General features: G+C 43.4%; 36 protein-coding genes and 1 pseudogene (1 of these 37 cut by a window edge). 21 read left to right on the top strand and 16 right to left on the bottom strand.

Annotated features, from left to right (window positions below):
• Positions 1-282 (top strand): integrase core domain-containing protein (locus A9260_RS08645; RefSeq protein ID WP_156684024.1); only part of this gene is annotated, 282 nt, incomplete at its 5' end.
• Here the strand turns inward: A9260_RS08645 and A9260_RS17185 are convergent.
• Together A9260_RS17185 and A9260_RS08640 are read right to left on the bottom strand one after the other, a co-directional pair.
• Positions 263-385: a hypothetical protein gene (locus A9260_RS17185; protein WP_269451478.1), complete on the bottom strand. Its 123-nt coding sequence runs from the start codon at positions 383-385 to the stop codon at positions 263-265. The two genes, A9260_RS08645 and A9260_RS17185, sit on opposite strands and share 20 nt — an antisense overlap.
• 13 nt (positions 386-398) lie before the next feature.
• Entirely contained in the window at positions 399-1,103 is a 705-nt protein-coding gene (locus A9260_RS08640) for a sulfite exporter TauE/SafE family protein (protein ID WP_068698092.1), read from the bottom strand.
• 211 nt (positions 1,104-1,314) lie between these two features.
• Between A9260_RS08640 and A9260_RS08635 the strand changes: the two genes are divergently transcribed.
• Positions 1,315-2,628: an aspartate aminotransferase family protein gene (locus tag A9260_RS08635; RefSeq protein WP_068698090.1), complete on the top strand. Its 1,314-nt coding sequence runs from the start codon at positions 1,315-1,317 to the stop codon at positions 2,626-2,628.
• Between the two features lie 99 nt (positions 2,629-2,727).
• Here A9260_RS08635 and pdxR read toward each other — a convergent pair whose 3' ends face one another.
• Positions 2,728-4,218: a MocR-like pyridoxine biosynthesis transcription factor PdxR gene (gene pdxR, locus A9260_RS08630; RefSeq protein ID WP_068698088.1), complete on the bottom strand. Its 1,491-nt coding sequence runs from the start codon at positions 4,216-4,218 to the stop codon at positions 2,728-2,730.
• Between the two features lie 193 nt (positions 4,219-4,411).
• Between pdxR and A9260_RS08625 the strand changes: the two genes are divergently transcribed.
• From A9260_RS08625 to A9260_RS08580, 10 genes are all read left to right on the top strand, one after another.
• Positions 4,412-5,275 carry a transporter substrate-binding domain-containing protein gene (locus tag A9260_RS08625; RefSeq protein ID WP_068698086.1) on the top strand — a complete coding sequence of 288 codons (864 nt, stop codon included), beginning with the start codon at positions 4,412-4,414 and terminating at the stop codon, positions 5,273-5,275.
• Between the two features lie 125 nt (positions 5,276-5,400).
• Entirely contained in the window at positions 5,401-6,042 is a 642-nt protein-coding gene (locus tag A9260_RS08620) for an amino acid ABC transporter permease (RefSeq protein ID WP_068698084.1), read from the top strand.
• Between the two features lie 23 nt (positions 6,043-6,065).
• Positions 6,066-6,731, top strand: a complete 666-nt coding sequence (locus A9260_RS08615; protein WP_068698082.1) for an amino acid ABC transporter permease — start codon at positions 6,066-6,068, stop codon at positions 6,729-6,731.
• Positions 6,724-7,581: an amino acid ABC transporter ATP-binding protein gene (locus A9260_RS08610; RefSeq protein ID WP_068698080.1), complete on the top strand. Its 858-nt coding sequence runs from the start codon at positions 6,724-6,726 to the stop codon at positions 7,579-7,581. The genes A9260_RS08615 and A9260_RS08610 overlap by 8 nt, the downstream gene beginning before the upstream one ends.
• 535 nt (positions 7,582-8,116) lie before the next feature.
• The gene (locus tag A9260_RS08605) at positions 8,117-8,629 is read left to right on the top strand and encodes a mobile mystery protein A (protein ID WP_068698100.1); all 513 of its coding nucleotides are present in this window, start codon (positions 8,117-8,119) and stop codon (positions 8,627-8,629) included.
• Entirely contained in the window at positions 8,626-9,228 is a 603-nt protein-coding gene (locus A9260_RS08600; protein WP_068698078.1) for a mobile mystery protein B, read from the top strand. The genes A9260_RS08605 and A9260_RS08600 overlap by 4 nt, the downstream gene beginning before the upstream one ends.
• Positions 9,229-9,419: 191 nt before the next feature.
• Positions 9,420-10,328 (top strand): aldo/keto reductase, encoded by a 909-nt coding sequence (locus A9260_RS08595; protein ID WP_068698076.1) that lies wholly within the window; start codon positions 9,420-9,422, stop codon positions 10,326-10,328.
• A 59-nt stretch (positions 10,329-10,387) separates the two neighbouring features.
• Positions 10,388-11,293, top strand: coding sequence for a DUF6279 family lipoprotein (locus A9260_RS08590; protein WP_068698074.1), 906 nt, complete (start codon positions 10,388-10,390; stop codon positions 11,291-11,293).
• Between the two features lie 250 nt (positions 11,294-11,543).
• Positions 11,544-12,689, top strand: coding sequence for an efflux RND transporter periplasmic adaptor subunit (locus A9260_RS08585; RefSeq protein ID WP_068698072.1), 1,146 nt, complete (start codon positions 11,544-11,546; stop codon positions 12,687-12,689).
• Position 12,690: 1 nt separating this feature from the next.
• A complete protein-coding gene (locus A9260_RS08580; protein WP_068698070.1) occupies positions 12,691-15,843 on the top strand; it encodes an efflux RND transporter permease subunit in 3,153 nt (1,050 codons plus the stop codon).
• A 93-nt stretch (positions 15,844-15,936) separates the two neighbouring features.
• On the opposite strand, the gene A9260_RS08575 is transcribed toward A9260_RS08580, so the two are convergent.
• From A9260_RS08575 to A9260_RS08565, 3 genes are all read right to left on the bottom strand, one after another.
• Positions 15,937-18,777 carry an FAD-binding and (Fe-S)-binding domain-containing protein gene (locus tag A9260_RS08575; protein WP_068698068.1) on the bottom strand — a complete coding sequence of 947 codons (2,841 nt, stop codon included), beginning with the start codon at positions 18,775-18,777 and terminating at the stop codon, positions 15,937-15,939.
• Between the two features lie 104 nt (positions 18,778-18,881).
• Positions 18,882-20,021: an FMN-dependent L-lactate dehydrogenase LldD gene (gene lldD / locus A9260_RS08570; RefSeq protein WP_068698066.1), complete on the bottom strand. Its 1,140-nt coding sequence runs from the start codon at positions 20,019-20,021 to the stop codon at positions 18,882-18,884.
• 181 nt (positions 20,022-20,202) lie between these two features.
• Positions 20,203-21,897: an L-lactate permease gene (locus tag A9260_RS08565; protein ID WP_068698064.1), complete on the bottom strand. Its 1,695-nt coding sequence runs from the start codon at positions 21,895-21,897 to the stop codon at positions 20,203-20,205.
• A 162-nt stretch (positions 21,898-22,059) separates the two neighbouring features.
• Between A9260_RS08565 and A9260_RS08560 the strand changes: the two are divergent.
• A pseudogene (locus A9260_RS08560) lies at positions 22,060-22,959 on the top strand (LysR family transcriptional regulator).
• Positions 22,960-23,014: 55 nt separating this feature from the next.
• Here A9260_RS08560 and A9260_RS08555 read toward each other — a convergent pair.
• Entirely contained in the window at positions 23,015-23,617 is a 603-nt protein-coding gene (locus A9260_RS08555; protein ID WP_441351165.1) for a pentapeptide repeat-containing protein, read from the bottom strand.
• A gap of 288 nt (positions 23,618-23,905) precedes the next feature.
• Here A9260_RS08555 and A9260_RS08550 point away from each other — a divergent pair, with 288 nt between their 5' ends.
• The 3 genes from A9260_RS08550 (at position 23,906) to A9260_RS08540 (ending at position 27,060) form a co-directional block, all read left to right on the top strand.
• Positions 23,906-24,901, top strand: a complete 996-nt coding sequence (locus tag A9260_RS08550; RefSeq protein WP_068698060.1) for a TRAP transporter substrate-binding protein — start codon at positions 23,906-23,908, stop codon at positions 24,899-24,901.
• Positions 24,902-25,041: 140 nt separating this feature from the next.
• Positions 25,042-25,695, top strand: coding sequence for a TRAP transporter small permease (locus tag A9260_RS08545; protein ID WP_068698098.1), 654 nt, complete (start codon positions 25,042-25,044; stop codon positions 25,693-25,695).
• Between the two features lie 3 nt (positions 25,696-25,698).
• The gene (locus tag A9260_RS08540; RefSeq protein WP_068698058.1) at positions 25,699-27,060 is read left to right on the top strand and encodes a TRAP transporter large permease; all 1,362 of its coding nucleotides are present in this window, start codon (positions 25,699-25,701) and stop codon (positions 27,058-27,060) included.
• A 46-nt stretch (positions 27,061-27,106) separates the two neighbouring features.
• Here the strand turns inward: A9260_RS08540 and A9260_RS08535 are convergent, their stop codons facing one another.
• The 3 genes from A9260_RS08535 to A9260_RS08525 form a co-directional block, all read right to left on the bottom strand.
• Complete coding sequence (locus tag A9260_RS08535; RefSeq protein WP_068698056.1) at positions 27,107-28,465, bottom strand: sigma-54-dependent transcriptional regulator; 1,359 nt, start codon at positions 28,463-28,465, stop codon at positions 27,107-27,109.
• Position 28,466: 1 nt separating this feature from the next.
• On the bottom strand, positions 28,467-30,290 hold the full coding sequence (locus tag A9260_RS08530) for a sensor histidine kinase (protein ID WP_068698054.1): 1,824 nt from the start codon (positions 30,288-30,290) through the stop codon (positions 28,467-28,469).
• A gap of 172 nt (positions 30,291-30,462) precedes the next feature.
• Positions 30,463-30,777, bottom strand: a complete 315-nt coding sequence (locus A9260_RS08525) for a DUF496 family protein (protein ID WP_068698052.1) — start codon at positions 30,775-30,777, stop codon at positions 30,463-30,465.
• 206 nt (positions 30,778-30,983) lie between these two features.
• Between A9260_RS08525 and A9260_RS08520 the strand changes: the two genes are divergently transcribed.
• The 5 genes from A9260_RS08520 to A9260_RS08500 are packed head-to-tail and all read left to right on the top strand — an operon-like array spanning position 30,984 to position 36,541.
• Positions 30,984-31,634 carry a YceH family protein gene (locus A9260_RS08520; RefSeq protein WP_068698050.1) on the top strand — a complete coding sequence of 217 codons (651 nt, stop codon included), beginning with the start codon at positions 30,984-30,986 and terminating at the stop codon, positions 31,632-31,634.
• A gap of 22 nt (positions 31,635-31,656) precedes the next feature.
• On the top strand, positions 31,657-31,959 hold the full coding sequence (locus tag A9260_RS08515) for a GIY-YIG nuclease family protein (RefSeq protein WP_068698048.1): 303 nt from the start codon (positions 31,657-31,659) through the stop codon (positions 31,957-31,959).
• Positions 31,941-33,032: a substrate-binding domain-containing protein gene (locus tag A9260_RS08510; protein WP_068698046.1), complete on the top strand. Its 1,092-nt coding sequence runs from the start codon at positions 31,941-31,943 to the stop codon at positions 33,030-33,032. Before A9260_RS08515 ends, A9260_RS08510 begins: the two co-directional genes overlap by 19 nt.
• A 33-nt stretch (positions 33,033-33,065) precedes the next feature.
• Positions 33,066-35,594: a LuxQ periplasmic sensor domain-containing protein gene (locus A9260_RS08505; RefSeq protein ID WP_068698044.1), complete on the top strand. Its 2,529-nt coding sequence runs from the start codon at positions 33,066-33,068 to the stop codon at positions 35,592-35,594.
• Positions 35,588-36,541, top strand: a complete 954-nt coding sequence (locus A9260_RS08500) for a hypothetical protein (RefSeq protein WP_068698041.1) — start codon at positions 35,588-35,590, stop codon at positions 36,539-36,541. Before A9260_RS08505 ends, A9260_RS08500 begins: the two co-directional genes overlap by 7 nt.
• Before the next feature lie 7 nt (positions 36,542-36,548).
• On the opposite strand, the gene A9260_RS08495 is transcribed toward A9260_RS08500, so the two are convergent.
• From A9260_RS08495 to yccS, 6 genes are all read right to left on the bottom strand, one after another.
• Positions 36,549-37,376, bottom strand: coding sequence for an SDR family oxidoreductase (locus A9260_RS08495; RefSeq protein WP_068698039.1), 828 nt, complete (start codon positions 37,374-37,376; stop codon positions 36,549-36,551).
• Positions 37,377-37,666: 290 nt separating this feature from the next.
• Entirely contained in the window at positions 37,667-39,160 is a 1,494-nt protein-coding gene (locus tag A9260_RS08490) for a DHA2 family efflux MFS transporter permease subunit (RefSeq protein WP_068698096.1), read from the bottom strand.
• Between the two features lie 32 nt (positions 39,161-39,192).
• On the bottom strand, positions 39,193-40,188 hold the full coding sequence (locus tag A9260_RS08485; RefSeq protein ID WP_068698037.1) for an HlyD family secretion protein: 996 nt from the start codon (positions 40,186-40,188) through the stop codon (positions 39,193-39,195).
• Positions 40,189-40,699: 511 nt separating this feature from the next.
• Positions 40,700-41,677: a transposase gene (locus tag A9260_RS08480; protein WP_068698035.1), complete on the bottom strand. Its 978-nt coding sequence runs from the start codon at positions 41,675-41,677 to the stop codon at positions 40,700-40,702.
• A 236-nt stretch (positions 41,678-41,913) separates the two neighbouring features.
• Entirely contained in the window at positions 41,914-42,618 is a 705-nt protein-coding gene (locus A9260_RS08475) for a DUF2057 family protein (RefSeq protein ID WP_068698033.1), read from the bottom strand.
• A 66-nt stretch (positions 42,619-42,684) separates the two neighbouring features.
• Positions 42,685-43,416: the 3' end of a YccS family putative transporter gene (gene yccS / locus A9260_RS08470; RefSeq protein ID WP_068698031.1), read on the bottom strand. Its footprint extends 1,422 nt past the window's final position; 732 of the gene's 2,154 nt are visible here — the last part of the coding sequence; the start codon falls outside the window, past its right edge — the gene reads right to left on this strand; it ends in the stop codon at positions 42,685-42,687.

The following is a 43,416-nucleotide window of genomic DNA, read 5'->3' as shown; positions in this document are numbered from 1 at the left end:
AAACTGGCTGAATGGGCGGAAGAAAATCAGGTTGAGCTGGAATTTATTAAACCAGGAAAGCCTACACAGAACTCATATATTGAACGTTTTAACAGAACCTATCGCGATGCCATTTTGAATATGTACATGTTTAAAACACTGCGTGAGGTTCGTGAACTCACAAAAAGTTGGATAAATGAATACAACAGTGAGCGGCCACATGACTCGCTTGGAGATCTTACTCCATGGGAATATTTGGCTAAATCACAGCAGGGAGAAGACTCTAATTTCGAGTGCCACTAAAAAAGGGATGTTTACACAATGACCATCCTTCTTGTGCAAATCTGTGTGCGGCGGCCTTGCCAAAACCTGAGGTTGCGCCAGTGATAAATGCGATTTTTTTCATTCTGAGTTCCTTCTTAAAATACGATGATGAGTAGTGCCAACATTACGAGAATGGGCGCTATTGTTTTTCTTGGTGATGGGTCTGGATATTTGCTAAATAGCTTTTTGCCGACCATGTTGCCAATGACCGCAGCGGGAAAAAGCAATAAGCTAAATTGGATAGACTCTGCTGAAATGGCATCCACATACAGTAGTCCAGTTAGCGATGCCAATGAACTGAAGATAAAAAATACAATGGCAGTCGCCCTTAATTCGCGAGCATTTAGGGATAGATTTAAAAGGTATAACACCAGTGGTGGCCCTCCCGCTGAGGCTGTCGTCATACTAAACCCTGATACAGCGCCGGCGAGCAATGCATAGCGCTGATTCAGCCAAGACACCTTTAGGTTCAGCATAATCAAAGTGCCCGCAATAAAAGAGAAGCCCGCAATCATCATCTTTAGTTGATGGGCAGAAATCTGAGAGATAAACAACAGAGAAATAGGGATTGCCCCTAACATACCTACGGTGAGTAGAGCCAACAGTCGTTTATTGATTTGTCGTTTGATCCCTGAAAGTAAGCAAAGGCTACTCAGGAGATCTAGGGTAAGGGCAATAGCAATAGACTGAAAAGGAGAATAAATAAAGCTGAGACACAAAGCTGCGATAATGGCAAAGCCAAAGCCACTGTAGCCTCTTATCATTCCGGCAAAGAATACAAATACTGCCGCTAATCCCATTTTAAATTCCATTCTCAATCGTTGATGACATCAATGTAATCAGGCATTCGATTTCGCCATAGAGCCAGTTTTTAAGATTGCTTGAGGCAGAGGAAATGACATTGTCTGGCCCAAGGTTTTTTTTAAACTGACCCTACGCCTATCCCTACGTTTATCGACAAGATATCTCTACATCAACAGTACAACTTAGAGTTCGCATAGGAGAAATTAAATGAATGGATTTGCACCCGAGATATCAAATCAATACGTCGTGGATCTCGACAAACATGTATTTCACTCTTGGTCTGTACAAGAGTCAGCGCCACCTATCGCGATAGCGAGCGCGCAAGGGTGCAGTTTGTGGGATTTTGAAGGAAAGCAGTACCTTGATTTTAGTAGCCAGCTAGTTAATACCAATATTGGTCATCAACATCCTAAGGTGATTGATGCTATCAAGGCTCAAGCAGAAACCTTAGTTACCATCGCTCCTGCTACCGCAAACGTGACTCGTGGCGAAGCGGCGAAGCGTATTCTAGATAGAGCACCGAATAATTTTAAAAAGGTGTTTTTTACCAATGCGGGTGCGGATGCCAATGAGAACGCTATTCGTATGGCGAGACAGTTTACCGGGCGAGATAAGGTTCTCTCTGCTTACCGTTCTTATCATGGTAATACGGGATCAGCGATTGCGGCTACTGGCGATTTTCGCCGTATCCCCAATGAATACAGCCGCGGGCATGTGCACTTTTTTAACCCCTATCTGTATCGCACCGAGTTTAATGCGCAAACAGAGCAGCAGGAGTGCGAGCGAGCATTGCAGCACCTAAAACGCGTCATTGAGTGTGAAGGACCCAATGCAATAGCCGCGATTATTCTAGAAACCATTCCGGGAACAGCAGGCTTTTTATTGCCACCTGAGGGTTACCTGCAAGGCGTACGAGAACTAGCCACAGAGCATGGCATACAACTTATTTTTGATGAGGTTATGGTGGGATTTGGTCGTACTGGCCGTTGGTTCGCGTTTGAGCACTTCAATGTTGTGCCCGATCTTATTACCTTTGCTAAAGGGGTTAATTCGGGTTATGTACCTGCTGGTGGCGTTGTAGTCAGCGAGCCAATTTCAGAATACTTCAAGAGTAATTTCTTTATGGGAGGTTTAACCTATTCTGGTCATCCGCTGGCGATGTCTGCCATTGTAGCCACTCTAGATGCAATGGAAGAAGAAGGTATTGTTCGCTATGCCGATGAGGTCGGAAATAATGTTCTGGGGCCTGCATTGATTGAATTAATGGAGAAGCATGAAACCATAGGAGATATTCGCGGTAAAGGGATGTTTTGGGCGCTAGAGCTAGTTGAAAGCAGAGCAACCCGTGAGCCATTGAGCAACAGCAAAATTGCATCAATGAAGTCTAAATTTACAGAGAAAGGTCTACTGACCTTTATCGTGAACAATCGAATTCATGTCGCGCCACCATTGATCATTAAACCAAATGAGATTGCTCAAGGTGTGGCAATTATCAGTCAAGTACTGGCTGAGTTTGATTAATCTTTTTTGAAACCCTTAGCCCAGAAAAAGCAGTCAAAAAAAAGCCAAGACAATTGTCTTGGCGTTGGCGCATCCAATCAAACTTAATACGGTGTGAGGTTAACCCTGTATCACTCTTGCAAGTTGCTCAATTCCTGGGGTGATTAGCGCCTTATCTATGGCATGAAACCCAAGCCTAAAGTAGGTATTGGTTTCTGGATGAGATTGCTGGTTGTCCATAAAGTGAGAGTAGCCAGTCTCTATTAGCACACCTTGTGATGAGGCTCTAGAGGCAAGTCGTTGACTGCTGATTTTATCTGGGGTTTCAAGCCATAAAGCGTTGCTGTAGTTGCCCTTTGCCAGTCGTGCGCAGTCAGGAAGATAGTGCTCAACGGCATCATTAATGGTTTGCCATCGCTGGCGAGTATTATTTTTAAAGCGACGAAGAAAGCTGTCGTAGTAACCTTGTGAGATAAAGTGTGCCATTTCCATCTGTACCCGGCTTGGTGGGTGACGATACATTAGACGGCGTAATGTACGAAGCTCGTAGATTAGCTCTTCAGGTGCCACTATGTAGCCTAGGCGTAATCCGGGAGCAAGTATTTTAGAGAAGCTACTAACATAGATAACACGATTGTCTTTATCTAACGCTTTGAGTGCAGGTAGAGGAGCCCACTCAGAGTTACTATCCGAGTCATAATCATCTTCAATGATGATGGCATCGTTGGCTCTCGCCTGTTGCAGTAGTTCATCACGCCGTGCCTTACTCATGGTTACCCCTGTTGGCGCCTGATGGCTAGGGGTGACATAGAAGTAATCACACATGGAAGAGAGCTCATTCAACTTCAAGCCATCTTCATCGACAGCATGCGGGTGTAGCTGCGCACCAGCTAAACCAAAGATATTGTTCGCTTCTTTATAGCCCGGATTTTCAACACCGACACGAGTTTTCTTATCCATTAAAAGTTGTGATACGAGGTACAAGGCATTTTGAGAACCAATAGTGATCAGTATTTCATCACTCTTGGCGTGGATGCCTCGTTGCGGTAGTACTCGTGTGCGTATCTGCTCTACAAGCAATTCAACGTCTTTATCTACCTTGTCACAAAGCCAACTATGGTCGTGCGGGTCGGCAATGACCTTGCGTGCCGATTCACGCCATTGAGATAATGGGAAGTCGTTAATACTAGGCTGCCCATAAATGAAGGGATATTGATAGCAACTCCAATGTGATGGCTTAACGATACGAGGAAAGCGTTCGGTAGATACCTTTAATCGGTTAGCCCAGTTTGGTGCGTTGGCTGGGTTATCTGCCTCAAAATGATCCAACTCATCTTCGACCTCTTGCATTCTTAATCGATATTTTTCAGATAGATAGTAGCCACTTCTAGGCTTGCTGATTAGGTATCCATCATCAGATAAGCCTTCGTAGACTAGAGATACCGTATTACGTGACACCTTTAGCTGGCTAGAGAGCTTACGGCAAGAGGGCAAAGCCTCATCAGCAGAGAACACCCCTTCAAGTATCGCCTTCACTAAGTATTCCCGTACCTGTTCTTGTAGGCTTCTCTTCGAATCGAATTCAATGAAACAGCTGTAATTGATTGCCATAGAGCCAACCTCTTTGTAGTTATTATTCACGGTATTTCATTAACTTGTGCAAGAAGTAAGCCAGACTACCTCTTTAGTATTATCTTGTTGTTTTACAAGGCTGTCCCAATCGGCCTACAAAATTGGCTCTAACTCACCTCCTTGTCCTGTCTCTAAAGTGAAGGTGTCCACAAATTACAGCAAGGAATGAATTATGAGACAGGGAATGAAACTGAAAAAATGGGTAGCAGTCGCAGCAGCAACGATGACTCTAGGTATGTCGAGTTTGGCACTCGCAGATGGGATTCCATCGTTTGCTAGTAATGGCTTGAAGGTGGCTACAGAAGATAACTACTCTCCATTTAACTTCATTGCTCAAGGCAAGGCGAGTGGCATTAATAAGGATCTTTTAGATGAGCTTCGCGCTTATTCTGAGTTTGAGGTTAAGCAAGACATCCTACCTTGGACTGGTTTATTAGCTTCTGTTTCTGCAGGACAGTATGACTTGGCGTTAACAGGGGCAATTGTTACCGATGCCCGACTCAAAGCCTTTGATTTCACGCCACCTATCGCTTCGGCACAACACTATTTCGTCGCAAGAGCAAAGGATGACAGCACCAATACGATTGGCGATCTTGACGGTAAAACAGTGGGTTTACAGGCAGGGAGTGCACTTTTAGAAAGACTTCCTGAGCTTAAAGAAATGCTTGAGTCGCAGGGTAAAGATCTAGGTAAGGTCGTTGAGTATCAATCTTATCCAGAGGCTTACGCAGATCTTGCTAATGGCCGAGTGGATTATGTCATCAATAGTGTTGTATCGGTTAATGAAGTCGTGAAAGCAAAATCTAAGATGTTTAAGAAAGGCGAAGCCGTGTCAGGCCCTGGCTTTGTCAGTTGGCCTGTTCCAAAAGATAACCCTGAGCTGCTTGCGTACCTAACCGAGTTCTTTGCTCACCTTAAAGAGACTGGCCGTTTAGCGCAGCTGCAAGAGAAATGGTTTGGGGAGTCATTTGAAGGCTTACCTACGGAAGCGATTGTCTCTGTTGAGCAATACCACAAATTGACAGCCGTGCAGTAAAAAATAAAGCAGTAAAACGTCAGTAGATCAGTAGCGACCAAGGCCCAAATAGAGCACACACTGCCTTAGCCTTGGTACTACTTTCAAAAATCGTTTCAATTATTCAAGCAGACAAGTAGGTGTATATGGATTACTACGCGTGGATGCAATTGCTTCAAGGGGCGTGGACAACCGCATGGATATCGATGGTGTCGATTGCCTTAGGAGTTGTCATTGGGCTTGTGATTGCCCTTGTTAGAATGGCTAAGTTACCCATCATTGACCAGGTGTTAGGGATATATGTGAGTTGGGCGCGAGCCACTCCGTTAGTGACGTTAGCATTATTTATCTTTCTCTCTTTTCCCTCTTTCGGTATCAATCTCGACAAACACTTTTCTGCCATCTTGTGCTTAACCCTCAATACTTCCGCGTTTAACGCCGAGATATGGAGAAACGCCTTTATTAACTTCTCTAATGGGCAAAAAGAGGCAGCCGAAGCACTTGGCATGCAGAGACTGACTTACTTTAGGCGAATCATGTTCCCGCAGATGGTGATCATGAGTCTTCCTGCGCTAGTGAATGAGATGTCATTTTTGATTAAGGGGAGCCCTGCTATTGCGGTCATTGGAGTTGTTGATTTAACCCGCGTAACCAATCGTATCTCTGCCGTGACTTACGAGCCTTTAGTTCCAATCTTATGTGCAGGTGTCTTGTACATGTTCATCATCGGAGTGCTGATTAAGTTGCAAGAAATAGCCGAACGTAAAGCCGACTATCTAGCGAGCTAATACCATCACATTAAGGAGTAATTATGGCTGAATGGGAAATCATCTGGCAGCAAAAAGACGTGTTTGTCTCGGGATTTGGCAATACCTTTCTATTATTTATTATTGCCTCTGTAGTGAGTTTTCTACTCGGTATTGCGCTGTTGTATGTTTTGGAAAATGGCACTAAGTGGCTAAAAGGCGGTGTGGTACTCAGCATTAATATTATGCGAACTTTACCATTTTTGATCTTGGCTTATTTGTTGTACTACGGGCTGCCAGAAGTGGGCGTTCGCATGGATGCCTTTACAGCAGGACTGGTTTCATTAAGCCTTTATCACGGCACTTATTTTTGTGAAATCTTTCGAGGTATTAGAAAGGGACTAGATTCAGGGTATATAGAGGCCGCCGAAGCTTGTGGCTTTTCTAAGTTTAAGATATTCACTCGCGTAGTCGTGCCCAATGTGCTGTTTAAATCGGTGCCTTTAATTGCCAACCAACTGATTATCTGTCTAAAGGACACTGCATTCTTGTGCATCATCACGGTAGGAGAAATCACCGCGGCTGCCAATAGCATCCAATCGACTTATTTCATTCCGCTGAATGCGTTTATTGTCGCTATCGCACTGTACTGGCTGATCAGTATTGTCGTTGAACAGATCACTAAAATTACGCTCAACAAAGTTCAGGAAAGAGGGCTAAGCCATGCTTAATCAAACGTTAGAAAACAAAACTGTTGAATCCTATCAAGAGGTTGCGGCCGTTGTTGAACTGCCCATCAAGCACTCTGAGCCAGTAGTTGTTAGTGATGCAGAAGATATCGTGAAGGTTGTGAACCTATCCAAGCAATTTGATGGTATTGAGGTATTGAGAGATATTAATCTGACCATTAAGAAAGGGGAGGTGGTGAGTATTCTTGGTTCTTCAGGCTCGGGGAAATCAACACTTCTGCGCTGCATGAACTGGCTTGAGCAACCTGAACGCGGCACGATTCACCTTGGCGATGAACGTATAGGCATTAATCCACACACCGATAAGCCTCTTAAGTATCGTGATTTGGCAAAGATGCGTGAGCGAATCGGCATGGTCTTTCAAGGGTTTAACCTATGGCCACACCTCACTGTGCTTAAGAACGTGATGGAAGCCTTATTGCATGTGAAGAAAATGCCGAAGGCTGAGGCTGAAGCCATTGCTAAAGTGCAGCTAGAGAAAGTAGGCATGTCACACAAGCTCGATAGCTACCCAAGCATGCTCTCTGGTGGCCAGAAACAGCGCGTTGCTATTGCTCGTGCTCTTGCGATGGAGCCAGAGGTTTTATTGTTCGATGAACCTACGTCAGCACTTGATCCTGAGTTGGTGGATGAGGTTCTGTTAGTGATGCAAAAACTGTCAAAAGAGGGCTATACCATGGTGGTGGTCACGCACGAAATGGAGTTTGCTCGAAATGTATCAAGCCAGGTAGTGTTTCTTGAAAAGGGCATCTTGATAGAAAAGAATTCACCGCAGAAATTCTTTACCAACCCTGATTCACCAAGGGTTAGGCAGTTCTTGAAGTTGGATTAGTTTAAAGAGGCTAGTAGATCAATCTGCTAGCCTTTTGGCTTTTTGCTGGTGCGGGTCACCCTGACCAAAGCGATCATTCTAAACTAATTTTATCCAGATTCTCCTTATGATGGAGCAATCAGCTAAAACGGAATGTCCCTAAAACAAGCTACGGATAGAATTGTTATTTCGGGTGATGTACTGGTTTTGATATACAAAATAATGAATGGTAAGAGGCCCATAGTCTACGCTAGCTAATCATCTCAACTAGCTTACAAACGTAAATGGTCGCTACTAAATGATGTTTTGTATCTTAAATTGATTACACTATATAAAGGTTTACATCTATTTTCTAGTCGAGTTAGTCGTTATTTGTACCTATAATCAAATACGTTAAATATTTTTCGTATATTAACTTTAATACAATATAGATGGTTGTGTATTTGTAATTATATACAGATAGCGCCTTGTGTCATCGAATCGAAATACAATAAGATGGAAGTTGTATATTATTTTGATTACACTTATGGTGTATTCAATAGAAAGCGAGATTACTATGTACTCTTTTCAAAGCAACTCTTACAAGCAACAATCTGTTAAGAAAATGGTTTTAAGACAGTACAGAGAACTGGTTGATGCAGTTAAGGGAACACGACTCCCCTCAATACCTAAAGAGGGTTGGATTAGAACGATAAGAAAGGCTCTTGATATGTCAGGCGCCCAGTTAGCAGATAGAGTCGGCATGACAAGAAATAGAATTTCAGTTCTTGAAAGGCGCGAGGCTGATGGTGATATCACTCTAAATCAGTTAAAGCAACTAGCAGAAGCTTTAGACTGTGACTTCTCATATACTCTAAAACCTAAAAAGTCGGTCTCTGACACAATACAAGATCGTGCGCTTGAGATTGCGAAAATAGAAGTAAAGAAAGCATCTAAAAATATGTTTCTAGAGGCTCAATCAATTAACAAAGAGAAAGAAAATATTTTAATAAGTGAACTAGCCGAAGAAATTAAGCGTGCTGGTGGACGTAAGCTATGGGGTAAAAATAAGGAAGAAAAAGTATTTTGATCATTGATGATCCAGAAGGTGCAACACCTCTTGACCCTGATGATATGGAAGGGTTGAAACACCCACACGTAACAACAAGAGAGCAACTTAACGAACTTGAACAATCCAATATACTAGCAGGTCAACAATGGGTTACTGGTATCTCTGATCTAACGCTGGATTCTATTTTCTCAGCTGAATTTGTTCTTGCCCTCCATAAAAACCTATTTGGTGATGTCTGGACCTGGGCTGGGACTATTAGAAACAAAGAGTTAAGCATTGGCTGCGATCCCTTCCAAATAAGGCCCAAGCTCCACAACTTTCTAGAAGATGCCAAGTGCTGGGTGGAGTTCAATCATTTCTCAAGTTTAGAGCTCAGTGCTCGTATACAGCACAAGCTTGTTGAGATTCATCCTTTCCCAAATGGGAACGGTAGGCACTCGCGTATGTTTACCGACGTTGTCCGTATAGTTCTACTAAATGAGCCACCGCTTAACTGGGCTGAGGGCAATTTAGAGAAAGTGAGTGAAGAGCGTAAAGCTTATGTCTCTTGTCTTAAGGAAGCTGACAAAGGTGATTTTTCCTCGTTCGTTAAGTATCTAGAGAAACTTGGCAACTAACTTATGTCCAAGTTACCAAGTGATCCCCATGCGTGTTACCACCAACAGATTCTGTTATTAATCGAGTGATACTAATTGCCGTACACATTGTGATGGATCTCTGATTTACGGCGCTGTGTATGTTGAGGCGGCTTTAAAGTGGCTTAGGGTGAGAAGTAGACATATAAATTGAACGACGCTTGGAGCACAAAATGGTGAACAAAGTATCCTTGGTAAAAAATGGCCCTGATTTATCTGAATTGATTCAGGGGTATTGGCGCGTAGCAGAGTGGGGCATGACGGCCAGTCAGCGCCTTTCATTTATGCAAAAGCACATTGAATTAGGTGTCACGACGGTCGACCATGCGGACATTTATGGCGGTTATGAGTGCGAACGTTTATTTGGTGAAGCGCTGGCATTGGATAAAAGTCTTCGCCATCAAATTGAGATAGTGACTAAGTGCAACATTATGCTGTGTGGGGATAAAAACCCTCAGCGTAAAGTGAATCATTATGACTCGTCGAAACAGCATATTATTGCCTCGGTGGAAAATTCACTGCGTAACTTACAAGTTGATAATATTGATGTGTTATTACTGCATCGCGCCGATGCTTTAATGAATGCTGATGAAGTGTCCGATGCATTTGCAAGCTTAAAAGCATCTGGCAAAGTGTCACATTTTGGCGTATCTAACTTTACCCCTCGTGGCTTTGAACTGCTTCAATCACGCTTAGATTCACCTCTTGTGACCAATCAGGTTGAGATTAATCCGCTTAACTTTGCGGCTGTTGATGATGGTACGTTAGATCTCATGCAAACTCTGCGCACTCGGCCTATGGCATGGTCTTGCCTTGCGGGTGGCGCTATTTTTCATGGTGATAATGAACAAGTGTCTCGAGTGAGAGAAGAACTAGAGGCGATTAAACAAGAAATTGGCGCAACCAGCATTGATCAAGTGATCTATGCATGGGTACGCAAGTTACCTTGTCTGCCTTTGCCAATTATTGGTTCTGGTAATATTGAGCGCGTACAGTCGGCTGTGCAGGCGCTTGAGCTATCATTAACTAACGAGCAATGGTATCGAGTGTGGGTTGCCTCTAAAGGTCATGGCGTGCCATAAAATGAGCTGATAAAAATAGGCCCTGGATTTCTGGGGCCTTGTCCCTAGGATTCTCAACTATGTTGGAAAGTAAGATAGGTTTAATCAGGCGAGCTAACCTTTTTAAAGGAGTGTTAGTTAAAGGGATATTAGTTAAAGGAGTATTAGTTGGTGGATTATTGTTGGCATTAACGGCGTGCACTGCCAAGTTAATGTACAAGAATATCGATTGGGTCATCCTTGAGTACGTTGATGATTATGTTACGTTAAACTCTGAGCAAGAAGAAATCCTCGAATTCCAACTGCAACAGTTGGCAACATGGCACCGCTCGCAAGAGCTTCCTCATTATCAAGCGCAGCTGCAAAGTTTGTATGATACGGACTTATCAACAGTCGATATGGCTTTTCTAGATGCACAGCAACTGACCTTCCGCGGGCATATTTCTCGCTTTACCCAAAAGGCCACTTCGGACGTATATTTAGTTTCTCGATCTATGAATCAAGCCCAAATTGATGAGTTTGTTGGAAATTTGACGCGGCAACATGAAGAGCTCACTAAAAAATATTCTCAAAGGACAGAGGCACAGGTTCGAGCCCAATATGTCGAGCGAATTGAGAAAATTTTGCGTCGCTGGCTGGGAACTATTTCCATAGAACAAAAAAGCATCGTCGAGCAATGGGTCAATAATATACAAAGAAACGATCAGCTGTGGGCACTGTATCGAATCACTACTCGCGATCGAATTAAGACCTTATTTGTGCGCCGAGATAATCCCTTCTTTTATCAACAAGAGTTAACCGCCCTTGTTAACCATCCAGAAAATGGCTACCCAACCGAGCTGACTAATAGATTGAAAATCAACCGAGAATTAGCCAATCAAAGCATTGTAAAGCTACTTGCCACTATTTCTGATGAGCAAAAGCAGCATTTCAGAGAGGAGGTGAAAGAGTGGCTAGATCTGGTTAAAGAGCTACAAATCGACTGATTTAAAACGACTGGAGCGTAATTTTTATAGTTTTTTAGCTTTTATTTTTCTAAAAAGATCTGACGATTTTCACATGCAACTACACGCTTAATGATTGCTTACATTTGTGTGGTTAATCTCTGCGTTTTTCAAGAATACACTGCCTGACTATTCATCATCTTGATATGTACGAACGCTGTTCGATATTGAGTGGTTATACCAATCGTAGTAAGCAAATGATTGGTATCATTGGTTTAACAAAGGTTGTTCAATGAAAAAATCTTTACTGGCAGTGAGCTTAATGAGTGCCTTCTTTTTAGTAGGTTGTGGCGAAGCAAAAAAAACACAGCGTGGTGGCGAGGCTCCAACGGTGGTGGTTGAGCCTGCTACCGTTATTTCTCATCAACCCAGCAAATCTTATGTAGGTCGCATAGAAGCGATTGAAGATGTTGATATTACCGCTCAAGTCACAGGCTACTTAAAGCAACGCCATTTTAAAGAAGGGCAAATAGTCGAAAAAGGACAGTTGCTCTACACCATTGAACCGTCTTCATTTAAAGCGCAAGTAGCCAGTGCCAAAGCATCGGTTGCTCAAGCATCTGCGCTATTAAAACGCGCCGAAAATGATTATAAACGTGCGAAAAACCTGTTGCCAAAGGGCAGTATTTCTCAGTCGGAATACGACAGTAAGCAAGCGGAAAAATTGGCTGCCTCAGCGCAACTTGAAGCGGCAAATGCCGAACTGTTATTAGCGCAAGTTAACCTGTCATACACCAAAATCACCGCCCCTTTTAGTGGCCGAATTTCCGATACTAAAGTCAGTACTGGTGATTTGCTTTCTCCTTCATCGGGCACTTTAACCACCTTGGTCAGTTTAGACCCAGTACATGCTTCGTTTCAGCTCAGTGAACGAGAGCGTTTACAATTTGGTTTTGATCAATACGAAGGCGATGGTGAATCCAATAACGGTGAAGTCGAAGTATCGGTGATGCTAGAGAACGGTCAGCAGCATCCCTATAAAGGTCGCTTAGATTTTGTCGGCAATCGCATCGACTTAACCACTGGCACATTAGCGGTGCGCAGTTTAGTGCCCAACACCGAGCATACGCTTTTACCGGGGCAGCACATTAACTTGGTGATTGCTTCCGCGCAAACTCAGCCTGCGGTAGTCATTCCGCGACGTGCGGTGCAAACCGATATTGCTGGGGACTTTGTGATGCTAAAAACCGATGGCAATATTGCCGAGCGACGTAATGTGGAGTTGGGCGTTCAAACCGCCTCTGGCGTTATCGTGAAAACAGGTCTGTCTAAGGACGACCAGATCATTGTTGGCGGTTTGCAACGCGTTCGTAATGGTATCGCGGTGCAAGTTGCATCAGCTAAAGTTGATAGCAAAATAAAAGAGTCGGAGCAATAATATGTTGAGTCGATTTTTTATCCAGCGCCCTAAATTTGCGCTGGTTATCTCTATTATTCTAACCCTTGCGGGCGCCATTTCATTGGCGGTTTTGCCTGTCTCAGAATACCCAAGAATTAGCCCACCTTCGGTGAGTGTGACCGCTTACTACACGGGCGCAAGTGCGGAAACCGTTGAACAAGCAATCGCAGACCCAATAGAAACCTCGGTTAATGGCGTAGAAGGCATGATTTACATGTCCTCTAAAAGTGCGAATGACGGTTCTTATAACTTGAATGTGACCTTTGATGTTGGCACTGATCCTGACATGGCGCAGGTGAACGTACAAAACCGAGTCACGCAAATAGAATCTAAGCTTCCTCCAGAAGTGCGCACAGTGGGAGTCACGGTAAAAAAACGCTCTCCAGATATGCTCATGGTGCTGAACTTTTATGCGCCTGATGGTCGATATGATGATCAGTTCTTAGTTAACTACGTCAACTTAAATATCAAAGACCAATTGACCCGAGTGAAGGGCATCAGTGAAGTCAACGTCATCGGCGGCGGCGAGTTTGCCATGCGTGTTTGGCTCGATCCTGAAAAGCTAGCAAGCCTTGGTCTGACGACCTCGGATGTATATGGCGCATTGTCTGAACAAAACATTCAAGTGGCGGCAGGTAAAGTGGGCGCTCCCCCTTATGACGAAGCCACAGATGTTACCTTTAATCTTGTGACTAAAGGGCGCTTAGCAAGCGTTGAAGAGTTTGAAAACGTCATGCTGCGCGCGAATCATAATGGTTCAGCGGTGTATCTAAAGGATGTGGCTCGTGTTGAGTTAGGCAAAAAGTTTTACGATGGAACAGGGCAGTTTCGCGGTGAAGATGCCTCAATTGTGATTCTTAGCTTGCAGTCGGATGCTAACGCCTTAGAAAGCGGCGAATTAGTGATGCAAACGCTGGATAACATGAGTGTTAACTTCCCAGATGGCATGGCCTATGAGAGCAGTTATGACACCACCTTATTTGTGGAAGAGTCGATAAAAGGGGTAATCAAAACTCTAATTGAAGCCATTTTATTGGTTATCGCCGTCACCTATTTATTCCTTGGCAGTGCGCGCGCGACTTTGATTCCTGTGGTGGCGATTCCGGTGTCATTGATTGGTACGTTTGCGGTGATGCAAATGACCGGATTTACCATCAATACAGTGACTTTGTTTGGTCTGATTCTAGCCATCGGTATTGTGGTGGATGATGCCATTTTGGTGATTGAAAATGTCGATACCACCATGGCAAAAGATCCCTCTTTATCACCGCGCAAAGCGACCTTAAAGGCGATGAAAGAGGTGACTGGCCCCATTGTGACTTCCACTTTGGTTTTACTAGCGGTATTTCTGCCTGTTTCTATGCTCCCCGGCATTACCGGCATCATGTATCGCCAGTTTGCCTTGACCATTTGTATTTCGGTGGTGATTTCATCAATTAACGCGTTAACGCTATCGCCTGCGCTGTGTTCGTTGGTGCTAAAGAAAGGTGGTGGCAATACCGCAAGTTGGTTTAAAGCCTTTAATAAAGGTTTGGATAAAGTGACCGCGGGTTATGGGCGATTGGCGGGGTTTTTAGTAAGAAAAGGCATTTTGCTGGTCATCTTCTTTATGGTGGCGGTTGCCGCAGTCACTTATCTTGGCAAAACCACCTCAACAGCGTTTGTGCCTCAAGAAGATAAAGGTATTTTGTTGGTTAACGTTCAGCTACCCGATTCTGCATCATTATCACGTACCGAAGTAGTGGTTGAGGATCTGGTTGAGCTGTTTGAGCAAGAGCCGGGCGTGGAAGGGATAACGGTTGCGACAGGTTATGCCTTTATGACTGGAGCGGCTGCATCTAACGGTGCATCACTGTTTATTAAGCTAAAACCGTGGGATGAACGTACTGCTTTAGAAGGTGATCATTCATCATTTGCAATCTCTGGGCGGATTAATGCCAAATCTAGAGCGCAGATCCCTGATGCGGTAGTGTTTGCATTGGGGCCTCCGGCAGTGCCGGGTATGGGCTCTGCATCAGGCTTTGAATTTGTTCTAGAAGATACGCTAGGGCGCAGTCGCAGTGATTTAGCTCAGCTTATGAATGATGTGATCACTGAGGCCAATAAGCAGCCAGAAATTGCTCACACGTTTAGTACATTTCGCGCCAATGTCCCTCATTATTACGTGGATATTGACCGCAATAAAGCTAAGCAATTAGGGATCTCTCTAACGGATATTTTCCAAACGTTGCAGGGCAATTTAGGCTCAATGTACGTCAATGATTTCACCATGTTGGGTAAGAACTTTCGCGTTACTATGCAAGCGGATGGCAAGTATCGTTCATCTATGGATGATTTAGGGCGATTCTTTGTTCGCAGTCAGGACGGGGTGATGGTGCCATTGAGCACTTTGATTACCTACGAGCAAGTATTTGAGCCTGATGTGGCGTGGCGTTATAACATGTATCGCTCGGCGGTGATCCAAGGACAACCTGCTCCGGGTTTCTCCAGTGGTGACGCCATTGAAGCAATGGAGCGCGTGGCAGGTGAAATGCTGCCTCAAGGCTATCAATACGAATGGACAGGTATGGCTTACCAAGAAAAGCTGGCAGGTAATCAGGCTATCTACGCATTTGCCTTGGCTCTGATCTTTATCTACCTGTTTATGGTGGCGCAGTATGAGAGTTGGACCATTCCGATTGCGATTATTTTAGTGGTGCCAGTGGCCACATTAGGCTCATTTATTGCGCTGAATTTGGCAGGGATCCCCCTTAACTTATATGCGCAGATAGGATTAGTTCTGCTCATAGCGTTGGCGGCAAAGAATGCAATCTTGATTGTTGAATTTGCCAAGAATGAGCGCGAACAAAATAACCTAGAAATCGACAAAGCGGCAGTAATGGGCGGAATACTACGATTTAGAGCGGTGAACATGACCTCATGGTCCTTTATCTTAGGTATTTTCCCGTTGGTATTTGCCAGTGGCGCGGGCAATATTAGTCAAAACTCACTGGGTATTTCTCTGATTGGTGGCCTGTTATGTGTGCTACTTGCTGGTACGTTATTGATTCCGGGCTTCTACGCCATGATTCAAAAGCTGCGAGAAAAAGCCCACGGCGGTAGCACTAAGCTGGTGGATCTTGATGACGAATAATACTGCTGTGTAATTATTGTCTAAAGTAAAAAAAGGGTCATACGTTACGGTATGACCCTTTTTTATTAGGGTTTCTTCTCTATGAAGAGAAAGCTATTTTGCCTGTGACACTTCATCAAGCAAATACAAAATCGATTGATACGGTATTCCGCTGTGATGAGACAGACCAATTTCACAGGTTTTACTGTTACTAAAGCCGCGACTGCAATCACTTGGTACTTGCTCTTTTAAAGGGTGTACCGCTGCTTCATTAAGCTCTGGTGTGGTAAAGCCTTTATCACCCGCCCAGCCACAACATTGAATATGCTCAGGTATAATCACCTTTGATGTACAGGCATTGGCAAGGGTTAACATGGTTTGTTCTAGCCCCATGCGTCTGGAGCTGCAAGTCACGTGCAGCATCACAGGCTCATCGAGTGGCGTGACGGCCAAATGCTCTAGCAAGTACTGCTGGGCAAATCCCGCCGGCTCCAGTATTTCAAGAGGCTGAGTAAATTGCTCAATGCTGCGTTTAGCACAAGGGCTGGTATCCATCAGTACGGGATATTTGCCTTGTTCAGTGGCTTGCCATAACACGGCCTCTAACTGGTTGGCCTTTGATGAGGCAATATCGTTCATCCCTTTGCTGTCATAAGGCATACCGCAGCACTGCTCGTTTAACTGTTTAGGAATAATTACTTCAAAGCCTGCTTTATCTAGCAGTGAAAGAGTGACTTCGGTAAGCGGTCTTTGGTCTTGGGCGTCGTTTTGCTGTCCCATATTACGACTGGCGCACGAAGGCATATACACCACTTTTTTATCTGCGGTAAAAGCGCGCTTTTGTGTCTCTTTCTCTACATCAAAGTTATTGGCTTGCGGGTATTCTTTTAGCCAAATTGGCGTTGCCTGTTTGGTGATAGAACGCACGCCATTAACCAGTTTGCCAACGGTTTTTTCACTGGTGATTTTTATGGCCGATTGATTGATTTTAAGTCCGGTTTTGGCAAGCTTTGCTGTGCTTGCAAAATGATCGGCGGTCCATTTGGCAATCGGAGTGAATTTTTGATACTTGGCGGTGCGCAGCTGCTTAACCAAATCGCCAGTGTTAATGCCGACAGGGCATCGCTCAGCACATAAGCCTGTAGCGGCGCAGGTGTCAATACCTTGATAGTTAAAGGTTTTCTCAAGCTCCGAGGCTTCGATGGTTTCGCCTGCATTTTTTCTGCGTTGCAACTCTCGGTACAATACAATTCTTTGTCTAGGGGATAAGGTTAAGGTTCTTGATGGGCAGACTGGCTCACAAAAGCCACACTCAATACAGCGATCGACAATAGGATCTGCCGCAGGCATCGGCTTTAAGTTTTCAATGTGCGAATGCGGGTTATCATTAATGATAACGCCGGGGTTAAACAGACCTTGCGGATCAAACAAGGCTTTGATTTGTTGCATTAAGGCGTAGCCTTCTTGCCCCCATTCAAGCTCCACATACGGCGCCATATTACGCCCTGTGCCGTGTTCCGCTTTTAATGAGCCTTGGTATTTAACCGCGACCAATTCGGCCACGTCATCCATGAAGTTGCCGTATCGCTCAACTTCGGATGGTTTATCAAAGCCTTGAGTAAACACAAAGTGCAGGTTGCCTTCCAGTGCGTGCCCAAAAATAATCGCTTCACTGTACTGATATTTATCAAACAACCCTTGCAGATCGCGAATGCCATTGGCGAGATTTTCGACAGGGAACGCCACATCTTCAATGATGACGGTTGTGCCCACTTCACGCACCGCGCCAACCGCAGGAAACATCCCTTTGCGAATGCCCCACAGCGTTGCCACCATTTTGGCTTCACTGGTGAATGCAATGGATTGAGTAATGGTGTAATCAGCCAGCGTTTGCATGACCGTGGCACATTGAGCATCAAGCTGAGCTTGGCTACTGGCGTGTGATTCAATCAAGATAGCCGTTGCATCAAGGTCGAGATCTTTGATGAACGCTGGCATGCCATCTTTATCGGCAACCGATCGTAGCGCGCGTCCATCCATTAACTCCACAGCTGCAACCGGCAGTTTTGAGAGGGTGGTAACTGCAAGGCTTGCTTCTTCAATGGTTGAAAAGACCAACAACGCGGAGGCTTTATTGGCGTGTTCAATCACGGTGTTATAAGTGATCTCAGCAATAAAGCCGAGTGTGCCTTCAGAACCCACCATCAAATGTTGAATTACATCGATAGGGTCGTGATAATCCACCAAGGCATTTAACGCATAGCCAGTGGTGTTTTTTAAACGATATTTGTGTCTGATTTTCTCAGCAAGGGCTGGGTTATCTCGCACGCTTTCACACAAGGCTTGGATGCCTTCAATCAGCTCTGGTTTAGTAGCAATAAACTCAGCAATACTCTCTTTTGAACTGGTATCAAGGTGCGTGCCATCGCTAAACACAAGCTTCATGCTATCCACGGTTTTATAGGAGTTGTGCGCGGTACCACAACACATACCACTGGCATTGTTGGCGGCAATCCCTCCGATTTTACAAGTATTGATGGACGCAGGATCAGGGCCGATTTTACGCTGATAAGGGGCGAGGTATTTATTGGCATCAGCGCCGATAACGCCCGGTTGCAACACGATTTTATTGCCTCCATCGATAATTTCATGCTGTCGCCAGTCATCGGTTAAGGTGATTAATACCGAGTCTGACAGAGCTTGTCCTGAGAGACTGGTGCCTGCGGCGCGAAAGGTGCAGTGAATGCCGAACTCTCGACAGCTATTGATCGCAAAAGTCACTTCATCTAGGTTTTTAAGTCGTAACACGATTTTGGGAACCAATCGATAAAAACTGGCATCGGTACCGTAAGCCAGTCGTTTTGCTTGTTGAGTGATAATGCGTTTAGCATCAATTTTTTCTGCCAATCGCGTTTCAAGGTGTTGATAAGTCGCTGTTGAGAGTGCCTTGGTCATTGAATACTTCCTAGTGAATGACGGTTACGGTTTGATGATGTTGTATTGCTTTGTTATGAATTGCTTTTTTATGTATTACTTTTTATGTACTGCTTTTTCGCAATTTATAAGCGGTTAATCAGCGAATCCGCGGATAGATCTTGGATGGATTTTGCTCCAGTTAAGGTCATGGCAACGCGCATTTCTTTGTCGTACAGATCAAGCAAGTTCTCCACCCCTTTGCCACCTTGCGCGGCAAGTGCGTAAACAAAAGAGCGCCCCAGTAACGTACAGTCAGCGCCTAATGCCAGCATGCGTACCACATCAAGTCCGGTGCGAATCCCAGAATCGGCAAGAATTTTAATGTCACCTTTCACCGCATCGGCAATGCTAGGTAATGCTTTGGCGGTAGATAACACGCCATCTAATTGCCTGCCGCCGTGGTTAGAGACCACGATGCCATCTGCGCCAAATCGAACCGCATCCTTGGCATCGTTTTCATCAAGAATGCCTTTGATGACCATAGAACCGTCCCAACTATCGCGGATCCACTCGAGATCCTTCCATGAAATCGAAGGGTCAAAATTCGCGCCTAACCAGCCGATATAATCTTCAAGTTTAGTGGGTTCACCGCGATAGGTTGAAATATTGCCCAGATCGTGAGGCTTGCCTAAAACGCCAACATCTAACGCCCAACTTGGATGACACATCGATTGTAAGATGCGGCGGATATTGGCATTAGGGCCGCTCATTCCTGAGTGCATATCACGATAACGCGCCCCCGGTACGGGCATATCCACGGTAAAGACTAAAGTGGTTACGCCGGCGGCTTTAGCGCGCTCCAATACATTGCGCATGAATCCGCGATCTTTTAGTACATAAAGCTGAAACCACATTGGACGTTCGATGGCAGGGGCGACTTCTTCAATAGGGCATACAGAAACGGTCGATAGGGTAAAAGGAATGCCTTTGTTTGCTGCCGCTTTGGCCGCTTGCACTTCACCGCGACGAGCGTACATACCGGTCAGCCCAACCGGGGCAAGCGCAATGGGCATCGCCAGTTTTTCGCCAAACAATTCAGTCTCTAAACTGAGGTCAGACATATTTCTTAATACGCGCTGCTTGAGAGCCACTTCACCAAGATCTTGAGTATTGTGCTTTAAAGTTCGCTCGTCATAAGAGCCACCATCAATGTAGTGAAATAGAAATGGAGGAAGCTTTTTCTTGGCAACGGCGCGGTAATCAGTAGAAGAGGAAATGATCATAATTATTGTTCTCGTGTCTTCGTGATTGAAAGGTGAAGCTGTATTGGCTTTTATTTTAGTGGTTCTGTTTTTGTTGGTGGTACTTACTTGTAGTCACTTATTTGTAGCAACTGACTTGTAGAAAGTGACTGATAGTAAACAGTTTAGGGCGCAAATATTGCGCCCTAATTGATTGCAGTCGCTACTTCACCAATATGTCGGTAAATTGGAATCCGTAGATCACAAGCATGCCGATAATGCCGGTCATGATGAGGTAGTAGAGGGTAGGGATAACGGTCTTACGCAATACCGCGCCTTCGCGACCAAGTAGCCCCACTGTTGCAGATGCGGCAACAACGTTGTGAATGGCAATCATGTTACCTGCCGCCGCACCAACGGCTTGCAGGGCAACCATGATTACGCTCGAGATATTTAATGTTTGCGCCACTTCAAACTGGAACTGGCTGAACATCATGTTAGAAACCGTATTCGAACCTGCAATGAATGCCCCTAGCGCGCCAATAGTGGCACTGAGCATTGGGAAGGCTGAGCCTACAATGTCTGAGGCAAAGTTTGCTGTGGTGACTGGCATACTAGCAAGGTCAGCACCGTTAATGCCTGAGTTAATAAAGATACGCACCATAGGGATGGTAAACAGCAATACAAAACCTGCGCCAATCAGGGTTTTACTGGATTCGCCAAAAGCATTACTTAGAGCTTTAACGCCGCCAGATTGTAGGAGTACCGCCAGTAGCGCCACAAAGACTAAGATGCCGCCCGGTAGATAAAGAGGCTGAATAGAGGTGCTAATGCCAGTCTCACCCAAGATGTTGCCAAACGAAAGGCTGACGCTTTGTAACATTCCTTTAAATTCAGGGCTAACACGGCTCGCCACTAGGATGAGCGCAAGCATCACATAAGGTGCCCATGCTTTTGCAAGGCTCATAGGCGTGCCGGTAGTTTTCTCTTTTAGATCAATCTTTAAAGAGCCTAGCCATTCTGCTGGCCATTTATCTTCGCTATCAAAATCCCACTGTTTTTTAGGAACTAAGAAGCCTTTTTTAGCCGCCGTGACCACAATGGCTAGACCAATCATGCCACCAATTAGAGATGGGAATTCAGGACCAAGGAAAACACCCGTTAACGCGTAAGGAACGGTAAATGCAAGGCCGGCAAAGACTGCGAACGGCAGAATGTCTAAGCCTTCTTTCCAGCTGCGATTTTTACCAAAGAAGCGTGTCAGCATGACGGCCATTAATACTGGAATTAACGTACCAACAATGGCGTGAATGATAGCAACACTGGAGGTGATTTGTTGTAGATAAATATCCCATGTAGAGCCATGCACAAGCAGTGATTCACCAATGTTATGAGTATCTAAACCTCGGTTTACCCCAACAATAATAGGCGTACCGACCGCGCCAAAAGAGACGGGCGTAGACTGAATCATCATGCCCATCAGTACCGCGGCAAGAGCTGGGAAACCAATGGCAACTAATAGTGGCGCTGCAATGGCGGCAGGTGTGCCAAATCCTGAAGCGCCTTCAATGAATGAGCCAAAACACCACGCAATGATGATCGCTTGAATGCGTCGGTCACAAGAAATGTCAGTAAAGCCATTTCGTATCACCGTGATTGCGCCTGTGTGCTTAAGAGTGTTTAACAAGAAGATAGCACCAAAGACAATCCAAAGTACCGAGACAGTAATGCCTAAGCCTTGAAAAATAGAAGCAATGACTCGGTTTGCCGACATATCCCAGCAAAGTAGGGCGATGACAACGGTCAGGGCAAATGCCACTGGCATTGCTTTTTTTGCGGGCCAGTTAAGGCCGACAAGTAGTATCGCCGCGATAACAATTGGCGAGAAGGCCACCAGGGCCAGTACGGTTTCACTCATAGGTATACTTCCTCGTACGTTTGCATGACATAGCGAACGGTTTCGCTATGTCATGAAAGTATCTTGTAATGGTTTTGTTAACTGACCGTGAATTTAATCCTTTATTTTTTGTTGATATAGAGAAATAATGAAAATAATTGTTTCCAAAAATGACGTAATACGATGCGAGCAGATGATTTAATTTTGTTTTCTCAAGTAGTAGAGTTGGGAAGTTTTAGTAAGGTCGCAGATAAAAATAACCTTACAAATTCGGTAGTTAGCAAAAGAATTGCCAGATTAGAGGAGAATGCAGGAGCGTAGCTGCTCTATCGAACCACACGTAAACTCACTCTGACTGAGGCGGGTAAGGTGTTGTTAAATAAAGCGAAAAATGTGACACAAGCCACCCAAGAAGCCAAGGACGCCATTTCGGGTTTTGGTGAAAAGATTTCAGGGCACATAAAAATGTCGGTGCCGACCATCTCTGGCGAATTAATCTTAGCGGATGCCGTTGCCGAGTTCTGTAATCAAAACCCCGGCTTATCGGTAGATATGTCACTGAAAAATCGCTTTGTCGACCTGGTAGAAGATGGCTACGACTTAGTGATTCGCACAGGGCACCTTGAGGATTCAAGCTTAATCGCGCGCCATATTATTGACTCGCAGTGGGTGGTGTGTGCATCGCCCTCCTACATCGCCAGAAATGGCGCACTGACTCATCCGCAAGATCTGGTCAAGCATAACTGTCTGCAATACGCCTATCAGACAACGGGAGCCAGCGAATGGGAATTTAAAGGTGACAATGGCAATTATATGATTAAGGTCTGCGGTGGTTTTACGACCAACAACGCCACGGCGCTAAGAAAATCAGCATTAGGAGGGCATGGCATTGCTTATGTTCCGAGATGTTTGGTTTATCAAGATTTTCTAAATGGGGATCTCATTGATATTTTCCCTGAGCAGGTAGGCAAGAAGTTAGGCATTTATGCGGTGTATCCGTTTACCCGTCAACCACCCAATAAAGTGAAATTGCTCATAGAGCACATTCGTAAACGTTATCTGGCAATAGGTTATTGTTTTTAGACTAGCGAATGTTGAACTCAGTTGATTTCAATACCCGCTAAGTGCTGAAGTATGACTAATCAACAAGCTCAATATCTAGACTTTGCAGTAGATTGAGCGCTTCATGGCGTGAGAATTTCGCTCCGCTTAGGCGATTGTTATTTAAGTCGATGGAAAGATTTGATGATTCACTAAAATCGACTTTTTCAAGATTAGTGCGCATAAATAGGCTGTGGCTAAAATCGCAATAGGTCATCTCGGACTGAGAAAAATCCCCTTCGCGAAAATCTGCGTCATGCAATTTACATTCAAGCATAGTGAGTTCTTGCAAGGTTAAACCAAACCATGAGCAATCATTTAAAATGCATTGCTTAAACGACAGTTCACAATCGGCGTGAAAACTTGGCCAGTGCGCTGTTGTCCAATCAATCCCCACCAATTTACTTTCCTCAAAGCTCACTTGATACCAACGACAATTGGGGATTTTTAGCAGGCTTAGATTGCAGCGTACAAACGAGCAATTAATAAATCGACAGTTATTGAGGCGAGTTTGCGATAAATCACAGTCGATAAATTCACACTCTTCAAATTCAATATCATCAAAAGCCTCATCGACAAGTGACACTTTGCTAAAACTCTCATCATAGTATTGCTGGTGGTTTTTCATCTTAGTATCCAATGTCTGCTTTTAGTGACAGTGAACAGTACTTGTTAAACAAAAAAGTGTCTACAAAGGAACACTTAATGTGTCTGTTTTATGAGTCAATATCGATACGTTTTGTCTGTTTCTATGGGTCATTTATCACCCATTTTCTCATCGTTATATTCAAACTAAGTATGACCTGTCGCTCTAACCGGCTGATATGTAATCAATTCATGTCTTTTTATTGTTTGTGGCATAGGGATTGCTACTAGGTTGGCAACTGTACCCATAGATGGGGCAGATTGACCCTCAAGGAGATTCGACATGTTTAAACCCCTCACTTTGTTATCCGTTTCGGCGTTAACGCTTGCCAGCTTTAATGCCAGTGCAAATTGTGACGACGGAGAAATTGTCATCAAGTTCAGCCACGTAACCAATACTGATAAACACCCAAAAGGTATTGCCGCTTCGCTACTTGAACAGAGAGTGAATAGTGAAATGAACGGTAAAGCGTGTATGCAGGTCTTCCCCAATTCGACGCTTTATGATGATGACAAAGTGCTAGAGGCTTTGCTTAACGGTGATGTTCATCTGGCCGCACCGTCCCTATCAAAATTTGAGAAGTTTACTAAGAAATACCGAATTTTTGATTTGCCATTTTTGTTTGAAGATGTTGATGCTGTAGACAGATTCCAGAACTCTGACGCGGGGGAGAAGCTGAAAAATGCCATGAAACGCCGCGGCTTAGTCGGGTTGCAATTTTGGCATAACGGCATGAAGCAGATGTCGGCAAATAAACCTTTGTTGATGCCCGAAGATGCCAAAGGACTTAAATTCCGTGTACAGGCATCGGATGTATTGGTGGCGCAGTTTGAACAGCTCGGTGCTAACCCTCAGAAAATGTCATTTAAAGAAGTGTATGGCGGTCTGCAAACCAAGGTTATTGATGGTCAGGAAAATACGTGGTCGAACATTTACGGTAAGAAATTTTTTGAAGTGCAAGATGGTGTCACCGAAACCAATCACGGCATTTTGGATTACCTAGTGGTGACATCAAATGATTTTTGGACGGAACTGCCCGATGATGTGCGCAGTCAGCTAGATACCATTTTAACCGAAGTCACCATGGCTCGAAATTCAGAATCGGCCAAGGTCAACCAAGCGAACAAAGAGAATGTCATTGCCGCTGGTGGCACTGTGAGAACCTTAACACCAGAACAGCGCCAAGCTTGGGTGGAGGCATTGCAACCGGTGTGGAAGAAATTTGAAAAAGACATTGGCTCTGAGCTGATTGATGCGGCCTTAGCGTCTAATAAATAAGGTGACCTATACCAATCTCGATAGGCGCTCATTTCCCTATTGAGATTGGTTTACGGTATTAGAACGGCTTATGGAATTAAGTAATTAAGCAATTAAGCAATTAAGCAATAAAATTAGGCTATGGACGTGAGTAACTGATGATGGAAGATAAACATCAAACACAATCAGCGTGGGCGCGCATTGGCAAAGTAACGGATAACTTTGAAGAGACCTTAATAGCGTTTTTTCTTGGAACAATGACGCTACTGACCTTTGCCAATGTCGTGATGCGTTATGTCTTTAATGACAATATTTTATGGGCATTAGAGCTAACAGTATTTTTATTTGCTTGGCTGGTGTTAGTGGGTGCTTCCTATGGCGTGAAAAAACATTTTCATATTGGTGTTGATGCCTTCATAAATATCCTTCCTCAGCGAGCACGCCAAGTGTGCGCCATGTTATCGGTCATCTCCTGTCTTGCATTTGCGCTATTGCTATTAATTGGTTCTTGGAAATATTGGTACCCGTTTGCCACCGAGCGTGCATGGTATGAAACAGATGATATCCCGATGTTGCAATTGCTTCAGTTTATGTCTGATTGGCTTAATGAAGGGGAGCGTTACGAGAAGCTGCCAAGATTCATTCCTTATATGGCATTGCCGATTGGTATGGTAATGCTGACCTTTCGCTTTGTTCAAGCCGCAGTTGCAATTTTCAGTGGTAAAACAGACCGCCTGATCGCAGGGCATGAAGCGGAAGAAGAGCTAGAGCAACTAAAACACGACAGCGCCAACATCGCTGAAAAGGGAGAGTAGACGATGGCGGTTTTAGGGCTATTTATCATGGTGATCCTATTTATGTTGATTGGCGTACCTATCGCTGTATCACTAGGGCTTGCCAGTATTTTATTTTTATTAATTCATTCCGATGCCTCACTGGCTTCCGTAGCGCAAACGCTGTTTAACGCTTTTGAAGGGCACTACACACTGCTGGCCATACCTTTCTTTATACTAGCGTCAAGCTTTATGGCGACAGGTGGAGTGGCTCGTAGAATTATCCGTTTTGCTATCGCATTGGTCGGATGGTTTAGAGGCGGTTTAGCCATGGCATCGGTGGTGGCGTGTATGATGTTTGCCGCTCTTTCTGGATCATCTCCTGCCACAGTGGTTGCCATTGGTAGCCTTGTTATTGTCGGCATGGTGAAAAATGGCTATAGCAAAGAATTCGCCGCAGGAGTGATTTGTAATGCGGGGACATTAGGCATTTTAATTCCTCCATCGATTGTGATGGTGGTGTACGCGGCGGCAACCGATGTGTCGGTAGGGCGAATGTTTCTTGGCGGCGTCATACCGGGTTTACTGGCGGGGGTGATGCTCATGATTGCCATTTATATTGCCGCTAGAATCAAAAAATTGCCCGCACAACCCTTTGCCGGATGGCGAGAAATTGGCGCTTCGGCGCGAGATGCCAGTTGGGGCTTACTGCTGATTGTCATTATTTTGGGCGGTATTTATGGCGGAGTCTTTACTCCAACAGAGGCGGCCGCAGTAGCGGCGGTGTATGCGTTTTTAATTGCTAACTTTGTCTATAAAGACATGGGGCCGTTTGCCGATAAATCGAACCGCAAACCTCTGCTACTCAAAGTGATGCAAACCTTGGTACACAAAGATACCAAAGAGACCTTGTTTGAAGCCGGTAAACTGACCATTATGTTGCTGTTTATCATTGCTAATGCATTGATACTAAAGCACGTTTTAACCGAAGAGCGCATACCTCAGCTCATTACCGAGTCCATGCTTTCAGCTGGCCTTGGGCCGATCACTTTCTTGATAGTAGTGAATATACTGCTGTTGATTGGCGGGCAATTTATGGAGCCATCGGGGCTGCTGATCATTGTCGCGCCATTGGTGTTCCCAATCGCCATTGCTCTGGGCATCGACCCAATCCATCTTGGTATTATGATGGTGGTGAATATGGAAATCGGGATGATCACCCCTCCGGTGGGGCTAAATTTATTTGTAACAGCAGGGGTTGCAAAAATGTCCATGCTCGGGGTGGTGAAAGCCGCACTGCCTTGGGTTGGTGTGATGTTTTTGTTTTTGATTATCGTTACTTACGTACCATGGGTCTCGACTTGGCTTCCGACCCTATTAATGGGGCCGGAGATCGTGACTAGATAATGGTGACTCAATAATCGCGAATAGATAAATAGCGACTAGGTAATGACTAATCAGCCTTATAACTGTCTTTATCTAGCTCGTAACGCTGCATCTTGTCGTAAAGGGTTTTACGGGCAAGTTGCAGCGTTTGCATGGTATGTTTGATACTGCCGTGATTATCTATCAAGGCTTGCTCAAGGGTATAGCGTTCAAATTCAGCCACTTGTTGCGCCAGACTTAGCTCTGACTGACTGAGTTCCGACTGATTGTCTTCAGTCAATGATTCTAAGGTTAGCTTACCAAGCAGGACGAATCTTTCTGCCATGTTCCTCAGTTCTCGCACGTTACCCGGCCAGTCATGATTGAGCAATAAGCTGAGATCGTGAGGGCTGAGGGCTTGCTGGGTTTTAGCGTATCGCGAAGCGGCGACCAGTAAAAAATGATGAAACAAAGTGGCAATGTCTTCTTTTCTGTCACGTAAAGGCGGCAGATCTAAGGTGACGATATTTAAGCGATAGTATAAATCCTCCCGAAAATGGCCCTGTTGCGCGGCTTGTTTAAGGTCGACCTTAGTTGCGGCAATCACGCGAATATCGATAGGAATCAACGTATTTGATCCTACGCGCTCAATGCTTCTCTCTTGCAATACTCTTAATAAGCGAATTTGTGCCTGCATTGGCATCGATTCGATTTCATCCAGAAATAAAGTGCCGTTCTGAGCGTATTCCAACTTGCCGATACGCCGACTTTCCGCACCGGTAAACGCGCCTTTTTCATGACCATAAAGCTCACTTTCAATTAGGTTTTCCGGTATTGCGCCGCAATTGAGCGCCACAAAGTTGTTGTCTCGGCGAGCGCTTTGTTCATGTAAAGAGCGCGCGACTAATTCTTTACCTGTTCCTGTCTCACCAAAAATTAAAATATCAGCAGAAGTGTCGGCAATTTGGGTAATAGTTTGTTTTAACTGCAATATATTCGGCGTGTTGCCAATGATGCGCGGACCTAAAGTTTGACTGGCTTTTAATGAGTCGCGCAGACGTTTATTTTCGACCGTCAGCTGATGCTTTTCTATCGCCCGTTTGCTTGTATCGAGCAGGCGATCGGTTGCAAAAGGCTTTTCGATAAAATCATAAGCGCCTTTGTGCATCGCCTCAACGGCCATAGAGATGTCGCCATGGCCAGTAATTAATATCACTGGTAATTCTGGACGCTGTTGATTGAGTTTTTCGAGTAGAGACAGTCCTGAAATACCCGGTAATCGAATATCGGAAATAATTACATGTGGCGTGCATGTACTTAATGCCTTGAGTGCTTGCTCGGCATTTTCAAAAAACTGCGCCTCGATTTCTTCGAGCTCAAAGCTTTGTTTAAGAGCACTGCGAATCTCTTGCTCATCATCAATAATAAAGGCATCGCATACGGTCATATTAAGTCTGCTCCTTAGCCATGGTGTTATTTTTCTTGGTCAGTAATGAAATGGTGAATCGAGCGCCGTCCATAGGGCTGGTCTCATAGGTGAGTTGCCCATCAAAGCTTTCAATAATTTGTTTGGAAATAGACAGTCCTAATCCCAAACCATTGTCTTTAGTGGTAAAAAAAGGCTCGAATAATTGATTGTGTAGGTCTTTGCTAACGCCGCATCCATTGTCATCAATATGAATAAATAACGTGCCGCTAGCGTTATTATCCAGTGATATACAAAGTTGAGGGTTATCTAAGGTGCGAATTTCTTGCATCGCATTGGTCAGTAAATTAACCAACACTTGCTCAAGTTGAATTGGGTTTGCCCAAATTTGAATCTTTGATAGCGGCATATCATGCGGCGTTTCAGACCGATCCAAAGGAAGATTAAGCGTAAGGCTGAGTGCATTAAATTGCGGTTTTAATAGAGCTTGGGTGGATAATAATATGGGTTCAAGATGTGTGTAGCTGAGATCATTACGTCCTGATTTTTTAGCAAAAGAGCGTAGTTGTTGGCTGATGTTAGCCATTCGCTGAGTGAGAGCAGAAATACGCTGAAAATTTTCAGATGCTTGTTGAGATTTGCCTTTTACAAGATAGCGCAAGCCATTCTCTGCATAACTGCGTATAGCCGCCAGTGGATTATTTAACTCATGGCTAATGCTGGTGGAAAGTTGCCCAAGCAGTGCCAATTTAGCGGCCTGAATAAGCTCATCTTGAGTTTGTCTCAGCTGAGTTTCTGCCTCGCTGCGCTGACGAATTTCTACATGCAGTTCAGCAGTTCTTTCAAGGACTTGAAATTCGAGTTTTTGTTTTGCTTGAGCCTGAATTTTATCTATTTGCTGATGCTTCAGGTGCTGATGGCGAATCAATAGCAGTAGCAATAAAATTACGCCAAACACTAAGCTAATAATCACTAAGTAATTGACTAATGCCCAATAAATGTGAGTGGTAGGTAGAAGACTTCTGAGATTTAATTTGGCTCTAGGAAATTGCTCAACTAAGGTAATAAACTCGCCGCTAATATGCGAGTCCTTTAGAGTAAGAGTCGTTGATTTAAGATTTAGATCGCCAATGGTATTTAAGGGCTGAATATCGGCATTAAGATATTGTCTGCTGTGTTTTATTTTCCCTAGCGTCTCATCGGATAGTGAGGTTAAGCTTTTAAACAGTAAAGCGGGTCGATTGGACATGAAAATGATGTTGTTATCATCGGTGGCAATAAATATTCCCTGACTTTGTTGCCATGTTGATTCTATCGCCGTTAGTTCAATTTTTATGACGATGACACCGATTATTTCAGCGGCGTACACCACAGGAAAACCATAATAATAGCCCCTAACGCCTGAGCTTACTCCGAGCGCGAAATACTCACTGTTATCACCTTGAATGGCTTGCTTAAAATAAGGGCGAAAGGCAAAGTTTTTGCCGATAAATGAACGTTGCAGTGACCAATTACTTGCCGCAATCGTGGTGCCATAAGCGTTGAGAAGGTAGGTGTCGGTAGCAGAAACTACTTGATTGACGTGCGTTAAATACCGATTTGTAATTTCAATTTGCGCGCTGTTATCTGGAGAGAGTAGCGCGTTAATTAATGCTTTATCTTTTGAGATAAGCTCGGGAATGTGACTGAATTTATCAAGCTCGCTGCTAATGTAATGAGAAAGCTTTTCCAGTTGTACTTTTTGTTTATCGATGAGGTCTTGTTTAGTTTGTTGCCACACCCATTGCCCTCCAAAAAGCAGCGTAGTGAGAAACAAAAATAATATGAGTATAAATTGGCGCATCATCAGCAGTAAATGATAAACAACCTAGCAAATGAGAGATGCAAAAAGTATATGTTATCGCGCTGAAGTGAGAGGGATATTTTATCAATAATGGGTGGAAGTGAGAGATGGATAGGCAAATAAAAACGCGAAACCGGGCTGGGTTTCGCGCTATCTAGTAAACAAACAGTGACGGTTATTTTTTACCGTGACTTTGCTTATCTTCTACCGTTAGTTCACGGATTTTACGGCTGATATCGCGACGAGTTTTCGAGATTTCAGCGCTAGTGATGATATGGTCATCAACACGATCGTCATAATCAGCTTTCATGTTTTTCACAATACCGATGATTTCATCATGGCTCATGTTTGGCTTGATGTAATCCATCAGATTATCTAACAAATCAGCACGTTTGCGATTATCACGAATTTTATTTTCGTGATCGATGATTTCGCGTTTAAGTTTATTTTTCTGACGAGCCAAGTTTACAATTTCGTATACATTGTTCATTTTCTGTCCTTAAAGCTAATATTCACTGAGGAAATTAAACCACAAGCTTAGGTAAACATACAGAGGGAAAAGCATCCATTTTTAATTGTTGTTCGCTTTTCTTACATTCGAAGCAAAATGAGCATAAATTCATACACTAACTATCGCAACCTAACCAATACTTGCATACAATCTTAGTAAATAAAATATTAAGACGGAATTTGAGAATGTTATTGCAATTATCTGCATTAGAAGCACGCATTATTGGTTGTCTGATCGAAAAAGAAGTGACCACTCCTGATTATTACCCTTTAAGTTTGAATAGCTTAACAACGGCATGTAATCAAAAAAGCAATCGTGACCCTGTGATGGAATTAACGGATGCGCAGGTGCTTGACGGGCTCAATTCTCTAATCGAACGTCGCCTTGTCAACGATGAAAGTGGCTTTAACAGTCGCACCGCAAAATACCGCCATCGATTCTGTAATACCGAGTTTGGTGACTTACAATTATCCTCTCAAGATAAGGCAATTGTGTGTGTCATGCTGCTTCGCGGAGCGCAAACTCCGGGCGAGCTTCGCACACGTACTAATCGTTTGACCCAATTTGCTGATGTAAAAGAAGTGGAAGCGACATTAGACAAATTGGCAACACTTGATTCACCCATAGTGGTTAAATTGCCAAAAGAACCAGGTAAGCGAGATTTTCGTTATCAGCACCTATTTTGTGGTGAAATTGATATCGAAGCCTTAGCCAGTAGCGCGCCTACGGTAATCACTACCCCGACAGCAGAAAAACTGCATGCATTAGAGCAAGAAGTTAGCGCACTTAAATCTGAAGTTGCCGAGCTGAGAGCTTTAATCGAATCGGTACTTTAAGTGATAGTTAAGTGATAGCAAGGTGACATCTTCCGACTCATATTGGTTTGTGTACCTTATTCGAAATCGCCACAATGCATTGTATTGTGGCGTGACTAATAATCTGCAAAGACGCTTGCAACAACATGTCAAAGGAACAGGCGCAAAAGCGTTAAGAGGAAAAGGACCGTTAAGCCTTGAGTGGTCAGTTCAGGTAGCGAACAAATCTCAAGCGCTGAAGCTAGAATACAAAATTAAACAGTTAAGCAAAAAACAAAAGGAACGTTTGGTGGCTAATGAAAGCCTCGAACAATTGGAGTTGACTGTATGCGAAATAATACCTTAATAGCATTATCACTGGCTCTGTGCGCCAGTCAAAGTTTTGCCAGTACAGTATTGCGAGAATACTGGGAATACGATGCTTATATCGAGCAACATCCCGAGCAAAAACAATTGATTAGTGACATGTCGCTGCGTATTTATCAGCCGCCAGTGCCTATTCAAACTCAGCAAGATAAACCGATTGATATCGATATAGTGTACCCAGGTTCACAGCTGTCAGATTATTGGTGGCGGAACATAAAAGCATTAGAGCTAAGGCTTAATGAGCTCGATATCGATTATCGACTGCGTAAGTACTCGTCTCGCCCAAGCCTTGATTACCGTCAAGAGAGCGAAAGCTTGCAGACGGTACTGCAAGACCCACCGGATTATCTGCTGTTTACTCTAGACACGAGTCGACAGAAAAAGTTTGCAGAGACGATATTAAATAGTAGTGATACTAAGCTTATTCTTATCAACATCACCACACCGATTAAGCAGTGGCATGAGAATCAGCCATTGATGTACGTTGGGTTTGACCATGTTCACGGTACCCAACTTTTAGCAAAAGAATACCTTAAAAGGTTCCCTGAAAAAGCCGATTTTGGCGTGATGTATTTTTCGCCTGGCTATATCAGTGAAGCGCGCGGTGATAGCTTCGTTCAGTATGTAAAACATCATGGGGATTATTCTTTAAAGCGAGCTTATTTTACCGATGCTAATCGTGAAAGTGCTTATAAAGCAACGTTGTCAATGTTGGAGAAAGAGCCGAATATCGAATTTATCTATGCTTGTTCAACCGATGTCGCGTTTGGTGTTGCCGATGCATTAGCCAAGCTTGATCGACAAGATATTGTGGTAAATGGCTGGGGTGGAGGATCAGAAATACAAGCAGTGCAAAATGGTGATCTGGATTTTACGGTTGTGCGCATGACTGATGATACAGGCATTGCAATGGCAGAGGCCATTAAGCTCGATTTGCAAGGTTCGCCAGTTCCACAAGTTTTTTCGGGAGATTTTAAGATTCTTAGTAAATCTGATAGCAGTGAAGAGGTCGATGTTTTACGTAATAAAGCATTTCGATATTCTAATTTTTAATCCAAGGTCATTCTTTGTTAGTAAAAGGTCATTATGAAACTCGCGGCTAGAAAAAATTCTCTGATAGGACAGATTATCAAGACCGCTTGGGTGTCTTGGTTTGTCGTAATCGTAGTGTTTTTCTTTTATAACTATCATCTTGGCACTAAAACGTTTGAAACAGAGTTAGAGCGAAACTTTAACCAAACCGCGCGTATCGTAAAACAACTGGTCGAGATTCGCCTGCATACTATACAGGTCACCCAAGATATCACCTCACGCTCGCGCACCTTAATCGATTTATTTGATAAGAAAAACTATCTGGCTATTGATCATTATATGGCTGAATTGGAGCAGGTGGATCCCAATGGTGTTTCTGATTTTCGCTTTATGTATCAATATGGAAAATTGGTTTGGGATGATGGTAATGCCGCTTTTTATGAACTGACACCATCTCAGTTAGCCGCACTGGGTCATGAGGTCGATTTTAATAATAACTGGTACTTCTTATCGCCATCGAAAGATCTTGGCAGTAAACACATTATGATCCGCCGATCACCTTTGATTAATTTTGAAACTGGTGAAGTAGTGGGTCATTACTATGTGGGTTTAGTGTTGGATAACAACTTACGTCTGCTACAAGATGTGGTGGTTGATGCCAATATCAGTGAAATTATGCTGGTGGAAGGTGGTGAGATTATTGCTTCCTCTTCTACTGAAGTGAGTGAAAAGTTGGATAGAAACCCGGGACTTAAATTATCAGACCAAGTTCATCTGAATCCTGAAATGATAAGCCAAGTTGATGTGATGGTTGGGGGAGTGGTTACGCCACTGCAAGCGGTTTTCCTGCAAGATACCAGTGAGTTAGATTGGGTCGAGTTTAGTTTTGCCGCTTCGCTATTGTTTGCTCTGTTGGCCATTACGGCACTCGCATTTATCATTACTAAATCAATCCAGCGCAGAATAGCGCAAGAAATTAAAGGGCTGATGTATCTGGCTGATAGCTTTGATAGTGCTAAACAAACAATCTCTTTTAAGGGGTCAAATATTATTGAGTTTGACCGTTTAGGAAACACTTTATTTAAGAGTATTCAACGAGAAAAACAAAGAGAAACGTCATTTAAAAATTTAGTGAATTTTTCTGTTTTGCCGACGGTTCTGATGAGTAACAGCAAGCAAATTCTTGAGATTAATCCAGCGTCGATAGAAGCATTTGCCAATGATCGCAGTGCGATCACCCTTAAAGAGAGCTTAGATGAATACTTGGATGAGGCTCTAGCGACCCAGCAAAATATTGAAGCGGATACCTATTTTGGCGACCAAGTGTACCGCTGGAATATTTCACCGATAGTGGTTGAAGGAGCCGCGCCAACACTTGTGGTGCAGGGCAGAAATATCACTCAATTTATTGAAGCGGAGCGACAAAGTGAACGAGCTCGCCAAGAAGCGGAACAAACCGCTGCCGCTCGTGCCGAATTTGTAGCTAAAGTCAGCCATGAAATCAGAACTCCGTTAAATGGTATTTTAGGAATGGCGCAAATTCTCAAACAAAATGCGATAACGGATGATCAAAAGCAGCAAACGCACGTTCTCTACCAAAGCAGTGAGCATTTAATGGGGTTATTGAATGATATTTTAGATTTTTCACGCATTGATAAACAAGGCGTTGAGATAGAATATTCTGATTTCTCCTTGAATCAAATGTTAGATACGGTGGACTCGTTTGCTGAGCCCACTTGTCAGCAAAAAGGTTTGAAGTTTGTGGTTAATAAGCACTTTGAACAAGATATCATTGTGCGTAGCGATCAAATGCGCCTTACTCAAATATTCCTCAATCTTTTGACTAATGCGGTTAAATTTACGTCTAGTGGCGCAGTTATTGTTGATGTCGAGCTGCGTAACCGTTTGGTGGATCGAGCGGAGCTGAGTTTTTCCGTTACCGATACTGGTATTGGGATTGCTCATGACAAGCTAGAAAGTGTCTTTTCTTCCTTCACTCAAGCGGATAGTCATATCAGTCGGCAGTATGGAGGCAGTGGGCTTGGGCTTAGCATCGTTAAAAGCTTAGTTTTTCACCTTGGCGGTAGTATTAGTGTGGATAGTCAACTTGGTAACGGTAGCTGTTTTTTAATTGTGTTGCCAATATTAACAGTCGAAGAGCAAGTGACGTCATTGCCTGTGAGTGTGCCTGATAAGTCTTTATCTAATAGGCACTTACAGGTGTTACTTGTTGAAGATAATAAAACTAATGCCTTTGTTATTCAGGCGCTAGGTAAAAAACATAATCTGATATTTGATTGGGTAACGGATGGCCTGCAAGCCTTACAAAAGGTTCAGCAGCGCTCGTATGATTTGATCTTAATGGATAATCAAATGCCTAATATGGATGGCATTGAGGTGACCGATAAATTGCGTCGTGAACTGAAAATCACCACACCGATTGTGGCGTGTACCGCTGATGGTTATCAATCGACTGAGCTGGCATTTATGGCCGCAGGAGCGAATGCAGTGCTTGTAAAACCAATATTAGAAGATAATCTAGTGCGCATTCTACATCAGGTTTTGGAGCAAAAACCGTGTTAAATTATCAGACTATTGATATTCCCTTTAATCATCGCCATTGTTGCTGGTTTTGTAATGAGCCAAGTAATGATGCAGTGGATTTTCCAACGGTCGAGAGTGCTTATTTAGCGCATACACCGCTTACGATACCGGCTTGTAAAGAGTGCAAGATCATTAGTCAATCTTGTGTCACTGATTCCATTTGGGATCTGCAATTACAAATCAACAATGCATTAATGAAGCGCTACGCCAAGCATTTAGGTATTGGAGTTAATTGGACGAAACAAGAGCTGCAAGACACGTCACTAGAGGGGACTTCATTTAAGGGTTTCACTGACAGTGCGTGGATGATGTATGAAATTGCTAAAGGACGAGTGGATTTTTTAGGCTGGCCTTTGTCTCTTAATGGTGTTCCTTTGGATATCATTGATGATAGTTACGGCTTTGATTTTGATGGTACACGTTTTATTAATTTTGATGCTGCATTGGAGTTTTATCAAAAATCAGAGTCTTTAAATAAATATCTGCTAGATGGTCTTGTTGAAATTGTCGGGCAGGGACGATTTGCTTATGCTTTGCGTATTGCTCGTTTGCATCCGTCGATACAAAAGCGTTCTGCTGATAAAGTGTTGTCTGAAATTACTCAGCAAGAAACAGATAAAAATGTGATTGCAGATTCTGCTAGGTCTTTTGTTGCAACCCGAACCGTATCTCTAGAGAGAGTCACGGCAGTGACGATAGCGAATGAGCAAGTCACGCCGCAAGCGATTGTGTGGGCAATCAATCATGGTATTCAAAACTTAGCTCAATTACAGCAATGTGAGGATGCTTTTTTTGATCAACATGAACATTTAGGTGGCGTACTCGCATTTCAGTTGTATCACGGGCTTCAGGTATATTTAGAAGCCAGAGATGACTCTAACTGGTGCGAACAATACGATCCAAACAATGAGTTATGGTTACAGTAGATCTGTTTTAATCACTTTTGACGAGCAACTTATCTAGCCAGCGAGTCGGCAATATTCGGCGCAGAAAACCAAAGATATAAGTCGGCTGAGTCACGTAGTATCTTGCTTTAGGCTTATTGCTATTAATGATTTTTTGTACCGGTTTTAGCACGGCTTCAGCCGATAAGGTAAAGCGATTTGATGATGATTCTTTTGCTAATCTATTGACGGTATTACGATAGTTTTCACTGTGCCTTGAGGCGGAAGTATCAATATTTTGCTCAAAGGCAATCAATGCATTTGCACGAAATTGACTGACAATCGGTCCTGGTTCTATCAAGCTAACCGAGACATTGGTGTCCATCAGTTCAAGGCGCAATGTATCGGTATATCCTTCAAGGGCAAACTTACTGGTGTTATAAGCGCCGCGATATTTCATCGCTACTAAGCCAAGTACCGAGCTATTTTGAATGATTTTTCCGCTACCTTGACTCAGCATTAACGGAATTACCGCTTTAGTCAGTTCATGCCAACCAAATAAGTTTGTTTCCAGTTGAGCTCGCAGCGCATCAGTAGGCAGATCTTCTAGAGCGCCACATTGCCCATAAGCCGCATTGTTAAACAACACATCAATGCGTCCGCCAGTGAGTTGCAATGTTTTCTCAAGGCCGGCATGGATAGACTGAGTATCAGTCACATCCAACTGAACACAAGTGAGCCCCTCGCGATTTAACCGCGCAACATCATCCTCACCACGACAACTAGCCACCACCCGATACCCAGCAAGATGCAACTGCTGAGCACAGTAATACCCAATCCCACTGCTACACCCAGTAATTAAAATCGATTCCTTCATACCCTGTAAACATCCCCCTCCAAAATGTGGACACCCATAATTAATCCCCCTCTTTTTAATCGAGACACCCATAGTTAAATTAAAAGGTCAGCCCCTCTTTTAATAAGGACACCCATAGTTAATTTTAAAAATGGATACCCTAGATTTTTGCGTTTAACTCGGTAACTAATTATGGGTGTCTCGATAAATATTAGTCGTAAAAATTTGAGATACCCGTGCATTGCTGACGTAATGGATTGATATTACCAGAGTTTAATTCCTCTGGTAATTTAAGTGTTGATTGACAGGATTTAATGAGCGGGGGATTTTTCGCTAATATTTGTCTTGTTCTTAGGGATTTTAAGTAAAAACAATATTGGAATAATGAGTACAAACATCATAGTGATGAATGAGAATGTATGAACAAAAGCAATAATCTCAGATTGTTTCTGCACTTGCTCTTGTAGAATAGTTTGGGTTGTTGGATCGCTTAGTTTTAGCCCTGTATCGCTGAGCCACTGCTGTAAATTAGGATTGTATGGGCTAATAGATTGACTTAATGAGTTCCATTGCTCTTGAGAGCTTCTAAACTGATAAGTAGTTGCAATGGATATACCAAACGAGCTACCTATGGTTCGAAATAGGTTGAATATACTGGCACCTGCCACGCCTTGATCAGGCTTGAGGGTAGTATAGGCAATTGATGACAAGCTAGAGAAAACCAGTCCCATACCACAGCCTTGAATTAAGCTTGGAATGATTAGCCAGTAGAAATCGATATTTTCTGAATATTGCGACATTATGATGCCGGCAACACCACATAGAACAGCTCCAGAGGCAACCATTCCTTGTAATCGACTGTTATTCATAAATTTGGCGGTCGCTATTAAGGTGATCGCTGCCGCTATTCCTCGAGGAGCCATTAGCAAGCCTGTTGTATCGACCGGGTAGTTTAGGACACCTTCAAGCATCATAGGCAACTGCGCAGTCAAGCCGAATAAAGCGCTCGCAAAAATAGCCATCATTAATGAACCTAAGGCTAAATTACGATTACTCAGCATCCAGATAGGTGCAACAGGGCTGCGAGTTTTGAAGCTACGATAAACAAAGAATCCTATACCAACAAAAGCCATGATCATGCTGACTTGAATGACTCGGGATTCAAACCAGTCTAATTGGTTGCCTTGGTCTAAGACCATTTGCAGCATACCAATGCCGACAGCCATTGAAATCATTGTTGGCCAGTCAATAACTGCTTCACGTTTATTGGAGGTTTTTATAAATAGGTAAATCATTGTTAGGCAAAATAAGCCTACCGGAACATTGACATAAAATACCCAGCGCCAATCCATGTTTTGGGTAATTAGGCCGCCTAAGGTAGGGCCTAAAATTGGACCTAACAAAATGCCAATACTAAAAATCGACATTGCTTTTCCGCGTTCATTAGCGGGGAAAACAGAGATAAGCAGTGATTGAGAAAGAGGAATAACGACCGCGCCAAACATCCCTTGTATGATGCGAAATAATACCATAGCTTCAATAGACTGGGCTTGACCACACAATATAGATGAGACCATGAAGCCAGAAATGGCCGTCAACAATAAGCGTCGTTCACCCAGTTTACTCGCGAAGAAGCTAGTGAGAGGAATGAAAATCGCTTCAGCCATAGTATAGGCAGTTAACACCCAGGTAATCGTATCAGATGTTGCGCCTAGCGCCCCTTGCATTTGAGGGAGTGCTACATTGGCTATGGTCATGTCGAGCAAAACCATGATTGCAGAGGTCATTACTGCAATCACAATCATGGTACGTTTAAAAGGTGTTATGTTTTCCACGACTATTCTCCAGCCGTCGTATCCACAGTCACTTGGGTACTTGAGCCAATTCTTAGTAGCGGTGTCGTTGATAAGTCATCGGTAATAACAATCTTAACTGGGAAGCGTTGACCGATTTTCACCCAGTTACCCGTCGCATTTTCTGGAGGAAGCAGTGAAAAGCTAGTACCGCTGGCAGGAGATATTTTCTCAAGCTTGCCATGCCATACTTGGTCTGGGTACATATCAATTTTAATCTCAACAGTTTGACCTTCAGCAAGTCTTGGCATTTGCGATTCTTTAAAGTTTGCTTGAACCCATTGACTGTATTGTTTTACAACAGGAAATAGCGGCTGACCAGTCGTAACAAATGTACCTAGATGAATTTTCACATCGCCAACGTAGCCATCAAAAGGCGCACTGATGTCAGTGTAACTAAGATCCAGTTCAGCTTTGGCAAGATGCGCTGCCGCTTGTTGTACTGCCGCAGAGGCGGTGCCTTTACCACCTTGAGTATCAATGGCTTGTTGTAGTGCGGCTTGAGAAGCGTGCAAACGTGCTTGAGCATCGGCAAGGTGAGTGCGGTCTGTATCGCCTTGTTGAATAGGCACTAAACGTTTAGCGACTAATACTTGAGTGCGTTTATACGTTTTCTGAGCATTGAGAAGGTTAGCTTTAGCTTCATTTAATTGAGCAATAGCGGCATTCACGCCAGATTCTTGAGATTTATTTTGTTGCAGCGCAGCTTGATAAGCCGCTTGTGCTTCTTTTACCGCAATTTTATACGGCTGAGCATCAACAGAGATCAGGTGATCGCCCATATGAACAAATTGAAAATCATCAACAGAAATTTGAGTAATACGGCCTTGAACAAGAGGTGCTACTGAAACCGTTTTGCCATGTACATAGGCATTTTCAGTCGAAGGGTGAAGGTCACTGTAGTGCCAGTAATAGGCTACGCCACCGCCAATGGCTAAAAGAATGATAGCAGTTATATACCCTTTTAAGTATTTCTTCATGACCAACCTAATTTGACTACAAATATTGATGAGAATTTAAGGGGCTAGACTATAAGCTCTAATATGGCCGTTTAATATGATAAAAAGTGCACACTTACTTTTAGTTTCTGCACATTAATTTACTCGACATACCCTTGACTATAAAAGTGAAGAGTGTGCACATAACTTAATGTTCTTTCTCAGGGTTTACTCTTAATCATAGCCTGATATGAAGTATTGCAGGCAATCGAATAACTGCAAGGCGGTAGTAATATTGCCCAACTATATTATCAGGCCACCCATAGCTAAATTTTCAGATAAAATGAAGCCACCCATATTCAATGTTCCTCACACTAATCTCGGTTTTATGAGTTTTTAAGATTGAAATGCACAAAAAGGGATATGGATTATAGTCATTTGCACTGTAAACCGAGCCTAATTAACGGATGTAACCACCAATTGGCAATAGAAGCACTATTTCAATGCTTGGCTTGAAAGTTGGTAAAGAGTGAAGTGAATACAGAAAAAAGGGCTAACCCGTTTTTAGATACTGACAGCAAGATGAAAAATGTCGTCGTCGTTTTTCTAGATGTTCGCAGTAAGAGGTTAACTCTTCAATTGTGCCTACTGGACCATGAAACAACGATCCAAATTTGGTAATAAGTTCAATCCAATTAGCATGTGGGATACTCATCGTAGTCAGTAGATTTTGGCTATGTTCGCTGATAGTTCCTTGTTTATCATCGCGAATGATTCGTCCGGTCTCTTTAATTAGTGCGAGATAATCAGTTAATAAAAAATTGATTCCTTTAGGTTGGTTATTCTGCTCATTTCCAATAAATGGTAGAAGGTTTTTAGGTTGCTTCCCATGTAAACCTGTATGAATACGGAGCTGGATACTAGTATGGCTTGATTGTTCTGGCGTATCAGCCATTTTAGCTCTAATAGGGTTTAAATCTACGTAAGCCATGCACGTAAGAAGTGCTGCCTCATCAAGTAAAGCTTGTGACTTAAAACGGCCCTCCCAAAATCGACCTGAGCAGTTATCTTCTTTATTTGCCTGCCTTGCAATGGGTTCATTTAAGCAGCGCATAAACCAACTAATATCGCATAGTCTGGCTCGGTAAGTTGCGACTAGATGGTTTAATTTGATTGATTCTAAATTACTGATTTCCTGATCTTTTACAAATTTATGAGTTAATTCGTTACCTTTAAATATCTTATGCCAATGCTCTAGGACTTCTTTATCACTCCAGGTATTTGCAGTATCAATGTCAATTCGCAATATCACGTGTAAATGATTCGACATAATAGCGAAAGCGGCTATATCGATAGCAAAAACAGTTTCAAGCTTTAGAAGTAATGATTCAACCCAACCTCGGCGATGGTCATAATTTTTTCCCGAATAATGGTCATCACCACATAAATATGCTCGCCGAACAACACGACTACAGCAGTGGTAGTAGGGGGTATCTTCAATGCTTATCTGAGTTCTGCGAGGACGAGGCATAGTATTCTTCCATCATCGGTAACTCTTTTAGCTTAGTCGATGATGACGATAACGATAATGGAATTTAACATGGGTGGCCCTATTTATGTTAGAACCGAAAAGGATTAATTATGGGTGTCCAGATTAAATATCTATATTAAATGTATTCTGCTTGTTCAACAGATTATAAAAAGCCTTTAAATAACAATGGGTGTCCAGATTTTAAAAACCAAAACACCCAACGTTATATTGAACCGCTATTTTTGGCTATTTACGTATTCTTTAAAGCGGGCTTTAGTGGCATCGTCTGCTTTGCTGTACCAGAACATTAGCATTTCTTCTTCAGTGGTTGCCGATGTTGTTTGTGGTACGGTGCCATCTTTTGCAACCTGAGTTGATGCGACGGGTACTACAACAACTTCGGTGCCGGAAGCTTGGGCTGCGGTCACTGCGGCGTAAGCTAAGCTGTTGCCTGTAGCAATTGCGGCTGCGCTATTTGTCGCGTTGAACTTCATGACTTCTGCTTCGTAGTCACGACCAAACTGAACACCGTGGTGAATGAGCTTATCTTGAGCAATTTCAACTTTGTTACCTGATTTATCAATTAGGTTCCAGTCTGGATTTTTATCAAATCGTTTTGCTTCGCGAATGTTCTTATAATGAGGGAATTGAAACTCTAACTCTTTGTCTTTAGCTGTAAATTTAGCCATAACGACATCCGAGGTCATTTTCTCGAAGTCTTGTCCTCGTTTAAAGCTAGGTTGGTAGCGAAAGACAATTTGGTTTTCGCCGTCAGGTAATATTGCTGTTGAGCTAGATGAGAAGAAGCCACCATCAACCGCGGGCTCTGCGCCGTTCACGAGCAGTAAGTCTACATACTCTGGTAGGTCGATTTTTACATCAGCAAATACCGGTGATGTAAATGAAAGTGCTAGTCCAGTTAGCAAAATTTTCTTGTACATAGGGCTTCTCTGTTAGTCGTCATTTAATAATTGAGTTAATTCAGCATTCGATGGTTCAAAATTACATCATAACTTGTTTGGTTTTGAAAACGTTTGGCTGAGTGTTTGTATCTCTGGCAACATTCTGTGGATCAAATGCAATTGTTGCAAGATCATCTGTGCAGATGTGCCATCACTCTCACGCCATTGAGACAATTTATGTTGAATTGAGTTGCTATCAAATACATTTGGGTCAAAAGTTTCGTTACGCAGTGCTTTATCAATAGCATCGAGCTTAACATGAATTTCTTGATAAGCATCAATGACCAACTTATGTGTTGTGGCATCGCTAAGCTGAGTTCGGTGAGCGCCTAAAGCCGAAACATAACTGAGTAGCGCATGGCTTAATGTTAAAAAGCGAAAGCTTTCGTCAACGGCATTTTGATAGCGCCCAGGCTCAGCCAACATATTACTGATTGCCGCACTTAAGTTAGCATCTTGTCTGTGAGCATCGCGTCTAGAAATTCGATAAGTCAGATCGTCGGTTTTGCCAACGCGATATTGAGCGATAATCTGTCCGAGATAGCGGTTATTGGCGCGAACAGTATTAGCCATCAGAGACGGAATCTTTTTAGCCTGCCAATCAGGCAATATAAAATAGACGGTACTAACTGCCAGTAAACTACCAACCAAAGTATCGGTTAAACGCGGTACAATTACGGCATATCCAGCGCCTAATTGTGAGAATAAAAACAACACAAGTACGGTGATGACAGCCGTTGCATAGGCATAGTTTTGTAAGCGGAACGCAAAAAATAG

This window comes from Vibrio sp. UCD-FRSSP16_30, from assembly GCF_001676025.1.
GTDB lineage: Bacteria > Pseudomonadota > Gammaproteobacteria > Enterobacterales > Vibrionaceae > Vibrio.
Note: the sequence above shows the minus strand (reverse complement) of the source record. Positions and strands in the feature narration are given on the sequence as shown.

What these genes read in the sequence shown, in the direction of transcription:
- A9260_RS17185 (WP_269451478.1), bottom strand. Translation starts at nt 385, where the DNA reads ATGAAAAAAATCGCATTTATCACTGGCGCAACCTCAGGTTTTGGCAAG.
- A9260_RS08640 (WP_068698092.1), bottom strand. Translation starts at nt 1,103, where the DNA reads ATGGGATTAGCGGCAGTATTTGTATTCTTTGCCGGAATGATAAGAGGC.
- A9260_RS08635 (WP_068698090.1), top strand. Translation starts at nt 1,315, where the DNA reads ATGAATGGATTTGCACCCGAGATATCAAATCAATACGTCGTGGATCTC.
- pdxR (WP_068698088.1), bottom strand. Translation starts at nt 4,218, where the DNA reads ATGGCAATCAATTACAGCTGTTTCATTGAATTCGATTCGAAGAGAAGC.
- A9260_RS08625 (WP_068698086.1), top strand. Translation starts at nt 4,412, where the DNA reads ATGAGACAGGGAATGAAACTGAAAAAATGGGTAGCAGTCGCAGCAGCA.
- A9260_RS08620 (WP_068698084.1), top strand. Translation starts at nt 5,401, where the DNA reads ATGGATTACTACGCGTGGATGCAATTGCTTCAAGGGGCGTGGACAACC.
- A9260_RS08615 (WP_068698082.1), top strand. Translation starts at nt 6,066, where the DNA reads ATGGCTGAATGGGAAATCATCTGGCAGCAAAAAGACGTGTTTGTCTCG.
- A9260_RS08610 (WP_068698080.1), top strand. Translation starts at nt 6,724, where the DNA reads ATGCTTAATCAAACGTTAGAAAACAAAACTGTTGAATCCTATCAAGAG.
- A9260_RS08605 (WP_068698100.1), top strand. Translation starts at nt 8,117, where the DNA reads ATGTACTCTTTTCAAAGCAACTCTTACAAGCAACAATCTGTTAAGAAA.
- A9260_RS08595 (WP_068698076.1), top strand. Translation starts at nt 9,420, where the DNA reads ATGGTGAACAAAGTATCCTTGGTAAAAAATGGCCCTGATTTATCTGAA.
- A9260_RS08590 (WP_068698074.1), top strand. Translation starts at nt 10,388, where the DNA reads ATGTTGGAAAGTAAGATAGGTTTAATCAGGCGAGCTAACCTTTTTAAA.
- A9260_RS08585 (WP_068698072.1), top strand. Translation starts at nt 11,544, where the DNA reads ATGAAAAAATCTTTACTGGCAGTGAGCTTAATGAGTGCCTTCTTTTTA.
- A9260_RS08580 (WP_068698070.1), top strand. Translation starts at nt 12,691, where the DNA reads ATGTTGAGTCGATTTTTTATCCAGCGCCCTAAATTTGCGCTGGTTATC.
- A9260_RS08575 (WP_068698068.1), bottom strand. Translation starts at nt 18,777, where the DNA reads ATGACCAAGGCACTCTCAACAGCGACTTATCAACACCTTGAAACGCGA.
- lldD (WP_068698066.1), bottom strand. Translation starts at nt 20,021, where the DNA reads ATGATCATTTCCTCTTCTACTGATTACCGCGCCGTTGCCAAGAAAAAG.
- A9260_RS08565 (WP_068698064.1), bottom strand. Translation starts at nt 21,897, where the DNA reads ATGAGTGAAACCGTACTGGCCCTGGTGGCCTTCTCGCCAATTGTTATC.
- A9260_RS08550 (WP_068698060.1), top strand. Translation starts at nt 23,906, where the DNA reads ATGTTTAAACCCCTCACTTTGTTATCCGTTTCGGCGTTAACGCTTGCC.
- A9260_RS08545 (WP_068698098.1), top strand. Translation starts at nt 25,042, where the DNA reads ATGGAAGATAAACATCAAACACAATCAGCGTGGGCGCGCATTGGCAAA.
- A9260_RS08540 (WP_068698058.1), top strand. Translation starts at nt 25,699, where the DNA reads ATGGCGGTTTTAGGGCTATTTATCATGGTGATCCTATTTATGTTGATT.
- A9260_RS08535 (WP_068698056.1), bottom strand. Translation starts at nt 28,465, where the DNA reads ATGACCGTATGCGATGCCTTTATTATTGATGATGAGCAAGAGATTCGC.
- A9260_RS08530 (WP_068698054.1), bottom strand. Translation starts at nt 30,290, where the DNA reads ATGATGCGCCAATTTATACTCATATTATTTTTGTTTCTCACTACGCTG.
- A9260_RS08525 (WP_068698052.1), bottom strand. Translation starts at nt 30,777, where the DNA reads ATGAACAATGTATACGAAATTGTAAACTTGGCTCGTCAGAAAAATAAA.
- A9260_RS08520 (WP_068698050.1), top strand. Translation starts at nt 30,984, where the DNA reads ATGTTATTGCAATTATCTGCATTAGAAGCACGCATTATTGGTTGTCTG.
- A9260_RS08510 (WP_068698046.1), top strand. Translation starts at nt 31,941, where the DNA reads ATGCGAAATAATACCTTAATAGCATTATCACTGGCTCTGTGCGCCAGT.
- A9260_RS08505 (WP_068698044.1), top strand. Translation starts at nt 33,066, where the DNA reads ATGAAACTCGCGGCTAGAAAAAATTCTCTGATAGGACAGATTATCAAG.
- A9260_RS08495 (WP_068698039.1), bottom strand. Translation starts at nt 37,376, where the DNA reads ATGAAGGAATCGATTTTAATTACTGGGTGTAGCAGTGGGATTGGGTAT.
- A9260_RS08490 (WP_068698096.1), bottom strand. Translation starts at nt 39,160, where the DNA reads ATGATTGTGATTGCAGTAATGACCTCTGCAATCATGGTTTTGCTCGAC.
- A9260_RS08485 (WP_068698037.1), bottom strand. Translation starts at nt 40,188, where the DNA reads ATGAAGAAATACTTAAAAGGGTATATAACTGCTATCATTCTTTTAGCC.
- A9260_RS08480 (WP_068698035.1), bottom strand. Translation starts at nt 41,677, where the DNA reads ATGCCTCGTCCTCGCAGAACTCAGATAAGCATTGAAGATACCCCCTAC.
- A9260_RS08475 (WP_068698033.1), bottom strand. Translation starts at nt 42,618, where the DNA reads ATGTACAAGAAAATTTTGCTAACTGGACTAGCACTTTCATTTACATCA.